We start from the raw sequence: 56,132 nt of genomic DNA, 5'->3' as shown, positions 1-56,132 counted from the left end.
TCGTGCTGCGTGGTGCGCAGCTCGATGTGCGTCAGGACGCCGAGGGCTATCAGTACGGAGTGATCAAGGCAGAGGCTGGCAAGCGCGCTTTCTTCCGCCAGAAGCGCGATACCGTTGCCGGTCAGCCTGAAGAGTTCATCGAAGGCGAGGGCGAAGTCATCGAATACGACGGCAAGGCCGATATCGTCAAATTTATTCGCCGTGGCGAGATGCGCCGCTATCGTGGTGGTCAGCTCAGCGATCAGGTCACAGGCTCCGTCATCGTCTACAACAACATCACTGATGTCTACACGGTCGATGGCCAGAAGACCAGCGGCGGCTTGCCCAGCTCTTCCGTGGGGCAGGGCGGCCGTGTGCGCGCCATCATGGCACCCAAGGAGGGCTCACCGGGTGCACAGCCCAAGCCCGCCACACCCGCAACGGAAATGCGCCAGAGCATGACTCTGGGTGGCGAGAAAGACGACGAGAAAAAATGATCGAACCGACTTTCTCTGACTCTGGTCACGGCCGCACAGGCGAGGCGAGCAGCCGCCTGGAAGCCAAGCATCTGGCCAAGTCCTATGGCAGCCGCAAGGTGGTCAAGGATGTGTCGCTGTCCGTGCAAAAAGGCGAGGTCGTCGGTCTGCTCGGCCCCAACGGCGCGGGCAAGACCACCTCGTTTTACATGATCGTGGGCCTGGTGCGCAGTGATGGCGGCGAGATCTTTATCGACGGCCAGGCTGTGGGCGGCATGCCGATCCACCAGCGCTCGCGCCTGGGCCTGTCCTATCTGCCCCAGGAAGCCTCGATCTTTCGCAAGCTCAGCGTGGAAGACAATGTGCGCGCCGTGCTGGAGCTGCAAAAAGACGAGCAGGGCAAGACGCTCACGCGTGATGAAATCGAAAAGCGCCTGACCGGTCTGCTGCAGGAGCTACGTGTCGAGCACCTGCGTCAGTCGCCGGCGCTGGCGCTGTCCGGTGGTGAGCGTCGGCGTGTGGAAATCGCCCGCGCCCTGGCCACGCAGCCGCGTTTCATCTTGCTGGACGAGCCATTTGCCGGTATCGACCCGATTGCGGTGATCGAGATCCAGCGCATCATCGGCTTCCTCAAGGAGCGCGGCATCGGTGTGCTGATTACCGACCACAACGTGCGCGAAACCCTGGGCATTTGCGACCACGCTTTCATCATCAGCGACGGTCATGTGCTGGCTGAAGGCACACCAGAGCAGATTGTGGAGAACGCTGACGTGCGCCGTGTCTATCTGGGTGAGCATTTCCGGATGTGATGGTTATGCCTCCCATGCTTCCTCATTTCGTGTGGTCCCTGCCCCAGCCTTGGGTACAAGGGGCTCTGACCGGCTGCGCCCGGGCTTGCTTTGGGGCGGCCCGGCGGCGAAATCAGCCGGCTATTGATAGCGCGGGAGCCTCGCCACGATGAAACCAGGGCTGTCGCTACGCGTATCGCAACACCTGTCGCTGACTCCGCAGCTGCAGCAATCGATTCAGCTGCTGCAGCTGTCCACACTGGAGCTGGCACAGGAAGTCGAGCAGATGTTGATCGACAACCCTTTTCTGGAGCGAGCAAGCGACGAGGCAGACACCACGGCTGATGCTCCTGTAGAAATAGCGGCTAGCGCTGGTGAATACAGTACTTCAGATGGAATTCATGCTGATAATGAGTTCCAGAAAGCGCAATCAGCTACGGAAACGGTAGCGGAAGCTCTTAACCTCGAGACACCCGAAACCCTGAACTGGGAAACCGACGGCATTGACGGCCAGGACGGCGAATGGGGCGGCGAGTCCAGCAGCGAGTGGGATGCGCCATCGGTCCGCAGCTCCACGCACAACCGTGATGGCGATGACGAGACCGATGCCATCGATCTCGCACGCGAACACCAGAGCCTGACCGACTTTTTGCACCACCAGGCGCTGAGTTTGCATCTGGGCGCGGCAGATACGGCGGCGCTGCGCTTTCTCATCGAGTCGCTCAGCGACGACGGCTATCTCGAAGAGTCATTGCAAGAGCTGGCGCAAAGTCTGGCGGGCGACGACCTAGAAGAGCGCGAAGAGCTGGAGCAGCACTTTGCCATTGCGCTCAAGCTGCTGCAAAGCCTGGAGCCCGTGGGCGTGGGGGCACGCGATCTGGCCGAGTGTCTGCAGCTGCAGCTGCGCGATCTGATTCGGGAAGCCGAGGACGAGGGCACGACAGCGGCCCATATGAGCCGCCTGCTGCTGGCGCAGTCCATCTGTGCCCAGCCCATGGACCTGCTGGCGCGGCGCGATTTGCGCAAGCTTGCCAGCCTGTGCGGCGCTCGCGAAGAGCAGCTGCGCGAGGCCATCACGCTGATCGCCCGCCTTGAGCCGCGACCGGGTCGGCGCTTTGTCGACGTGGAGCGCAATATCGTGGTGCCCGATGTCATCGTGCGCCCGGTGCGAGCCAGCTCGGGCCGGGTGGACTTTTCGGTGCAGCTCAATCCCGAAGTCATGCCCAAGCTGCGTGTACATGACATCTACGCCAGCGTGCTGCGCCGTCACAAAGGCAGCGAAGGACATGCTGCGCTGCAGCAGCGCTTGCAGGAGGCGCGCTGGTTGATCAAGAACATTCAGCAGCGCTTCGACACCATCTTGCGGGTGTCCGAAGCCATCGTGGAGCGGCAGAAAAACTTCTTTGTGCATGGTGAACTGGCCATGCGCCCGCTGGTGCTGCGCGACATTGCCGATCAGCTGGGCCTGCACGAATCCACCATCAGCCGCGTGACCACGGCCAAGTACATGGCCACGCCGCAAGGCACGTTCGAGCTCAAATACTTTTTTGGCTCGGGTCTGGGCACGGAAACCGGCGGCAGTGCCTCGAGCACGGCCGTGCGTGCGCTGATCAAGCAGTTTGTCGATGCCGAGAACCCGAAAAAGCCGCTGTCGGATGCCAAGCTGGCCGACATGCTCAAGGAGCAAGGCATCGAATGCGCGCGTCGCACCGTGGCCAAATACCGCGAGCAGCTCAAGATACCAACGACTACGTTGCGCAAGGCACTGTAAATACGCTGTAAACAAGAAAGCCGCTGATGCAATGCACAGCGGCTTTTTTGTTGCGTCTGGCTTGACCTTACTTCGTGGGAACCAGCCACCAGATGAATAGCGCCAGAACTGCAATCATCAAGCCAAACTTCAAAATCTTGTAGAAGGTCGGATTCCAGTCGCGGAACTTGCGGCGGTACTTGCCCATGTAGAACGAAACCTTGAACAGCTTGCTGATCATGCCGCGAGGGTCGCCCTCGCTATTTGGGGAGCTGGCGGCGGCCACTACATTCTTGCCCAGCCAGTGGTTGAGCCACTGGGCAAAGCCATTGGTCATGGGGCGCTCCACATCGCAAAACAGCACGATGCGGTTGCCTTCAGAGCGGTTTTCGGCCCAATGCATATAGGTCTCGTCAAAGATCACGCCTTCGCCTTCGCGCCAGCTGTAGGGCGTGCCGTCGACTTCGATCATGCAGCGGTCGTCATTGGGTGCCAGCACAGCCAGGTGGTAGCGCAGTGATCCGGCATAGGGGTCGCGGTGCAGATTGAGTTTGGCGCCGGGGGGCAGCTCGGCAAACATGGCGGCTTTCACGCTGGGGATGGATTTGACCAGCGCCGTGGTCTTGGGGCACAGCTCCATGGCCGAGGGGTGGGCATCGCCGTACCACTTCAGATAAAAGCGCTTCCAGCCGGTTTTGAAGAAGGAGTTGAAGCCTGCATCGTCGTTGTTGGCGGCGGCCTTGATCTGCATGTTCTTTTGCAGATTGACGGCTTCCTCGCGGATTTCGCGCCAGTTGGCCTGCAGCGGGGCCAGCTCGGGGAAGGTGCTGGTGGGCAGGTAGGGCGTGCGTGGCACCTTGCTGAACATCAGCATGAAGACGTTGAATGGCGCTGTGAACGTGGAGTGGTCAAACAATTGCTTGACCACTTTGTGACGCACCTTGCCGCGCAGGTGCATGTACAGCGCGCAGCCGAAGAACATGAGCACCAGGGCCAGAACGATGATTTTTGCCATAGGTTGCAATTTTACCGGGGCCACTTCAAACAGGTCATGGCTCAGGTCAAACGGCAGTGCAGAAGCCTTTGATGTACTTTGAAATTGATAGCTTTCAGCGCTTCTTGAATAAGAGCTAGAGGCTGCTTTTATTGTGATTTTTGAGTAAAAGCAGATTGCACACGCTGCAGCAGTTCGCGGTTCAGGCTGCGCTGGTGGCTGCTCCAGTGGGTCTGGGCTTTGTCCAGTTCGTTCTTCAGGCGCTGTGCGGTGCCCCAGTCGCCTGATTCGGTGCACCAGATGGCGTACTCGGCCAGTACCTCAAAGCTGCTCGAGCGTTCACGCAGAAACTCGAAGGACTGGCGCGCCATGGCGTTGTCGCCCTGCGCAGCGTAGGCTCTGGCAATCAGCAGGCCCACTTCGTCCGCACGGTAGTGGATATCGGTCTGGGCAATGACTTTGAGGTGCTGCAGCGCGGCTTGTGGCTGGCCTGCATCAAAAGCTGCACGTGCTGCGCCCCAGCGGATTTCCAGGTCGTTGGCAAACGGGCCTTTCATGCTGGCCTCGAAGTGCTGCAAGGCTTGCAGGGGCTGGCCAGCTTCCAGCATGGCTTGCGCTAGACGAATTTCGTTTTGGGCCGTAGCCGAGTAGTCAAACGCCGCCTGCGCGTCACGCAGATCGCGGGTGGGGTCCAGCGACTTGACGGCCTGCCGGGCCAGCTGGCGCGCACCACGCTCCAGCCGTGAGTTGGGCAGGTAGATGGCAAGCGCATAGACCACACTGCCCAGAAAGGGAAAGGCCAGCAGAATGAACAGCCAGTAGTTGTTCTGCCCCGTGCGCACCGCATGCACGGCAAAGAACAGGGCAATGATGACGTGCAGTCCAACTCCGGCAAAAGCCATGGCGATCTCTCGTAATTGATATCGCGGCGAATTATATAAAGGCCGCCAGAACAGGGGCCTGCTACAGCAGGCGTGTGCCCAGCGGCACCTCCTTGTCGGGTATGCACAGGGCTACGGCGCCATCGGCGTCGTGAAAGCCGGTGACCAGACATTCGCTCATTAACGGGCCAATCTGTTTTTTCGGAAAATTGACCACGGCCACCACCAGTCGGCCTACCAGCTCTTCGGGCTGGTAATGCTCGGTGATCTGCGCGCTGGACTTGCGCTGGCCGATCTCCGGGCCAAAGTCCACCAGCAGCTTGTAGGCGGGCTTGCGGGCCTCGGCAAAAACCTCGGCCTGCAGTACGCGGCCTACGCGCAGCTCTACCTTCATGAAGTCGTTCCAGCTGATTTCTTCCATGTTTTGGGTCTCCTTGGCAGGGCATCATGCCCTTGCCCAGAGATGAATCTGTAGAGAAACGCTTGTCGTGCGCAGGCACTGGAAAAGGCCTAGCGCGTATGCTCGGGCCCTGCGCGCAGCGATTGCGCACCGAATTGCTATGAACCAACTGCATCTGTTTTTGCCCTGCGCCGCCGGCGTAGAGGGCTTTTTGGCCGACGAAGTCCACGCCATCACCGGCGCCACCGGGCAAGACCTGCTCGTGGGCCGCGGTGGTGTCATGCTGCGCGGCATGTGGCGCGATGCCATGCTGCTCAATCTGCACAGCCGCCTGGCGCAGCGAGTGCTGATCGAGCTCTCGCACACCATGTACCGCAGCGAGAACGACCTGTACCGCGCTGCCAGCGAGGTGGCGTGGGAGATCTGGTTCTCGCCCAAGGAGACTTTCAAGATTGAAGTCACGGCCCAGCACAGCCCGCTGACCAGCCTGAACTTTGCCGCCCTCAAGGTCAAGGACGCGATTGCCGACCGCTTCCGCGCCAAGCGCAACGGCGTGCGCCCCAGTGTGGAGACGCACCACCCCGATGTGCGCGTGCACCTGCACCTGACCACGGACGGCGCGACCATCTATATCGACACCTCGGGCGAGGCGCTGTTCAAGCGCGGCTGGCGTGAGGACAAGGGCGATGCCCCGCTCAAGGAAACGCTGGCCGCAGCCATGATTGCCGCCTCGGGCTGGAACCCGCATGGTGACAATCCCCAGCCGCTGTACGACCCTTGCTGTGGCAGCGGCACCGTGGTGATTGAAGCTGCGCAGATTGCGCGCAGGATTCCGGCCGGTATCCTGCGCCGCTTTGCGTTCGAGAAGCTGGTGCCCTTCCAGCGCCATGTGTGGGAAGCCATGCTGGATGAGGCCGAGGCCGCCATCCTGCCCAAGTCGCCGGTGGGCATCTACGGCTCGGACATCGCCTTCCGCATGGTGGACTTTGCCCAGCGCAATGCCGAACGTGCCGGCGTGGCCGACACCGTCAACCTGCGCGGTGGCGATGCCCTGCAGCGCATGCCGCCTTGCGATCAACCCGGCATGATGATTTTGAACCCACCCTATGGCGAGCGTATTGCAGCTGCCGGGGCATCGGGTCGCAATGCCGCAGAGCGCATGGGCCAGGTCGAACGTGCAGGCCGCGAAACCGCGCAGACCGAAGACGGCGGTGAATTTTTCAATCAGCTGGCAAGCCACTGGAAGAAGAATTACAGCGGCTGGAGCGCCTATATGCTCACACCTGACCTCAAGCTGCCCGGCAAGATGCGCCTCAAGGAATCGCGCCGCACGCCCATGTGGAACGGACCCATCGAATGTCGTCTGTTCCGCTTCGACATGATCAAGGGTGCGGTCAAGCCTCGCAAGCCCGCCGAGGGCAGCGAGGCATGAAGATCGCCCCCCTGCGCTGGCCGGCCTGTAACGCCGGCTACGACGGCCCGTTGCCGCGCCCCATGATTCTGGACACCAATGTGGTGCTGGACATGCTGATCTTTGACGACCCGGATATCCCCACCATCCGCGAGCTGGTTGCCCGTGGCGAGGTGCGCTGGATCGCCGACGAAGCCCAGCGCATCGAGCTGGGCCGTGTGCTGCACTACAGCCAAATCGCCCCGCGCGTCAGCTTCTATGGCAAGACTGCCGAGGGCGTGATGGCCGCTTTTGACGCTGCGGTGGAATATGTGCCCGCAGCGCCCAAAATCCGTTTTACCTGCACCGACCCCGACGACCAGCATTTTCTCGACCTGGCCAGTCTGCACAAGGCCGTGCTGGTCAGCAAAGACCGCGCCGTCCTCAAGCAGCGCAAGCGCGTCGCAACGCATTACGGCGCGACGGTGGGAAATGTGGTGGTGCTGGAAGAGACTCTGGCCGAAGCCTGATTCTTTCTTCATTAAAAAGAGCGGCCAGCGCTTGTCCATCAAGCGCTGGGCGCTCTTTTGTTGGTGGTGTTTATTTCTGCTTGGGTAGCCACGGAATGCCATTGATATGGCTGCCGCCGTCGACAAACAGCGTGTTGCCCGTCACATAGCGGCAGTCTTCGCTGGCCAGGAATAGCGCTGCGCCGCCGATGTCTCGCTCGGGGTCGCCCATATAGCCCATGGGGTTCAGTCGCAGCATGTCGGCGGCGTTTTCGGGCTGGGCGGTGGCGAATTTTTTGTAGGCTTCGGTGGCCGCACCGGGGCAGATGGCGTTGCAGCAGATGCCAAAGGCCGCCCATTCGCGGGCGGCGGAGCGGGTGAGGGTGCGCAACGCTTCCTTGGCCATGTTGTAGTCCACCGAATAGGGGTGGGCGTTGACGCCGTTGAGTGAGCACATATTGATGACCCGGCCCCAGCCGCGCTCCTTCATGCCGGGGAAGACGGCTTGCATGGCCCACAGGGCCGATTGCGTGCCTATGCGCCAGGCCCAGTCGGCATCGATATCGCTCAGGGTTTCGACCTTGGCAAAGCCGGGTGCACTGCCAGGGCGGCGGCCCCAGGCGTTGTTGACCAGAATGTCCACGCGTCCAAAGCGGGCCTGGGCTCCGTCCACCATGGCCAGCACGGCCGCATGCTGGCTGACATCGGCGGGGGCAAAGTTCACTTCAACACCGAACTCGGTGCGGATCTCTTCGGCGGTGGCTTCGCCGGCTGCGATATTGATATCGGCCAGCCAGAGGCTGGCACCTTCGGCGGCAAAGCGGCGTGCTACGCCTTTGCCAATGCCTGCAGCAGCGCCGGTAATCAGCGCAACACGGTCTTGTAAGCGGTTCATCTCCTTGGCTCTCCTTATGATTCATGACGATCCACTTTGCGGGGGTGGAAGATTGTCAGCATCGTTGACTTGGACGAGGCGATGACCAGAGAGACCGAGCGCTGCTGAAAGCTGCGGCAGGCAATCTGTGCAGGTCCATTACAGCTGGGATTCCAGAGGCAGCCAGCCCAGTATGCGGGTCAGGGCGCGCTTGGGCCAGGTGGTGTTGGGTTCATGCTCCCAGACCTGGTCGGCGGCTTTGTCATCCCAGCGCAGCTCGCCGTTTTCAAGGCGCAGCACATAGCTGCTGTGGGGCTGCTTGGCTTGCGAGAAAACTTCCTGCACATCGTGTGCCAGCTCAGGATGCTCGAAGAGCACGCCCATCTCGGTGTTCAGCGCTGCCGAGCGCGGGTCAAAGTTGAAGGAGCCGACAAAGCCACGGAGCCCATCGACGACAAAGGCCTTGGTGTGCAAGCTGGCACCGCTGCTGCCCAGCATGCCGCTGTCGCCCAGACCGGATTTCTCAACACGGGCATCGGGCTTGAGCTCCCAAAGCTTCACGCCGGCCTCCAGCAAAGGCTTGCGGTAGGGGGCGTAGCCGGAGTGCACCATCGGCACATCGTTGGCGGCAAGAGAGTTGCTCATGATGTTCACGTTGACGCCACGAGCTGCCATGCCCGCAAACAGGGTGACGCCCGTGTTCCCCGGCACAAAGTACGGAGAGATGACCCACATGGACTGGCGGGCCGTGAACAGGGTTTGCAGGATGTCAAAGGTGAGCCAGCTTTTGGCATCCCGGTCGCGGGCGACAGGGGTAGCCTTGGCGGGCGGGTCGGACAGCACCTGCAGCTTGTCCACCCAGTGGTGGCGAAGCTGGGCAAACAAGGCCTGCGGGTCGTTCAGCCGATTGTTCATGGCCTGCACATAAGGCGAGTCTTGCACGGTGTTACGCCAGGCTTCGCGCTGCTGGGCATAGGTCTCCAGCTCCTGAGCGGAAAGAGGGGCTCGCAAGGCCGTGATGGGGATGACTGCATCACTGTTCCAGAAACTGTCAAAGATGGTGCTGGTCTGCTCTACGCCTGTGCCCAGCAGGACCAGATCGGCGTCGTGAAAGTTGACCTGGGCGGCATCAAAGTATTCATTGCCAATGTTGCGCCCTCCCACAATGGCCAGTCGCCCATCCACAATCCATGCCTTGTTGTGCATGCGGCGGCTGAAGCTGAAGACGCGCAAACCCATCTCCAGGGCGCGCAGCAAAATGGTGTTGCGGTTGCGAGCCGGGTTGAACAGGCGTACTTCGATGTTGGGATGGCTGGCCATGGCGACCAGGCTGTCGTCAATGCCCATGCCGTTCATGTCGTCGATCAGCATGCGTACACGCACGCCGCGCTCGGCGGCCTGCAGCAGCTCGTCCTTGAGCATGCGACCGGTCAGGTCGTCATGCCAGAGGTAGTACTGCACATCGATGCTGCGCTGCGATTGCTGAGCGGTGAGGGCACGGACGGCAAAGGCCTTGAGGTTGTCAGACACCAGACTGACGCCGGTTTGCTGAGGGTGCTGCGCCAGCATGGGAGCAATCCACCGGTCCATATCCGTCTGCTCCGGCTGTACGGGCAGAGCGTAGCTGGGCTCGCCCATGGCGCGCTTGGCAAACTTGCCCCAGGACCAGAGCACCAGTGAGGACAGCAGCATGAACAGCAAGACGCCCAGCACTCCCCATTTGATGAGCTTCATCACCACTCCATACAACTTGAGGCTGTTTATCCTAAGGCAAAGGCTTTCAGGGGCTTGAGGAAGGAGCGCTGAGCTGGCGATGGGAGCTGTCCGACAGCCGATGACGTGCGGCCAATAAAGCCCAGTGGTCCACGGTGAGCGTGCTCGGCGCGACAATAGCGGGATGACCTCATCCTCGACGCCTTTGCCTCCCTCTGCCGCCGCTACCCGCAAGGCGGTGCCTGCCTCGCCCAAGCTGACCACGCTGGACAAGACGCGCATTGATGACACGCGCATCAAGATCGTGCGCCCCTTGCTCACCCCGGCCTTGCTCGAAGAGTGGTTGCCGGTGACCGAGGAAGCCCATGCGCTGGTGGAGTCCAGTCGCGCGGCCATCTCGCGCGTGCTTCATGCTCAGGATGACCGGCTGGTGGTGGTGGTCGGCCCTTGCTCGATTCACGATCACGAGCAGGCCATGGACTATGCACGCCAACTCAAGGTGCAAGCCGATGCGCTTAAGGACGATCTGCTGATCGTGATGCGCGTGTACTTCGAGAAGCCACGCACCACCGTGGGCTGGAAGGGCTATATCAACGACCCCTATCGCGACGGCAGCTTTGCCATCAACGAAGGGCTGGAGCTGGCGCGTCGTCTGCTGCTCGATGTGCTGGCGCTGGGCCTGCCGGTGGGCACGGAATTTCTCGACCTGCTGTCGCCGCAGTTCATCAGCGATCTGGTCAGCTGGGGCGCGATTGGCGCGCGCACCACGGAGAGCCAGAGCCACCGTCAGCTGGCAAGTGGGCTGAGCTGCCCCGTAGGCTTCAAGAACGGCACCGACGGTGGCGTCAAGGTGGCCAGCGATGCCATTTTGGCGGCGCAGTCTTCACATGCCTTCATGGGCATGACCAAGATGGGCCAGAGCGCCATTTTTGAGACGCGTGGCAATCAGGACTGCCACGTAATTCTGCGTGGCGGCAAGGCGCCCAATTACGACGCAGCCCATGTGCAGTCCGCGTGCGAGATGCTGGAAAAAGCGGGCCTGCGCCCGCAGGTGATGATCGACCTCTCCCACGCCAACAGCAGCAAGCAGCACCGTCGCCAGATCGATGTGGCGGCCGATGTGGCCCAGCAGGTGGCAGGCGGCGATGCACGCATCACCGGCGTGATGATCGAGAGCCATATTCACGAAGGCCGCCAGGACATCGTGGAAGGCCAGGAGTTGGAGTACGGCGTCTCTCTGACCGATGCCTGCATCAGCATGGAGCAGACCGTGCCTGTGCTGCAGCAGCTGGCGCAGGCCGTGCGCACGCGCCGCGCCAGCCACGCCAAGAAGGCCTGAGCATCAGCGTAGCCATGTGTTGAAAAAGAGGTGCCTGGGAATCCATGACACCTCTTTTTTGACTGGTGTGACCTCTGCGCCAGGGCCTGCTGGCGCAGGGCGGATCTTCAGGTTTTGAGCTTGATCTTCTTGACCACTTTGACCGCCGCTTTCTCCTCGCGCTTGCGGCGGTTGAAGACCTGCTGCATATAGCGAATGTCGGTGGGCGTCAGATGTTTCTGGGCCGCCACAAACTGCTGTTGCTCTTCCTCGCCGATATGGTGCAGGTACTCCTCGTGCAGCTTGGAAAAGCGGCGCAGCCAGGCCGGGCTGGCCATGTCGCGTGCGGCCAGGTCGGCCAGCATGGTGTCGATCTCCTTGTGCTCGGCCACGGCATGGCGTGCGTCGGGTGTGGTCTTGGGGTTGCGCATGACGCTGGACCACAGCGCCTGCTCCTCGGCGGCGGCGTGGCTGCTCAGTTCTTTGTACAGCTCCTTGAACAGCTTTTTGCGCTCGCTGCTGCCCGCCTTGGTGCTGGAAATCATGGCCAGCAGTGCGCGGTGGTGGTCATGGTCTTCGACCAGCCGGCCGAAGATGTCGGGGTTGCCACGAAATGAAGTGCGCGGCGTGCTGCCGATCTGCGCAGCAACGGCCGGGGCGAGCTTCTTGGCGCGGGCCGTGGCGGCTTTCATAGCCGTCTTGGCCGGGGCCGGTTGCTTGCGAGGAGTGCTGCTCTTTGCGCTGGACTGTGAGGCCGTCATCGATGGTTCTCCTGTTATTCAAGTCGAACCCTCTTGTAGCCAAAAGCAGCGTGGCAGCGCCTGGATCTCGGTTGGCAATGCACGTAGGAAAGAGGCGTATGCAATGCCAAGCCATCCTTGCTTGCTTTGAAAATATGAGCTGGACTCGCTTGTCTGGTTTGAAAATCAGCATGAAATCAGTGCAGATTTGTTGACTGACAAGCGCCACGCGCTATCTTTTCAAAGGTCCAGCGTCAGCTTGAGCATGTCCTTGTGCTGCACACCGCGCTCCCACAGCGGGGTGGTGTAGTTTTGCAGGAAGAAGTCGCGCTCGATATCGGTGACGCGAAAGCCCAGGCGCTGGTAGAAGAGCAACTGATCGCCAAAGCTGCCCGTGCCCACTTCCAGCTGCTGCACGCCACGCGCGCGCATGGCGCGGATGACGTGGTTCAACAATGCCGAGCCAATGCCGTTGCGTTGCCAGGCTGTGGCCACGGCCATGTTCATCAGCTCCCACTTGCGGCGGCCATCGTCTTCAGGCGTCAGCACGCACACGCCAATCAGTGTTCCCAGACCGCTGGGGGTGAAGTGGGCCGTCTGGCGCGCGGCAAAACAGGTCGAGCCGGGCAGGTAGCGCTTGACCCGCTCACGGGAAGGGTCGGCCAGCAGCAGCAAGTGCCAGGGGGCCTCGGCCGGGTTCATGGTGGTGATGTGCCAGGAGGCGGGCGTGCTCGAGCCGGTCAGCGAGGAGCTCATGCATTCCCCCTTTGCCGGCCAAGGGAGGGCGTGGCATGACCGCCGGGTTGTGTGACGGCATTCATTCGATGGAGCCTGCGCTCATCTATCTGCTGCAAACCACAATCTCGCGCCATTTCCACTTTCCACCAGCGGGAGTTGCAAGCCCGCCACAAATATTGTCAACAGCCCATAGCGTAGCAGTCAGCGTGCTGATTCGGTGCAGCACTGGTAAAAAGTACAGCGTTTCAAGGACTATATCCTGCAGGAATCCCGCAAATGTGGGGTTGCAAGCATTTTTAACGTGCGTGAGTGCGTACTCTGATGCTTCATCGGTGCGGTACTGACTGGTCTCGCGCAAGATGTGCTTTGCAAAAATGGAACCTGTGGTTTATACTTAGAACCAAGGGATAACCCTTAAGGTCAAACCCTCTGATTTGACCGCGAATGACAGTACATGAGATGCGTGCTGTCCATCGCTTGAAGTGCATCTCTTGATTTCAAAGAAAGTTCATCATGCGCCAAGCTATCAACTCCCTGATTGAGTTCATCCAAGAAGCTCGCGAGTTCCACCTGGATCTGGCTAACCAGTAATCAAGCTGGTTTGAAAGCTGAGCCGCCGACTGAGGCGGCTTTTTTTGTCTGTATTTCGTCTGTACTCTGGTGAGTCCGCTGAGGCTGGCGCATTTCTTGCATGCTTTGCAGTCTTGGAAACTGAAAGGTTTGAGGCAGCATGACGGACTCTTTGAATACATCCGTGTCCATACAAGACACCACTGGCTGGCAAGCCTGCGGGGCGGCTTACGTGGCGGTGTATGGCACTTTGCGGGCAGGTGGTATCAATGACATTGCGCGCCTTCAGCCAGGCTTGGCCTGCTGCGGAACAACCTTGCTCCGTGGTCGTTTGCATGATCTGGGCTGGTATCCGGGCTTGACGCTTGATGGTCAGCAGCCTGTGCTGGCCGAGGTCTATGCCATGGATGCCGCGCTGGAAAAGGCCATGGATCGCATCGAGGGCCTATGGCCTGAAGATCTGGGTGAGTACCGCAAGCGTCTGCTGACGCTGACTGTGAATCTGAGTGGGGGTGCTCAGCAAGTGTTGACTGTGCTGGTATACGAAGCTTTGCCAGCGACGGTGCAACATGCACCGCAGATTGCGACACATGACTGGCTGCAATGGTTTGAAGCCAAGGGGCTGACATATCCTGAAAAAGCGTTTGCCCTCAACAGCCAGGGTGATGGCAAACCCTAAGGTGCAGGCGCTGCCGTGTGCTGTCAGAAAGAAGCCTGAATAGACATTTCAGGCCTCAGGCTCCTCATTCCTTCCTTCCTTCCTTCCTGACTGACTCAGTAGGCGGCGCTGTGCGCAGCCAGTACCGGATTGCCCTGTATGGCGGTGCTTGCGCGGCCATCTGCGCCTTGCGGCACCTCTCCGACCAGCGTTGTGCGATAGAGCTGACGGTCAAATTCCAGCGCAAAAATATCCTGCGGTGCCACATGCGCCGTGGACCGGTTGTCCCAGAAGGCGATGGAGCCGGGCTCCCATTTGAAACGCACGGTGAACTCGCTGGCAACTGCATGCTCCCACAGCAGCTCTAGCAGCACACGTGACTCGCGGGTGTTCAGCCCGACGATGGATTTGAGAAAACCGGGGCTGATGTAGAGCACTTTTTCACCGGTCTCGGGGTGAATGGTCACCAGCGGGTGCTCGCTGATCAGCGTGTTGTCTTTGACCAGGGCAAGGTATTCCGGCGAGGCCGTTGCGCCCTGCGGAGGGCTGAAGCGGTGCTCGCCGCGCAGGCCTTGCAAAAACGCTTGCAAGGGTTTGGACAGTGCCTCATAGGCGGCGGCCAGATTGGTCCACTGTGTGTCGCCCCCATAAGGCGGAATCGTCACGCCGCGCAGAATGGATGCCGCAGGCGGGTTGTGTGCAGCCGTCACATCGGCGTGCCAGCCTGTCCACGGGCGCTGCTCGGCCTGGCCGTTGTGGCTGTTGGCTTTGCGATGCTTGGCAATCGAGTACAGCTCGGGATAGCCCTCTACATGACCAAACACCGGATGGCCTGGAGTCAGCTGGCCGAACTGGCGAGAAAAAGCCAGATGCTGCTCATGGCTCAGGTGTTGATCGCGGAAGAAAACCACCTTCCAGCGCAGCAGGGCTGAGCGGATGGTGTGAACTTCCGCAGCGCTCAGCGGCTGCTGCAGATGGACGCCGCCAATCAGTGCGCCGATGTGAGCCGATTGCGGGCTGATGCGGATATGTGGCGTGGCACTTTGCGCGGCGCTCAGTTGTTCGTCCAGGCGTTGTGTGGGGGCGTGGGGCAGAGGCATGTTCATGGTGTTCTCCGGTAAGTGCGGGCGTTAGCGGGCTTGGGCAGTGCGTAATGGTGGGGTGTTGGGCAGCAAGCCCAGTTCGGTCAGCAGGGCGTGGCTGCGGGTGACTTGGGTGTTGAGTGCAGTAGCTGTTTCCTGGGGACCCAGAAAGAAGGGCTCCCACTGGTTCAGTGCCATGAACGCTTTCCACTCAGAGGTCTCTGAAACCTTGCGCAAGGCATGGACCCAGTAGGCTTGCTGGGCTGCACTGATGCCTGGGGCGCTCATCACGCCCTGAAACGAGTCGCTGACGTAGTCAATGCCTTGCTCTTTCCAGGTCGGCGCCTGTGCGAAAGCGCCGTCGAGTCGCTTGTCGGAGGCAATCGCCAGCACCCGCACGCGACCGGATTGCAGATAGGGCAGCAGATTCGGTGTGGTGGCCGAGACCACATCCAGGTGCCCGCCCGCCAGTGCCACCATGGATTCCGCCGAGGACTTGTAAGGAACAATGCGCAGCTTCTGAATGTTGACGCCACTTTGCTGCAGCGGCTGGGCGATGCCGAGGTGGATATGGTTACCCAGTGTGGTGGCAATGCCGATGGCGTATTTCTCGGGCTCCTTGCGCAACTCGGCGATCAGATCCTGAGCGCTGCGCAGCGGTGAGTCGGCGCGCACGACGACGGTGGTGAATTCTCGAAACAAGGTGACCAGCGGCGTGCCTTTTTGCAGATGAGTGGGCAATGCGTTCTGCGCCAGACTGTTGCCATAGCTGGTACTCAGAGTCATCAGCGTGTGTGCATCGCCGGGGCGGCGGTGCAGGCTCTCCAGTGCCGCAATGGAGTGCGCGCCGGATTTGTTGCTCACCACAAACTGAGGCGCATAACCATCGCGTGCCAGCAGCTCGGTGAGCTTGCGGGCAGCCACATCCAGTGCTGCGCCCGCACCGCTGGGGACGATGAATTCCGTGGATTTACTGGGCTTCCAGGCGGTGGCGCTTGCCGGCTGCGTTTGTGCGCTGGCGGCGCTGCCCAGCATGCTGCAGCACATCATCGCCACCGATGTCAGCCAAGGGGCCAGGGTCTGGTGAGTGCGTGATGAATGGGCCGTGCTGGCAGACATGAAAAACCTCCTGAAGTCAGTCGCCATGCGCTCTGTTGGCATGGCTTGACTGGAACTTTAGAAGCGCTGCTGCAATGCAGCAACGAATGAATTTTCATGAGTTAGTAAGCAAAAGAGCTGAGCTACCCGGGCCTGAGCGGCAGGCCTGCTTGAAGAGGCGAAAAAGACAATGACCTGGCATGCGCAACTGGCGCTGAACTATTCTCTGCAGGCCGGCAAGACCTCGGTGCATTTCACGCACGATGGTCCGCTGCGCATCCTCAAAAGTCTGTATCCCGAAGGTCCTGCCATCTGTCGCAACGTGCTGGTGCACCCACCGGGCGGGCTGGTGGGCGGCGATGTGCTGGACATTGATGTCCATGTCGCAGAAGGTGCGCATGCGCTGGTCACCACGCTCGGTGCCACGCGCTTTTACAAAAGCAACGGGCAGCAGGCCATGCAACGCACCCGGTTGCGTCTGGACCCCGGTGCGAGGCTGGAGTGGCTGCCGCTGGAGGCGATTGCCTACAACGCCTGCGATGCCGTCAACCAGCTGAAGTTCGACCTCGCCGAAGACGCGCAACTGCTGACCTGGGATGTGACGGCGCTGGGCCTGCCGCTGGCGGACCAGCCCTATACCTGCGGCAGGTTCGAGCAGCACATCGAATGGCCGGGCCGTTTTCTGGAGCGCGGCGTGATCGATGCACAGGACGAACTGCTGCTCAACGGCGATCTGGGGCTGACAGGGCATCGCTGTCTGGGCAGTCTGATCTTTGCCAGCGGCTCAGCCATGGCGCGCCATCAGCGCGAAGCCTTGCTGGAAGGCACGCAGGAGCTGCTTGCCAAGGCCGCTCCGGCGGTGTTGAGCGGTGTCACCGTTCCCAATGAAAACATGCTGGTTCTGTGCTGTGCATAACCTGTGGTGTCGAATGTGATGATGCTGTGTAAAACAGTGTGGAGTTTTTGGAGAAAAGAACTCTGGAGCCTGCAGGGAGGCACGCCGAGAATCTGGTCCATGTGATCGCTGTTGCGCGGGCCTCGGCGCCGTTTCAGCGCGCCAACTGTTTTCTGCATCGGGCCAGCTCGGCCTCGGTCCAGTTCAGGCGTTCGCGCAGTTGGGGGCAGGCGGCACCGGCGTTTTGCGGCTCGCGTCCCGTGCAGTGCTCCTCGACCATGGATATCAGGGTGCGCGTGTGGCGGTTCTGCTCCAGGGGGCAGGCGTGCGTACCTGCCTCGGCTCGCGTTCCGCCTTGCGCGCGCGTACCGGGCGGCACGGCCGTCCATCCCCGGTTGTGCCAGGGCGAGAAGGAGTCTGAAGGCGTGATCTCTATGTCATTCACGCGTTCTTCTAAGCCGGGAAATGTGGACAGCATGGCGGCTGCCACCAAGGCCGAGTCGCTCATGCGTCCCAGGGCGGTATCGCAGTCCATGACATCGGGATTCAGGCCCGGCGGCAACAGCCTCAGCACACCATAGATGCGGGTGGCATCGGTTTCCAGCTCCTTGACGCAGCGTCCGTTGCTGCCCGGCACCAAGCCCATGCCGACCAGTTGGTACTGCGTGTCGCGCAGGGCGGTATCGGGGCCGGTGTGGATCTCGACCTCGCCCGGGGCCCGGCCCGCGAACATGAGCAGCCTGAAGGCATCCGTGGAGAATAGCGCCTGCACCTCCAGATGGCAACGGGCCGGGGCGGCGGGACGCAGCACGCTTGACCAGTCCTTGGCTGCGTCGCGTTGGACCAGCATGGCCGTGCGCGGCAGCATCTCCGCGGCTATTCGTGCTTTGTCCAGGTTTACGGTGGCCGCCACACTGGCGTCGATGGAGAGTCGGCTGTGGAAAATTGCGCCAGTGCCTTGAAGCCGGGCTGCATCACGGACAGTCTGTCGTTGCCGACCACACCGCCTGTGGCGATCTCCAGGCGCCCGTCCGCAAAGCGGTAGTATCTGGGCACTTCGTCGGTCTCGGTATAGCTGCCGTGGCGCGTGGAGACACGGTAGCGGATCTCGCGTTCGCCCATTTCCATGAAGGGGCGCAGCGTCTCCAGCAGGGCTTGGCGTGTGGCGGCATCGTCCTGGCGCAGTGTGATCTCTACGCGTGTCGAGCCATAGCCCAGCAGCTTGTCGAACGCGTGGCGCATGACGGGCCTGATTCGGAAAAGTGATGACTGCCCCCACCAGGCCCGCCAGGGCCGCGACGCCGCCCAGCACCAGCGGCCAGGTCGAACGCTCGTCAGCGCGAGTGCCAGTCATGGCGCTCCAGATGGCTTGCGCGCCATGGCTCAGCCAGGTGGTGGCCATGAAGGCGATGAGCGCTGCAGTCGGCGCCCACACAAGAATCAGCAGTATTTGCAACAGGCCCATATGGGCAGTGATTCTAGGCAGAGGCCATGCATGGCCTGGCGGGAGCAGTCCGCCGTGGTTACAGCGCCAGAACGATTCTGGACTCCTGCATCCTGGCGCGCGAGCAGCAGCTCATCATCTTGGTGCAGGCCGTGCGCTCGGCACGGGTCAGCACCATGTCGCGATGATCGATATCGCCTTCCAGCACCGGCACCTCGCAGGAGCCGCACAGGCCTTCGCGGCAGTCGCTCTCGATATCGATATTGGCGCTGCGCAGTGCATCGAGCAGGGTCTCGTCATTGCGCACCTGCAGCGTGATGCCGGATTCGCGCAGCTCGACTTCAAAGCCGTGCTCCTTGTCCGGGTCCAGCGCTCCCAGGGTGCTGGAGAAATGCTCCACGCGCAGACTGTCCTCGGGCCAGTGCTGGCTGGCCTGGGCAAGGCCGTCGAGCATGCGCTGCGGACCGCAGGCATAGATCTGTGCGCCGGGCCTGACCTGGGCCAGCAGCGCCTGGTAGTCGGCTCGCTGGCCTTCTGCGCCCACATAGATCTGCAGACGCTCGCCATGCCGTGCCTGCAATGCATGCAACAGCGCCATGCGCTCGCGCTGACTGCAGCTGTAGTGAATTTCATAGGGGATGCCCAAGGTCTGGGCACGCGCCGCCATGGCCGCAACCGGCGTGATGCCGATGCCGCCGGCGACGAGAATCAGCTGCTGCGCGCTTTCGTCGAGCTTGAAGTGGTTGCGCGGGCCGCGCATCTGCACCTTCATCCCGGCCCGCAGCGATCCATGGATCCAGGCCGAACCGCCACGGCTGTGTTCCTCGCGCAGCACGGCGATCTCGTAGGTATCCGCTTGCTGCGGATCGCCGCATAGCGAGTACTGGCGCGAGATGCCCGTGTCGCCGCAGTGCAGGTCGATATGCGAGCCCGGGGTCCAGCGTGGCAGATCGCGTCCGTCGGGCGCCTTGAGTCGCACGCGCAGCACATCCTGCGCGATCAGCTCGGTGCTTTCCACCCGCATGGTGCGGCTGACGCCGCCTTGCGAGGATTCGCCGATGCGCACCGGCTGCTGCGCGGCCAGCACGGCGGGATTGGCGCGCTCGGGGTTGCGGCTCACGTCCCATTGCACCCACAGATGTTCGGGGCCGCGGAACGAGGTGTTGGGCACATAGGTGAAGCGTTGTTCTGCCAGTTGCATATGGGGCAGGCGGCGCGTGAATTCCTCGAGGAAGATCTGCATTTCCATGCGTGCCAGATTCTTGCCCATGCACTGGTGGGAGCCGTAGCCGAAGGTCAGGTGATCGCTGGCATTGTCGCGGTGGATGTCGAACAGGTCCGCATCGACGAAATGCTGCTCGTCGTGGTTGGCCGAAGAGGTGATGATGAGCAGCTTGCTGCCGGCTGGAATGGCCTGACCGCCGATCACCACATCCTTGGTAGCCAGTCGTCGCCAGGCCGCCACCGAGCCGTTGTGGCGCAGGCACTCCTCCACGGCGTTGGGGATGAGCGAGGGATCGTCGCAGATTTCCTGCCAGGCCTTGGGGTGCTGCAGCAGCAGCTTGATCGCGTTGGCCGAGGCGTTGGCCGTGGTCTCGTGCGCCGCGACGAGGCCGGCCATCATCATGGAGTGCAGATAGGAGTCGGTGACGACCTCTGGCAGCTCCTTCTGCTTGCGAATGCCGTATTGCATCCATCCTTCGGCGTCGGGGTCGGCGCGCATCTTGTCGAGAATCCGGCCCGCGTGCTGCCAGAAGTTCCCCACGGCGTGGGCCACGGCCACCTGCTCCTCGGCCCGGGGGCGTCCCCAGGTGTTGACGGTGTGGGCAATGCTGTACCGGCGAAGCGTGTCCATATCATCGGCGGGCACGCCCAGGAAATGCATGGCCACCGTCAGCGGTACCTCCCACAGCATCTGATCGACCAGATCGGCGCGGCCGTCGTCGATGAAGCGGTCCACATACTCGCGGGCCAGCCGGCGCACCATGGGCTCGTGGTGCTTGAGTGCCTCGGGCGTGAAGGGCTGCATCAACGCACGCCGGCGCGGCATGTGGGCGGGCTCGTCCTCGTTGACCAGGGTGCGGTTCAGTGCAAAGCCATAGCTGGCGAGCACGGCATTCGCCTCGTCGCCCGTGGGCGTGATCTTCTCCAGTGCGATCGAGGGGCTGAAAGTCAGGTTGTCGCGGAAGATGGCCTTGATATCGTCGAAGCGCGTGACCACCCAGTAGCCCAGCTGCGGGCTGTAGAACACCGGTTCCTGTTCGCGCGCCCAGCGCACATATTCGGGCGGGTCCTGCTGGTAACCGTCGGCAAAGGGATCGAAGCTGGCCGCCCCGTGACTGATGGGGCAGCCCGTGGGGCCGCTCTGGCCGGTGGGCTTGCCGAACTGGCTGTGATCGATGGGACAACGGCTGGGGGTGGAAATGGTCATGGCGATCTCATGGGGGCAGGTGGATGGGGCAACCATCCGTAGGGCATGCAAAGGAGGCCTGCCGCCAGCCTCTGCGCTTGCAAAGCTTGCGCTACGAAAGTAGTTCCTGGTCTGCAAAACTGGCGCGCTCGCACAAGAGAGACAGCGAGCAAGAGCCGCCTCGCAGCGGGGGCTGCCCCAGCAAGGGCTGCCCCAGCGAGGCTGTCGTCCCCCGCTCGGGAAACGTGCGAAGCGGCTCAGGGTGTCAGTCTCAGTCCAGCGTGATGTTCAGATCCTTGATCAGCTTTTGCCAGCGTGCGCTCTCGCTGTGGATCAGCGCCTGGAACTGCTCGGGCGTGTTGCCCACGGGCTCCACGCCGAAGTCCACGAGCTTTTGCTTGACGGCAGGCTCGTTGATGGCGGCGACCACCTGCTTGTTCAGCGCGGTCACGACATTGGCCGGGGTCTTGGCCGGGGCCACCATGCCGACCAGGGCCGCAGCCTGCACGCCGGGCAGGCCCAGCTCGCCGAAGGTGGGCACATCGGGCAGCTGTGGCAGACGCGTCGCATTCGCCACGGCCAGGGGGCGCACCTTGCCGCCCTTGATGAAGCCGGCGCCGGCGGCCAGGTCCACCATCATCACGGGAATCTGGCCGCCCGCCACATCGGCCAGCGCCGGGGCCGCGCCGCGATAGGGCGCATGGGCGAGCTTGAGACCGGCCTCGGACTTGAGCAGCTCCATGGCCAGATGGTGAGGGCTGCCCGCACCGGCGGAGCCGTAATTCACGCCCTCGGCGCTGGCCTTGGCGGCGGCAATGAACTCCCTGGCGGTCTTGGCCTTCTCGGCGGGACCCGCTACCAGAATCATCGGAAAACGACCCATGAGCGTGACGGGCACGAGGTCCTTGCCGGGGTTGTAGCTCAGGCTCTTGTAGAGCACCGGATTGAAGATCAGCGTGCCGTTGTCGGCCGACAGCACGGTATAGCCGTCGGCCGGAGCGCGCGCGGTCTCCGAGGCCCCGATGGCCGTGTTGCCGCCCGGGCGGTTGTCCACGACGATGGGGTGGTGGGCCTGGGCGCCCCAGGCCTGGCCTATGGTGCGGGCCAGGAAGTCCGAGCCGCCGCCTGCGGCGTAGGGAACGATCCAGCGCACGCTCTTGCTCGGGAACTTGTCCTGGGCTATGGCGATGCCGGGGGCTGCGGCCAGCCAGAGCACGCTGGTGGCCAGAACCGAGGCGGTGAAGAGGCGTTTTTTCATCGAGGGTGTCTCCTGGTCTGTGGTGTTGTGTGCCTGCGGGTTGACCCAGCTTCACTCCGCCTGCGGTTGCGCTTTAATAGGGGATATTTGCGTAATTTTGATACGCATTGCGTAAATTCAGCCCGAGGGATTTCCATGACTTGAGTCATGAACTTGAATCAGAATGCCGGTCCAAGCCCTGCCATCAATCGCTACAGACATGAAAAAAGACAAGAAGACTACGGACGTCGTGCTGCCGACCATTGCGGCGCACGAGCCGCGCGCCAGGAAGGCGCGCCAGCCCGGTGCTGCCGTCGAAGCTGCGGACGGGCGCGAGCGCCGCCAGCGTGTGCAGGCGGCAGAGACCTGCCTGGCCGTGCTCAAGGCGCTGGCCGGTCTGGGCGGGCGTGCCAGCCTCACGGCCATCGGTGCGGCCGTCGGTGAAAGTCCGGCCAAGGTGCACCGCTACCTGGCCAGTCTCATGGCCGAAGGTCTGGTGGAGCAGGATCGCGGCGGCACCCAGTACGCGCTGGGACGCGAGGCCATCCATATCGGCCTGGCCGCGATGCGCCAGAACGATCCGGTGCGCATGGCCGAGCCGGCCCTGCAGCAGCTGCGCGAGTCGCTGCAGGTCACGAGCTTTGTGGCGGTGATGGGCAATATGGGGCCGACCATCGTGCGTTTCGAGGAGCCCAGCCTGCCCATCACCGTGAATGTGCGGGTGGGCTCGGTCATGTCCATGCTCTGGTCGGCCACGGGGCGAGCCTTCTTTGCCTTCATGGAGCCGCAGCCCGAGGTCGAGGCGCTGCTGGCGCGCGAGCTGGAGGCCGCCGGCCCCGAGCAGCGCCGTCTGCTGCATGCCAGCAGGCCGCTGGAGCAGTTGCGCGGCGAGATTCGCGCAGCCGGTTGCGCTGCGATCCGTGACCTGAATCTGCCCGGCATCAGCGCCGTGGCGGCCCCTTTGCGCGACTACAACGGCCATGTCGTGGCCGTGCTCTGCGCGCTGGGTGCCAGCGGTGGCTTCGACCCTGATCCGCAAGGCCGGATTGCCCAGGCCGTGTGCGAGCAGGCGCTCGCCATCAGCGCCTCGCTGGGCTACCGGGACTAGGTCTCAGGCTTCAGTCAGGGCAGCCGGGGCTCCGAGGCGCTGCGACAGCTGGCGTGCCTGGGCCTGCAGCTTGCGTGCCGGCATGCCCGCGGGGTCCAGCGTCAGCGTGACCGAGGGGCCGATGGCGGCAATCGCGAGCACCAGCTGGCCGAAGCCGTCGAACACCGGCACCGCCAGCGCGCTTACCCCCGACAGCAGCTGGTTCTCGACCACGCTCAGGTGATGGCAGCGGATGGCTTCCAGCTCTTGCGCAAACGCCGGTTCGTCCAGGCGATGGCCTTCGGCCTGCAGCAGCGGTGCGATGCGAGCGGGGTCGCCGAAGGCCGCAAAAATTTTGCCTGTGGCCGTATGGCGCAGCGAGGCCGGCGTGCCGTGGCGCATGGCCACATAGACATGGGTCGGACCTTCCTCGACACGGATGATGGTCGGCCCCTGGCCGCTCCACATGGACACCGACACGGTATAGCCCACCTCTTGCGCCAGGCTGGGCAGCTCGGCAACGGCCATGCGCACGGGGTCGGCCTGCTGCAGGCTGATCAGGCCCATCTGAATGGCCAGCGGCCCGAGGCCGTAATGACCGCTGGCACGGTCCTGCTCCATCAGGCCCAGCTTGCAAAAGCTCACCAGATAAGGGTGGGCTTTGGCAGCTGTCATTTCGGCTTCACGCGCTAGATCTTTGAGTGCCATGCGCCGGCCTGTGCGTGCTAGCACCTTGAGCAACTGGCCTCCGACCTCCACGCTTTGAATGCCACGCGGTGCACGTGTGGGCTCGTCATCACTGACACCTGTGGAAAAACGGGCAGCTTTCAAAGAAGAGATGGCATCGATCATGAGCGCATTGTGCGGGTGAAAAACAGCGGCAAAAGCGCAAGGGTTTTTCACTATGACAAATCAATTGTGCAATAACGAATTCGTATTTAGGATTTAAAAATTCAATAAAGCCTAATGCGTTTGTTTAAAACAAAGAGACATCAACGATGAGTACCAAGACCTTTGCTTCTGCCGCCGACCTCGAAGTCAAGAAGGTGAGCTTCGACAAGCTCTCCGAACATGCCTATGCCTACACGGCCGAAGGCGATCCCAACACCGGCATCGTTATCGGCGACGACGCCGTGATGGTCATCGACACCCAGGCCACGCCCGTGATGGCCGAGGATGTGATCCGCCGCATTCGCGAGGTGACGGACAAGCCCATTAAATACGTCACGCTGTCGCACTATCACGCGGTGCGCGTGCTGGGAGCCTCGGCCTATGGTGCCGAGCACATCATTGCCAGCCAGGACACCTACGACCTCATCGTCGAGCGCGGCGAGCAGGACAAGGCCAGCGAAATCGGCCGCTTTCCGCGCCTGTTCCAGAACGTCGAGAGCGTGCCCGATGGCATGACCTGGCCCACCATCACCTTCACCGGCAAGATGACGCTGTGGCTGGGCAAGCTCGAAGTGCAGATCCTGCAACTGGGCCGTGGCCATACCAAGGGCGATACGGTGGTCTGGCTGCCGCAGGAGAAGGTTCTGTTCAGCGGCGACCTGGTGGAGTTCGACGCGACGCCTTACGCGGGCGATGCCTACTTTCAGGACTGGCCGCAAACGCTGGATGCGATTGCCGCGCTCCAGCCCGAAAAGCTGGTTCCCGGCCGCGGTGCGGCACTGCAAACGCCCGAGGAAGTGCAGGCCGGACTGGCAGGTACGCGCAACTTCATCAGCGAACTGTGGACCGAGGTCAAAGCCGGCGCCGATGCCAAGCAGGATTTGCGCAAAGTCTACGAAGCCGCGTTTGCCAAGCTGCAGCCCAAGTATGGCCACTGGGTCATCTTCAACCACTGCATGCCCTTCGATGTGACACGCGCCTATGACGAGGCATCGGGCCATGCCGATCCGCGCATCTGGACGGCCGAGCGTGACCGCGAAATGTGGCTGGCGCTGGAAGGCTGATGCAACGCTGCAACTCTTCTAAATCAGCAGCTGTCAGCGCTTTATTGGCAATGATTTCAGGTGGAAAGCTGTCTGAAATCATTGTTTGACAAGCGCTAGAAGCTATCAAAAAAGTAAAGAGTTTGAATCCGGTCGCCAGAGCCGGAGGGGCGGCCTTTGTCCAAAAAAGGCCTTGAGCCTTCACCCTTTCAACCGTTTGTGCATCGATGAACGCCATGTCCCACACTGCCATTTCCCCCGAAGCCCTGCGCGGCAGCGGCGCAGAGATTCAGGCCATCCAGATTCCTTATCAGCGTCATGCGGACCAGGATGCAGCGGCGCCTGTGCAGCATCCTGTGGTCATCGTGGGCGCAGGTCCCGTGGGCCTGTCGCTGGCCATCGATCTGGCGCAGCGCGGCCAGCGCGTGGTGGTGCTGGACAACGACTGCAAACTCTCCACAGGCTCGCGCGCCATCTGCTTTTCCAAGCGCACGCTGGAGATCTGGGACCGCCTGGGCGTGGGCCAGCCCATGGTGGACAAGGGCGTGTCCTGGAATCTGGGCAAGGTGTTTGCCCGGGATCAGTCGCTCTACCAGTTCGACCTGCTGCCCGAGGACGGTCACGAGCGTCCGGCCTTCATCAATCTGCAGCAGTACTACGCCGAGGCCTATCTGGTCGAGCGCGCCCTGCAGCTGCCGCTGATTGACATGCGCTGGCACAGCAAAGTCACGGCGCTGGCGCCGCGCTCCGATGGGGCGCTGGTGACAGTGGAAACGCCCGAGGGTGACTATCAAATTGATGCCCAGTGGGTGCTGGCCTGCGATGGTTCGCGCTCGCCACTGCGCGGTCTGCTGGGTCAGGAAAGCCATGGCCGCATCTTCCGCGACCGCTTTCTGATTGCCGATGTGAAGATGCATGCGGACTTCCCGACCGAGCGCTGGTTCTGGTTCGATCCGCCGTTTCATCCAGGCCAGAGCGTGCTGCTGCACCGCCAGCCCGACGATGTCTGGCGCGTCGATTTTCAGCTGGGCTGGGATGCCGATCCCGAAGAAGAAAAAAAGCCCGAAAACATCCTGCCGCGCATCCGTGCGCTGCTGGGCAAGGATGCCGAATTCGAGCTGGAATGGGCCAGCGTTTACACCTTTGCCTGCCTGCGCATGGACCGCTTTGTCCATGGCCGCGTGGTCTTTGCGGGCGACAGCGCGCATGGCGTCTCGCCCTTTGGCGCACGCGGTGCCAACAGCGGTGTGCAGGATGCCGAAAACCTGGCCTGGAAGCTGGACCGCGTACTGCGCGGTCAGGCCGACGAGGCGCTGATTGCCAGCTACGGCGCAGAGCGCGAATACGCAGCCGACGAGAACATTCGCAACTCCACACGCGCCACCGACTTCATCACGCCCAAGAGCGAGATCAGCCGCCTGTTTCGCGATGCGGCGCTGGAGCTGGCACGCGAGCATGAGTTTGCCCGCCGCATCGTCAACAGCGGACGCCTGTCGGTGCCTGCCACGCTGCACCAGTCGCCGCTCAACACGGCGGATACTGATGTCTTCAGCGGCACGCAATGCCCGGGAGCGGTGCTCAGCGATGCGCCCATGCAGCGCATCAGCAAGAACCAGCCGACCTGGTTGCTGCGCGAGCTGGGCAACGATTTCACGCTGCTGCACTTCGGCCCCACACCAGACTGGGCGCGGCAGCTGGCGGGCGTGCTCAACCTCTCCATAGCCGGATCGGATGACGCCCATGCGGCGCAGGCCGATCTGCTGGATGTGCAGGGGCTGGCGGCGCAGCGCCTGGATGCGCGACCCGGCACCAGCTATTTGCTGCGGCCTGATCAGCATGTCTGCGCACGCTGGCGCCAGGCCGATGCAGCCTCGGTGCGTGCCGCCTTGCAGCGCGCCTGCGGTGGCGTGGCATGAAGCACCCCGTGAGTCACTGCGTGCTTTTCCCTCACTCTCGCTATGCGCGAGGGAGGCGACCGCTTGGCTGCGGAGCGGCCCTTGCTTGCTGTCTCTGGTAAAGCGTTTTCAGAGGATTTCCCCTTTTTTCAGGAGACCGCCATGCTGCTGTCCACTCACCCCAATTTGCAGGCTTGCGACGATTTCTATGAGGCGCTGATCGCCACCCATCAGGGGCTGGAAACCGCGCAAAGCCATGCCCTCAATGCCCGCCTGGTGCTGCTGCTGGCCAATCACATTGGCCATCAAGGGACCTTGCTGCATGCGCTTGAACTGGCCCGCACCAGCGCAGGGTTCGCCCCTGCCGGGGAAGGCTTGCAAGAGCGTGGTGCCGTGACGCCGGTTGCCCCGGTGCACGCTGCCGCTTGAGACGCAGCACGCCGCTGATGGGCGGCAGCTGCACCACATCCCCTACAGGCCCCGCACCAACACTTATTCAAGGGGCCGCCAATCGAGGAGACAAGGATGATGCAACGCAAACAGTTTCTGGCCGCCATGGCCTGTGCAGGTCTGGCATGGGCTGCAGGGCCTGCTGCCGTAGCCCAGGAAAAGCCGCTGGAGTGGGTGATTGGCTACGCCGCAGGCGGTGGCTCCGACGTGGTGGGGCGCGTGATTGCCGAGGCCATGGGCCGCAATCTGGAGCGCACGATTGTCATTAACAACAAGCCCGGTGCGGGCACCAATATTGCGGCGGAGTACAGCGCCCGTTCGCATGACTACGGCAACCTCATGTTCACGGCCGACTTCGCCACGCTGGCGGCCAATCCGTTTTTGTTTCGCAAGCTGAATTACAACGCCGAAAAAGACTTCAAGCCCGTGGGCATGCTGGTGCGCTTTCCCATGCTGCTGGTGGTCAACAACGATGTGCCGGTCAGCAATCTGACGGAGTTTGTGGAGTGGTCCAAGCAGCAAAAGGCGGGCGTGAGCTGGGGCTCGGCCGGACTGGGCAGTCCGCACCATCTGGTGGGCGAGCTGTTTCGCGAGCAGGTTGGCCTGAGCAATATGACCCATGTGCCGTATCGCGGCGCGGCACCGGCGGTGCAGGATGTGGTGGGGGGCCAGATTCCGGCCATGTGGGCCGACAGCGCCACCATTGTTCCCTTCCTGAACGAGAAAAAGCTCAAGGCCATTGGTGTGGCCAGCCCCTCGCGTATCGATGTGCTGCCCAAGGTGGCAACTTTGCAGGAGCAGGGCCTCAAGGGCTTTGAAGGTTATGCCTGGCAGGGCGTGGTGGTGCCCAAGGGCAGCTCGGAGGAGGTGGTCAAGAAGTTCAGCCAGGCGCTGCAGTTTGCGCTGGCCGACACACGCACCAAGGCCCGTCTGTCGGCCATGGGTGTGGAGCCCATGCCCGGCAGCTCTGAGCAGATGGCGCAATTCGTCACGGCCGAGCGCAACAAGTGGGGCCGGGTGATCAAGGCCAACAACATCACGCTGGACTGAGAAGCCTCGGACAGAGTCAGCGCTGGCGGCGGGATATGCGCTTTCGCAGCTGCAGCGCTATCCCGGTCGTGGCAGACTGCGCCCATGCCCGACCCCAGCCTTCTCGTTGCCGACGACCATCCGCTGTTTCGCGCAGCGCTGATCCAGGTGCTGCACGACCGCTTTCCGCAATACCGCATTGTGGAGGCGGCCAGCGCCCAGACCGTGGGCACTGCCATGCAGGAACACCCCGAAATCGAGCTGGTGTTGCTGGATCTGGCCATGCCCGGCGCACGCGGCTTTTCGTCGCTGCTGCATCTGCGCGGTGAATACGCGCAGGTGCCGGTCATCATCATTTCGTCCAATGACGACCCGCGCATCATCCGCCGCGCCCAGCAGTTCGGCGCGGCCGGTTTTATCTCCAAGTCCGCTGCGGCGGAGGATATGAGTGCTGCCATTGATGCGGTGCTCAATGGCGACATCAGCTTTCCCACCATGGTGGCAGAACGCTCCGAAGCCGATGCGGCGCTGGCGGCGCGGCTGGCCCAACTCACGCCCCAGCAGTTTCGTGTGCTGCTGTGTCTGGCGGACGGCTTGCTCAACAAACAGATTGCGCACGAGCTGGGCCTGGCAGAGAACACCGTCAAAGTGCATGTGACGGCCATTCTCAAAAAGCTCGAATGCTATTCACGCACCCAGGCCGCGGTGCTGGTCAAGAGTCTGGAAAACGATCACGAGGTGTGATCGCCGCATGGCGTCGCTTGATTTTGATAGCTGCAGGCGCTTTCGGGTATTGGGCTTGATGCTGTTTTGACTTCAAGTTTTTCTCAGCCGCGCAAGAATGTCTGACTCATCAGCGCCCGCAGCGCCGGTGGGCGTACGGGCTTGGCCAGAAAGCCCCAGCCGCGCTCGGCGGCCTGACGGCGCAAGGTGCTGTCGCCCTCTGCGGTGAGCAAGATGACGGGCGGCTGTTGACCCCAGCGATCGCAAAGCTGGGCATAGACATCGGGGCCGTAATGCTGGCCCAGATGCACGTCCAGCAGCACCAGCTGCGGTGCATTGCCGGGCGCTGCATAAGCCAGGGCCTCGGGGGCGTTGGCGGCCAGCGGCACATCGCAGCCCCAGCGCTCCAGCAGAGCGCAGGTGGCATCACGCGTGGCCGGGTCGTCCTCCACATACCAGACGGTGCCGCCATGCAGGGGGCTGTCGTGATGCGTGCCCGGCGCGGCTTCCGGTGATGCTGGTTCTATGGTCGCGACTTCACCGAGAGGAACTCTGACCCAGAAGACACTGCCTTTGCCCAGCGTGGAGCGCAGGCCGATCTCATGGCCCAGCAGCTTGCCCAGGCGCTCCACAATCGCCAGCCCCAGCCCGGTGCCGCGGTCGTCGGCATGGCCTTCGTCCAGGCGGCGGAACTCTTCAAAAATCTCTTTTTGCAGACTGGGCGGAATGCCGGGGCCTTGGTCATGCACTTCAATGCGCACATGTTCTCCGTCGCGGCGACAGCCCATGACGATGCGGCCCTGGCGCGAGTAGCGGATGGCGTTGGAGACAAAGTTCTGCAGAATGCGGCGCAGCAGCGCTTCATCGCTGCGCACCGCAAGGCGGTTGGGAATGCAGTGCAGCTTCAGCCCCTCGTTTTCGGCCTGCAGTGCAAAGTTGTTGTGCACCACTTCCAGCAAAGAGTTGAGCGCGAAGTCGCGGATATGGACTTCAAGCTGGCCCGATTCCATGCGCGAGATATCGAGCAAGCTGGTGAGGATGGCGTCCTGCGAGGCCAGTGAGCGATCCACGCGCTGGGCCAGCTGGCGGCCTGCCTCGTCGTGCAGGTAGCCGGGCAGCAGGCTGGTGAAGATGCGTGCGGCGTTCAGCGGCTGCAGCAGGTCATGCACGGCCGAGGCGACAAAGCGGGTCTTGTAGCGGTTGGCGCGTTCGGCCTCCTGCTTGGCCTGGGCCAGATCGTGGGTGCGTTCGGCAATGCGCTGCTCCAGCGTATCGGCCAGATTGCGCAGCTCGCGCGCCGTGTTCTTGTAGCTGGTGATGTCGGCGTAGCTGGTGACAAATCCGCCATCGGGCAGCGGGTTGCCGCGAATCTCCAGCACCGTGCCATCGCCCTTGGCGCTTTCGTGCAGATGCGGGCTGCCGCTGCGCAGGTGCTCCAGACGCCGCTGTATGGCCTGCTCCACATCGCTTTTGCCCAGCAGACCGCGCCGGGCGTTGTGGCGCAGCAGAGCCTCGATAGGCTGGCCCACGCACATGAGATCCGGCGGATAGCGAAACAGCTCCACATAGCGTGAGTTCCAGGCCACCAGCCTGAGCTGGGAGTCCACCACCACCACGCCTTGGGGCAGATGCTGCAGGCTGCGCGAGAGGCCGGTATCGGCCTGCTTGGCGGCTTGCACAATGCCGTCCTGTGCGGTGCGCAGCTCCTGCGCGTGCTGGTGCAACACGGTCTCCAGCTCCTGGCGGCTGCGCTGGCGCAGGGCGGCAAGGCGCTGGCGCTGGCGTATGTAGAGCACCAGCAAAGCCGCGGCCAGCCACAGACCCCCGGCGGCAATGGCGGCCCAGTGGCTGCTGGTCTGGCTGTGGCTGATGTTGTGCAGCAGGTGCAGCTGCCATGGGCTTTCGGGCAGCGGCGTGCTCAGCCACAGCACCGGCTCATTCAGGCGGGGCTGGCTGAAGCGGGCCAGCCAGCCCGCTCCTGCGGGCTGGCGGTGAATGCGGTAGCTCAGCGGTTGCAGGGCCTGATCGGCGTACTGGTGGGTGTCCAGCACTTCCTGCTGGGCATGGGGGGAGAGGGGCTCCAGCAGGCGGTAGCGCCACTCATCGTCGTTGGAGAGAAAGACCACGCCATGTTCGTCCGTGGCGAGCACGATGTCGGGGGACTGGCGCCATTCGCCTTCCAGCTCTTGAAACAAGATTTTGATAGCTATCAGCCCAAGCACAGTGCCGTCTTCGGCGCGAATAGCCTGTGAAAGAAAGTAGCCAGGCAGGCCCGTGGTCATGCCAATGCCGTAAAAGCGCCCGCTGCCTTGCTTGAGTGCCTGCTGCACATAGGGGCGAAAGCTGTAGTTCTCTCCCACGTTGCTGTGTTCGTCGCGCCAGTTGCTGGCGGCCAGAGCGACGCCGTTTTTGTCGATGAGCGTGAGTGTGGAGGCGCGGCTGGCGCCGTTGGCCTGCTCCAGCTTGCGGTTGAGGCGGGTCACATCGGCAGCAGTCAGCGGGCGACTGAGCGCATCCTTGAGCTGGGCATCCAGCGCCAGCACCTCGGGCAGGGTGCGGTAGCGGTCCACGCGCTGCACCATGGCCTGGGCGTGCAGACTGAGCTGGCGCTGCACGCTTTCGCTTTCATCACTGAGCGAGGCCTGCAACGCGATGCGGCTGGCCGCCCACATGCAGAGCACCATGCCGCTGAACACGAGTAGCAGGGTCAGAAAAAAGCGAGAGCGTAGAAATTTCGGCACAAGGGCTGGGCACAAGCGCGTGCACAAGGGTGAGGAAAGAGAGCCTCAGTGTCGGGCTGAGGCGTTGCTAAAGCGATTGTGAGCGACTAGGGATTACCCTAGGTTGGCGCATGCTCTCCCTAGGGGGCTTGCCGCGACTAATACCAATGGGCTATCGGCACAAAAACGGCGCAGCAGTACAAACGGAAACAACACAGCGCACCACGGTGGTGCGTTTGCTTTTTTGGGAGTCGCAGCGTGCAAACTCTGCCCACAGAAACTGCTCCGCGCGAGCATCTGCCGTTTTATCGCCAGCTCTATTTCCAGGTGGTGTTCGCCATCATCGTCGGCGTGCTGCTGGGTCACTTCGAGCCCGAGTACGGCGCGGCCATGAAGCCCTTTGGCGATGCTTTCATCAAGCTCATCAAGATGATCATCGCGCCGGTGATTTTCCTGACCATCGTCACCGGCATCGCCAGCATGACGCACCTGAGCTCGGTGGGCCGCGTCTTCGGCAAGGCCATGGCGTACTTTCTGACCTTCTCCACGCTGGCGCTGGTCGTTGGTCTGGTGGTGGCCAACGTCCTGCAGCCCGGTGCTGGCATGCACATCAATCCTGCGGACCTGGACCAGACGGCCGTCAAGGGCTATGTGGCCAAGTCCCACGAGATGACGCTGACCGGCTTTGTGATGGACATCATCCCCAAGACCCTGATCAGCCCGTTCGTGGGTGACAACATCCTGCAGGTGCTGCTGGTGGCGGTGCTGTTCGGCGTGTCTCTGGCCATGGTGGGCGAGGCCGGCAAGCCCGTGCTGAACTTCTTTGAAGCCATGACCAAGCCCGTGTTCAAGCTGGTCAACATCGTGATGAAGGCCGCCCCCATCGGTGCCTTCGGTGCCATGGCCTTCACCATCGGCAAGTTCGGTCTGGGCTCGCTGGTCAATCTGGCCGAGCTGGTGCTGACCTTCTACATCACGGCTGCCGTGTTTGTGCTGGTGATTCTGGGCGCTGTGGCGCGTTACTGCGGCTTCTCCATCGTCAAGCTGATCAAGTACCTCAAGGACGAGCTGCTGCTGGTGCTGGGTACCTCGTCTTCCGAGTCGGCCTTGCCTTCGCTGATGCACAAGATGGAAAAGGCCGGTTGCAGCAAGTCTGTGGTGGGTCTGGTCGTTCCTACCGGCTACTCGTTCAACCTGGACGGCACCAATATCTACATGACGCTGGCTGCGCTGTTCATTGCCCAGGCAACGGACACCGATCTGACGCTGGGTCACCAGATCGCACTGCTGCTGGTGGCCATGTTGTCGTCCAAGGGCGCGGCTGGTGTGACTGGCGCGGGCTTCATCACCCTGGCCGCAACCCTGGCCGTGGTGCCTGAAGTGCCAGTGGCCGGTATGGCGCTGATTCTGGGTGTGGACCGCTTCATGTCCGAATGCCGCTCGCTGACCAACTTCATCGGCAACGCTGTGGCCACCGTGGTGGTGTCCAAGTGGGAAAACGCACTGGATCACGACCAGCTGGATGCCGCTTTGGCTGGCAAGGATGAGGGAGCAGCCCATCTGCATGCCTGATATTGGGCCTGCCCAAAGCAAAAGCCCCAGCCTGATGGCTGGGGCTTTTTTATGTCTTTTGAGCTTTAAACCCAATGCCTGCAAGCGGATGAAGCTATTGCTTTTGCAAAGCCTGTGTGGCGGTCAGCAAGTCGTGTGCTGCCAGCACACGCAGCGTGTCACGGCCCAGGCGCTTGCTGCGTGGCAGAAAGCGAACCCAAGCCAGTTTTTTGACGGTGCGCTGCAGCACCTGCTGTGCATCATCCGGTAGTTGTTGCACAAAGGCCGTCCAGTGCGGGAACGCCGCTGGCAGGGCTCCAGCCTGCTCCAGAAACAAAGCGGTGGACTGCGCATAGTTGAGCGCATCGCGAGCCATGCACACGGCGCGGGGCAGGTGGGCGGCGGGGTCGTCTTCAAAGTCGATAAAGCCAATCACGCCGTCGGCGCACACCACCATATTGCGGGCCACGGCTTGGCTCAGTACCTCGCCCTGTGCATGGGCTTGTGCAATGGCATTCAAGCCTTTTTGCCACAGCTGCAGCGTGGCTTGCGCCCCCAGGGGAATGGCGTCTTCGATGGCATTGCTCAGGGATGGCGATTCTTCGTCGGGCCGGCCCAGGTGGCGCATTACAAAGGCTTGCTCATTGCTTGCCAGCACCTCGGGTACACGCAGACCCTTGGCTTGAAAGCTGCGCAGGCGACGTACTTCGGTCTGCAGGGTCTCTGCCCCGCCCGGATTGGGAACGGGCTGCAGCACCGGAGCTCCCAATAGCTTTGACAGTGCACTCAGCAGCCAGTAATTGAAGGCCGGGTTGCCCTGGCTGGCGCGCTTGACCCAGAGGGTCTCATGTGCCAACTCGTAGCGCATGATGTTGTGCGGCTGACTCAGATGGCTGCGCAAGAATGCTTCGTAATCGATAGCTTCATGCGCAGGCTGCATATCGGCTTTGGCTGTTTTTTCCTGAAATTGCACGGCTTATGGTCGGTCGGGCGCGAGGCTCTGGTTTCTCAGGTCCAGATGCCGTTGCGCAAAGGCAAAGTTTGCGATTGTGCCGTGTTGACGGCACTGCCCGCAGCAGAAGGCTGGAGCACGGGCTCATGCAGGGGCTGGAAGCTCTGGGCGCTTGCCAGTGGCCAGTAGGTTTGAAACACCTTGTGCTGGTCCTCCAGGCCCTTGAGCAGGCTGCCTGGCTCCACGCGCATGATCAGGTTGGACAGCAGGCTGACCTGCGTATCGCTCAGGCGCCGAACAATGTGGTGGGCGGTGATTTCCTTGGGGTGTTTGAGCCCGGCCGCCTGCACCAGCTCTTGCAGCGCATGCATGGTGTTGCGGTGGAAGTTGGCCACGCGTGTGGCCTTGTCGGGCACAACCAGTGCTTTCTGGCGCACCGGGTCCTGGGTGGTAACGCCTGTGGGGCAGGTGCCAGTGTGGCAGCTTTGGGCCTGAATGCAGCCCAGCGCCATCATGAAGCCACGGCCTGAATTGCACCAGTCGGCGCCCAGGGCCATCATGCGCGCGATGTCAAAGGCCGTAATGACCTTGCCTGCTGCACCGATCTTGATGCGGTGGCGCAGGTTCACGCCCAGCAAGCTGTTGTGTACCAGCAGCAGGCCTTCCTGCAGTGGCACGCCCACGTGATCGACAAACTCCACGGGGGCAGCGCCCGTGCCGCCTTCGGCACCATCGACGACGATGAAGTCGGGCGTGATATTGGTCTCCAGCATGGCTTTGACCATGGCAAACCACTCCCAGGGGTGGCCCACACAGAATTTGAAACCCGTGGGTTTGCCGCCAGACAGGCGACGCAGCTTGGCGATGAAGTGCATCAGCTCAACGGGAGTCGAGAAGGCGCTGTGACTTGAGGGAGAAATGCAGTCCACACCCACAGGGATGCCGCGTGCTGCTGCAATTTCAGGCGTGACCTTGGCGCCGGGCAGCATGCCGCCATGGCCAGGCTTGGCCCCCTGGCTGAGCTTGAGCTCAATCATCTTGACCTGCGGATCTGTGGCGTTGACGATGAACTTTTCTTCACTGAAGGTGCCGTCCGCATTGCGGCAGCCAAAGTAGCCAGATGCCACTTCCCAGATCAGATCGCCGCCATGCATGCGGTGGTATTGGCTGATCGAGCCTTCACCGGTGTCGTGAATGAAGCCACCAATCTTGGCTCCCTGATTCAGCGCCTGAATGGCATTGCCAGACAGGGCGCCAAAACTCATGGCCGAGATGTTGAAGACACTGGCGTGATAGGGCTTGGTGCAAGGCTCCGCCCCTTCCGCTCCCTGCTCTGGCGAGCCGCCAATCCAGACGCGAAAGTCGTGCGAGCTGAGCTTGGTGGGTTGCATGGAATGGTTGACCCATTCGTAGCCTTGCTCTCCTACGTCCAGTTGAGTGCCGAAGGGGCGGTTATCGACCTGACCTTTCGCACGCTGATAGACCAGAGACCGCTCGGCACGTGAGAAAGGCAGAGCCTCGGTGTCGCCTTCGATGAAGTACTGGCGAATTTCGGGCCGGATGAACTCGAAGATGAAGCGAAAGTGCCCCATGACCGGGTAGTTGCGCAAAATGGCGTGACGCTTTTGCAGCATGTCCCACAGGCCCAGCAGCACCAGCAAGGCTGCGGCAATCAACCACCAAAGGCCTTTGCCAGAAGTGGCTAGCGTGTAGCTGGAAATGCACAGTACGAGTGCACAAAGTGCCAATGCGCTGTAGCGCAGAGGCAGACTATTGAAGAAGCGATGCACAGCAGATACTCCCCTGGCAGGGTGTGTTGATGGTGGCCCGCTAAAATTCAGCCCGTTCGGGGGCATCCATCTTGGATGCTTCGCCCTCAGCCCATCGTCCGGCCCTGCACTTCGATAGTGATGAAACAGTCCGGGCCATCATAAAAGCCTTTCCCTATGCAAGAACAAGCACCTAATACCGCCGCAGAAGACGCGGCCTCCGCCGACATGCCCGAGGGTGCACTGAGCAACGACCAGCTCGAAGAGCTGGACAATCTGCTCGACGAGCTGCGCACCCGTGGCGATGAAATCCCTCAGTGGGAGTTCTGTGACGGCTTCCTGACGGCCCTGGTCTGCACACGCCGCCCCATTGCTGCTGCTGAATATATGCCCATGCTGCTGGGCGATGGTGAAGCGCTGCAAGTGGCTGAAGGCCAGCCCCTGCCCAAGCTGGACGTCTTCAAGGACGAAGCCCAGCAGGCCCGCTTCATGGAATTGTTCGAGCTGCGCATGGCCGAAGTGCGCGAGCAGCTTGATGCCGACATCAAATCTTTGGCGGATGACGCGGCCTTCCAGCCCGAAGCGCTGGACACGCGTGGGGCCATCGCCATGCTGCCCGAAGCCGAACAGGCCGAATTGGAAGGCGAGGAAGTGCCTTCCTTCTCGCAAGTGTGGGCACTGGGCTTCATGTTCGTGGTGGAAAACTGGGCCGACGAATGGGCCGCTCCCCGCGACAAGGAAGCTGCTCAGATGCTGGACGCCGCCATGGAGTTCATCGTCAACCTGACCGAAGACGACACGGACGAGCCTGCGCTGAACCTGTACGAAGAGTCCGGCCCTGCATCGACCAGCCAGGAACGTGTGGATGCCTTCGGCGAGGCCATCTGGGCTGTGTATGACCTGTACCGGCTGTGGAAGAGCATGGGCCCCCGCCAGGAAACCATCGTCAAGGGTGAGCAACCTGGTCGTAATGACCCTTGCCCCTGCGGTAGCGGCAAGAAGTTCAAAAAGTGCCACGGCGCTTGACCAGAAGCACCCCCTGAGCGGCTGCGCCGCTTCCCCCGCTCTGCTTCGCGGATGGGACGGAAGCCTCGCCTCAGGGCGGCCTTTGCTGGCTGTCTCTGGTCTGAGGCAGCGACGTTGCAGCGGCTTGCTGGAAAACATTAAATGCCGCTCCTTTTCTTGGGAGCAGCTTTTTCTTGTGGTCAAGCTTTAGCGAGCGGTTGCCAGTTGATTTTTGTGCCGTGGCAGTGAGTTAGTGGGATAGATGACGCATTTAGGTGAGCGCATACGTGCCCGGCGGCAGGAGCTGGGCTTGAGTCAGGGGCGGCTGGCGCAGATGGCAGAGGTCACGGCATCAGCCATCTCGCAGATCGAATCGGGTGCGATTCGATCCCTCAAAAACGATACCTTGGAGCGGCTGGCGCTGGCGCTGCAGACTACGGCGCTGGAGTTGATGGCCGACCTGCATGCGCCGACGACCTCTTTGCCCAGCGATGAACAACGCTTGCTGGACTGCTATCGAAAGTTGCAGCCGCCGCTGCGGGATATTGCTCTCAAACTGATTAAAGCTTTGCAGTGATGCTTGGATGAAAGCATTGCGTGCTCAATTCAGTTTCAAAAAGGCCTGCTATTTGCAGGCCTTTTTGTTTTCATGGCTTGAGTTCAGGGTTAACCCGATTAATGGGTGTAGGACTAAATCTATTAATCTGTAGGAAACGAATGAAGATTGCGTAGATTGAATCGGAAGTTGCACGTGAGGAAAGCTTTAAGGCAAGTGAGATGAATCCATGCTGTATTTGAATGTCGTTGTTTTTATTGAGTTTTTGTGGGTTGAGTGAGCGCTTTCTCAGGTTTGGAAATTGCCAAGAGCTATTTTGCCAATTTGTTGATAGCTATTTCAAACATTTCAAGATGTTTCTTGATTCCGTAAGATCAGTTCCGCGGTGGTCGAAAAGGTCGCCACGGCGATTCTTCAACCTGATTGTTCAAGGAGCTGATCATGAAAGACCAAATCGTTAAATTCTGGCGCGATGAAGAAGGTGCAACAGCGATTGAGTATGGGCTGATTGCGGGAGTAATTGCTGTTGGAATCTTGGTATCTCTTGGAGGTGTGAGAGATGCAATTGTGACTCTTTTTGAGGATATTACAGAGGCGCTAGGTGTACGGCCTACATAAAATATGGCAGTGATACTTTTGCTCTGGCTTTGTATTGCTGCGTCATGTGATGCAATATATAGAAAAATCTTTAATTGGATTGCAGTCTCAGGTTTTGTATTAGCATTTTTATTTATGTATATATGGCCTGAGATGCAACCAATTTCAACAAGGCCATGGGATGGTGTTGTTGGATGTTTATCTGGATTTTTTGTACTTTTGATTTTTTATAAATTAGGTGTGATGGGGGCTGGCGATGTGAAGTTCGCGGCAGCCTTAGGAGCTTGGGTAGGCTGGAAGTTGCTTCTGCCTATCTGGGCTTTGAGTTGTGGCTTTGCAGTGCTTCATGGCTTGGTCGTAAGAAGCAATCTGAAGTATTTTTTCTCTGCCTCTATGAATTGGGAAGACGGCAGGCGGGAAAAGGGGAAAAGATTTATTCCCTATGTCACCTATCTCTCAATAGCGACGGTGATCGTTCTGATGTTGAATAAATAGAGAAAAAGAAAGGAGGAGTCATGCATTTCAAAAAACAGCAAGGTGCTGCAGCGATTGAATTTGCCGTTCTCTTTCCAATCTTCTTTCTGATTTTCTACGCCATCATTACCTATGGTTTGATTTTTGCTGCTCAACAGACATTGACCTTGGCTGCAGCAGAAGGTGCTCGAGCAGCTGTCCGTTATCCGGCAGCTATTTCGGGAAAACCAATGACCAAGGCTGAGCAGCTGGACGCCCGCCGTGTTGCAGCCTGCGCTGCAGCGATGGTATCGACGAACTGGCTCTCCAAAATCGGTAGCGGCTTTGGCTTGGCTTCATGTCGCCAAGAGATTAGCAATGATGCGGGCCTTTACGCCACGCCTGGTATCTGCGGCACAGGATCTGCTTCGTTTACTGCCTCTAATGATGCGAGTCAGGTGAATTGCGTGAGCATGCAGTTGAACTACAACTATGCCTCTGCACCACTGATTCCCAGACTGTTTGGCCCCTTATTGAGTCTGCCCACGCCAAATCTTCTGCAGGGAAGAGCGGTTGCGCAAATTAGCTTGATTGACTGACTACAACGATAAAGCCTTGTCTCAATAAACAAGGCAATAAGAGAGGACGTTATGGTGAATGTCGCAAAGATCGCGGTCGGTGTTTTGCTGGCCATTGCGCTGGCCTTGGGTGTTTATGGCTGGATGCTCGCCAAGACTCCTCAAACCACAGCCTCTCAGGCCCAGGTCATCCATAGCGACAGCAAGTCCAGCGCCAATGTGAACGTGGTGGTAGCTGCACAAGCCATACCTGCAGGGCAGTCGCTCAAGACTGAAGACCTGCAAATTTCGGCCCTCCCTTCCAAGCCCGATGGCGCTTATGACGATGTGCCTGCTGCCGTGGGGTCTGTACCAGCAGTGGACATCCCTAAGGGCGCGCCCGTGTTGCAGGGGCAGATGGTCACCGGCCTGGCTCTCAAGGTAGCTGAAGGAGAGCGTGCCGTGGCCGTCAAGGTGGACGAAAGCATTGGAGCCGGCAATCGCATACGCCCTGGCGATTTTGTCGATGTGTTCTTTGTGCTGCGCCGCGATGGCACTGAAGTTGAGCAGAGCCAAGCCCGCTTGTTGCTTTCGCGCAAGCGCGTGCTGGCCTATGGTGCGGCGTCGGTCGATGCACTGACTACCGGAGAAAAAACAGATGGCAAGCAGGCCAACGGGCCTGACAACGCACGCACAGCCGTGCTGGCGGTGCCTGTGGCTGAAGTCAGCCAGCTGGCCTTGGGTGGAAGCAACGGCAGCTTGCTTCTGGCACTGCGCAACCCTACGGATATGACAGAGCCTGATATGGAGAGGTTTGCACCTCTGCCTGGCGTGCTGGCCGTTGCCATACCCAAGGGCGGTGCAGCCGCTCCACTGGCGGGAGCTGATGCCGCGCAGGCGGGTGTGGCCATGAGCAGTCTGGCCGGCGCCACTGGTGCCACTGCAACACGCATGAGCGCACCTAAGCCCATGACAGCGGGTGTTGCCAAGCCAGCGGCACCGCGTACCCGTACCGCGTCATCCGACTCTTCTTTGGCCGTTGAATTTGTGCGTGGCGCCAATTCTCAAACAGTGCGGTACTGAGCTATGAATAACAAGATTCTGTCTCCCTCTATTCGCACTTCTTCGATGAAGTCTTTGACTCTGCTTTGCGGCCTGTCTTTGGGTGTTTTTAGTACTCCAGCCTTTACTCAACAAGCGCTGGGTGCTATTGAATCAAAAGCGCAGCAGGCAGTTGGGGCTAGGGAGATCAAGCTGGTCATGGGGGCGCAACATGAGCTGAGCCTGCCCGGTGGCGTGGAGCGCATTGCGATTGGTGACGACACGATTGCCGGTGTGCATATCAAGCGCGGAGGCAAGGGAGCTGCTGCCAAGATTTTGCTGAGCCCGCTCAAGCCCGGCACCACCTCTTTCATGGTCTGGCCGCGTGGTCAAGCGCAGGTGCAGAACTATATGCTCAATGTGCAGCAGCGCGTAGAGCTGCGAACCGCCAAGGCTTCCAGCCTGATCGAGCAGCAGTTTGCCAATGAGCTGGCCAACGCACAGACGGGTGACAAGGTCAAGACCGTGGATCTGTCCAGCGTGCAACTCAAGAGCAATGTGGTGCAGGTCGATGTGAAGGTCGTTGAGTTCAACAAGACGCTGATGAAGAACGTCGGCATCAACTTGTTCAGTACAGCGGTCAACAGTCACGGATTCAGCTTCGGCATTCTGAGCAAAGGTGTTTACAGAAGCGGTGGCACTGTGGACTCTGGATTTGGTTCATCACCCATGAGCGCTGCATTCAATTTGCTCATGCAGTTTGACAAGGCAGGCCTTGGGCTGAACCTTGGCATGTTGGAGGGTAATGGTCTGGCGAGAGTCTTGGCAGCACCCACGCTGGTGGCGCTGTCGGGGCAGAGCGCCAACTTCCTGTCGGGGGGTGAGGTACCAGTGCCAGTGCCTGCAGGGAATGGCACTGTGGCGATTCAATACAAGCCTTATGGCATTGGCCTGACGGTTTCCCCCACCGTGTTGTCTAACGAGCGCATCGTTCTCAAGGTCGCTCCAGAGGCCAGCGAGCTTGATTATGCGAATGTGCTCACGCTCAATGGCGCTTCTGTTCCCTCCATCTCTACACGCCGCGCGGACACGACTGTGGAGCTGGGGGATGGAGAGAGCTTTGTGATTGGTGGACTGGTGAGCCGAACGACGGCATCGAGCACCAACAAAGTGCCACTGCTGGGTGACTTGCCCATTCTGGGGGTGTTGTTCAAGCAGCAGGAGTACAGCCAGAAGGAAAAGGAAATTGCCATCGTCGTCACCCCGCGCCTGGTCAAGCCGCTGGCTCGCGATGTGAATGTCGAGCCATTGCTACCCGGCAGAACGGAGCAGCGTGATCCTTCGGTGTGGGGCCCCTGGATGGCAGGAGGCCTGTCAGGCAGTGTAGCGCCAGGTTTTTCTCGCTGAGAGCCAGGGTAGAGGCATGAATATGCGTATGGATTCTTCCCACCTCAATACCGCGCAGCGAAGTCCTGCGAGCAAAGGTGCTTGTGTGGTGTTGGTGACGCATTCTTCTGCGCATGCTTTCTGGCTCGCAAGTGCCATGAGCAACGATGCGGAAGTGATTCCGGTGGCACATGAGTTCACAGCGTTGCAGTCTGCGATATCTGCCAATGGCCTGGGGGTTGTGGTGGTGGATTTCTCTGCTCCGATGATGGATGACGCGGTTGCTTTGGTCGGAGATTTGCGCAGTGCTTTTCCATCGGTTGTGATGATGGGCGCGGGCTCCTCTTCTGACTCGGCGTCCATGCGTGCGGCATTGCGCTGCGGCGTTGCTGAATTCATCGACTGGGATGCACCGGAGAGTGAGGCTCGCGAAGCTATTCAGCTTCAGATGCAGGAGAGCAATAGCCTGCCGGCAACAGTTGCGATGGAGCAAGTTGTCAAAAGCTTAACACTGCCTTTGCTGGGTGCTCGCGCAGGCATGGGGGTGACTACGCTGGCCACGCACTTGGCGGTGATGTTGCAGGAAATGAAGACGCATGACGAGCGTGGAGCGAAGCGTAGAAGGCAGGTCTCCAGGCCGTTTGGAGCCAGCCAGCTTCCCGACGAGCAAGCGGTTCATGTGGCCTTGCTTGACCTGGGTTTGCCTGCGCGCGATGGCCTGCTGTATTTGAGCCTGACTGGGGACTTTTCCTTCGTCGATGCAGTCCAGAACACACGACGTCTGGATGCCACCCTGATCAATTCGGCGTTTGCCAAGCACCCTTCCGGCACTGCGACACTGGCCTGGCCTGCAGACCTGGGGTTGCTGCGCGAAGTCAGTCCTTCGGCGGCGGCAGGGGTGGTCGGGGCGCTGCGGGGCTTGCTGCGTGCGCAGGTGATTGATCTGGGGGGAATGACTCAGGCAGATTTTCTGACGCCTGTACTGCGGGAGTGCGGGCTGGGGTGGGTGGTGTGCGATCAGTCCCTGGGGGGCATTGTCTCCACCGCACATCTGCTCAAGGAGCTGGAGGGTAAAGGTGTCGCTCGCAGCTCGCTCAAGCTGGTACTCAATCGCTTCAATGTGCAGGCTGGGCTTCCGGCCAAAGATGTGGCTCAGCGACTGGGGATAGAGCTGGCTCATGTCATTCCAGATCGCTCCACGGTACTGCTCAATGCGGCCAGTTGTGGGCAGCTGCTGTCGCAGTCTTTGCGCGGGGACCCTTATGTGGCGAGCATACGCAGCATGGCCAGAGCATTGCTGGGGGAGGCGGCGGTAGATGAGCAAGCGACAGCGCCAAAGCAAGGCGTTCTGAGTCAATGGGCTAAGCGCCTGAGGAGAGGCGAATGAGCATGGACATCGTTTTTTCAGAACAAAGCAACCATTTTTCGGACTCCAAGCAGCTCTTGCTGATCAAAAATGTGGCGCATGAACACCTGCTGACAAGGGTCGAGGAGCTGGGAGCGGTATTCGCCAAATGGTCGACCAGTCGCGTGCGTCAGTTTGTGAGTCAGGAGCTGGAGCAATTCGTGCGTCAGCAGCGCTTTCCGGTCAACGATGAGGAAGTGCAATGGATTGCGCAGGCGCTGAACAAGGAGCTGTCAGGTCTTGGGCCGCTGGATGACTTGATGGCAGACCCGGAGGTTGAAGACATTTTGATCAACGGCTACCAGCGTGTCTTTGTCTCGCGCAAAGGGGTTTTGCAGCAGGAGACACTGCACTTTACCGACAACGCCCATGTGCTGCGCATTGTGCGCAGAATCATCTCACCCTTAGGGCGGCGCCTGGACGAATCGACTCCCATGGTGGATGCGCGCTTGCCCGATGGTGGGCGTATCAATGTGGTGATCGAACCGCTGTCACTGGACGGGCCCGCGGTCTCCATTCGCAAGTTCCGCAACGACCCCTTGAAGGTGCAGGACCTGGTCGGTTTTGGCACCTTGGACGAAGGCATGGCCCGTTTGCTGGAACTGGCGGTGCGTGAGCGCTGCAACATTCTCATCAGTGGCGGAACCAGCTGTGGCAAGACCTCCATGCTCAATGCGATCGCCGGATTCATTCCGGCCAATGAACGGGTGGTGACCATTGAGGACACGGCCGAGCTGACACTGCCGCACCCGCATGTAGTACGCATGGAAAGCCGTCCTGGTGGCTTTGAAGGCGCAGGGGTGGTGTCCATTCGAGACTTGCTGCGCAACAGCTTGCGCATGCGCCCTGACCGTATTGTGGTAGGGGAAGTGCGTGGCGCCGAAGTGCTGGAGATGCTGCAGGCCATGAATACCGGCCATGACGGCTCCATGGCCACGATTCACGCCAGCTCTGCACGTGAATGTCTGCACCGCATGGAGATGCTGGCGGGTTTTGCCGGCTTTCAGGGCAGTGAGGTCAGCCTGCGTCGCCAGATTTCGAATGCGCTGGACTTTATTGTGCAGATTAGTCGATTGCCCAACGGCAAGCGGCGCATTACCTCTATTACGGAGGTGACAGGCATTGTCGACAGTGTGATTGCAACCCAGGAGCTGTACCGCCACGAGCTGCTGCCACAGGCGGATGGCGAAGACCAGGAGCGCTGGGTCACGCTGGGACTGGTACCTCACACCCCCAAGCTGGCTCGCTACAGGGCGGTTCTGCAACATGCCGGCAACAATGCTGCGCCTGGAGGGCGCCATGGATAGCCGTGCATTCTTGATGCTCAGTCTGGCCCTCTTGGTTGCGGCGGCGGCGATTGCTCTTTGGCTGCTTGTCAGTCGCAAACAGAAGATGCGTCAGATGACCGAGCACCTGACTCGGAGCCTTGATCAAAGTGCGGCTGCAGCCTTAGGCGCAGGGCTCAAGGATCCCGGTGTCTCTGCCTTTGATAGTTCAGTGGCGGATGCAGGGCTGGGTAAGGATGACAAGTCGGTGTGGCAAGTTCCTGCGATCTTGCTGGGTACGGTCAGCGCCAGGCTGTTCTATGGCGGCCTGGTGCTGATTGCAATGGTGTTTTTCATCGCTGGCCTGGCTGCAAGCTGGCTGGCGGCAAGTGCGGCCTTGGTGGTACTCAGCATCGGTTTTTTCTTTTTTCTCTATACGCGGGCGCAAAAATATCGGGTGCGCCTTACGCAGCAACTGCCTGGCTTTTTGGATAACGCCGTGCGCCTGGTGAGCATTGGCAATTCAGTGCAAGCGGCTTTTCAGCTGGCCGCAGCTAATACAAAAGAGCCCTTGCAGTCGGTGATGGAGAAGGCCGCAAGTCTGGCACGCGCAGGTATGGAGTTAGAGAACGCCGTAGCCCATGTTGCGCGGCAGACAAGGCTGGATGAGCTGCATTTGCTGGCAGCCATTTTGCGCATCAGTGTGCGCTACGGCGGCCGCGTGGATTTGCTGCTGGAGCGCGTAGCCAACTTCATGCGAGATCGTGAGCAGGCTGAGCAGGATTTGTCTGCCATGACCGCTGAGACGCGCATGTCGGCCTGGGTGCTGAGCCTGCTGCCAGTGGCTGTTTGCGGAATGATCATTTCTTTCAATGCAGGCTATTTCCTGCGCATGTGGAACGATGAAACCGGTCGCAACATCATCTGGGCTGCAGCTGCTTTGCAGGTCTTCGGGGTGGTGCTGCTATACCGTATGGCCAAGCTTGATGAAGGGGCTGAATGATGGAAACCTCACGCCTTCTTCTGATGCTGAGTGTGGCGCTGCTGGCGCTGGCTGCCTTGATTGGGGCAGGCGTGATTGCCTATGCGCATCAGCGGCGCGAGCGCAGAAGTCAGGTGGTGCAAGACGCACTGGGGCGCAGTGGTGCAGTGGTAAATGCTCCCTCTGCGCCATCCGAGCCCGTGAGCCTTTTCAAGGCCTTGAAGGGCGAAGACGCATTGCCTGTTCACTGGCTGGAAGGCTCCTTCGGTAAAGCTCTGGTTGCCGATGAAGATCGCATCTTGCTGGGCAAGTGTGGCTGGGGCTCTACGCGTGCACAGGTTCAATATTTAATAGCGCGCTGTGTTTGTGCAATAACGCTTCCAGTCGTTTTTGCGGTGATATTGGCTGGAAGCAAGAATCTCTTTTTCTACCTCTTTGCAGCCTTTGCCATCGGCTTCTTGCTGCCCAAATGGGTACTGCGAAGCGTGGCCCGTCGTCGTCGCAGCAGCGTGGTGCGGGAGCTGCCTTTGCTGGTGGATTTGCTGGGGCTGCTGCAAGGCACGGGCATGAGCCTGGATCAGACCTTGCAGGTCATAGGCTCTGACTTTGGCAATGTCATGCCTGTGCTCTCGCGCGAGATCTTGCTGGCCAATCAGCAATACAGCAGAGGCAGTACGCGTGAGCGCGCTTTCGGTCGTCTGAGTGACATCTACCAAAACGAAAACCTGGCGAACCTGACGTCGCTGATGATTCAGATCGATCAATATGGCGGCGCGGTACAGGAGCCATTGCGTGTTTTTGGCGAGCGTTTACGTGAACAGCGCAAAGCCAGGATGAAAGAGATGATAGGAAAGATCTCGGTCAAGATGACTGGCGTCATGGTGGTGACGCTGCTTCCGGCCCTGATCATCATTACTGCCGGACCCGGCTTTCTCGCCGTGATCCGGGCATTGGGAGGGATGAGCAAATGACCTATAAAAGTCAGTACCTGATGCTGCCTGTCGCAGCCGTAGCCATGTCCATGCTCGCAGGTTGCTCCAGCATGGGCAATCTGCTGGGCTCCAACCAGCCCGTGTTGTCGCCCGCGGCCAAGGCCGCTGCAGAGATGCCACTGGAAAAAGACCCGGTGGTCAACACGCAGGACACTTATCTGGCGCTGGTCAAACAGATGCAGGCCAAGTCGCTCTGGTATGCCTCCATCGCCCACCTTGATGCGCTGGACAAGCAGTGGGGTGTGTCCAGCGAGTCACGCTTGCTGCGTGCCGATGCCTTGAGGCAGACCGGGCAACTCAACGCTGCCGTCACGATGTACCAAGGACTGCTGGGTAGTGTGAATGACGGAGCAGCACGCTATGGTCTGGGCCGTGTTGCCGCCGAGAAGGGCAACTTTCGCCAGGCTGCCTTGCAGATGGAGCAGGCTCGCATGAGCAACCCTGTGGACTCCCGTCTGCTGACTGATCTGGGCTATGCGTATCTGCGTGCCCATGACCTCAATGCTGCTCGCACTCCTTTGATGCAGGCGGCGCAGCTCAACCCTGAAGATGCGCAGGCAAACGTCAACTTGAGTCTTTTCATGATGGTCAGCGGGCAGAGTGCGCAGGCTGAGGAATTCATGCGTCAGCGCAAGCTGGATGGGCAGACCCAGCAGGCTGTCAAAGAGCAAGCCAGTGAGTGGTTGAAGGGGGCCAAGCAGGCGGCCAGACTGGCCGGGAGCGATCCGGCAACGCAGGCAACGGGTAGAGTCGTCAACCTCTCAAGGCCCGAGGCAGCTGTACCCGACATGGGCATGAGCAAGAGTGTCATGCCGACGGCTTCCACACCGGCATCCGCTGCAGTGCAGGAGGAGACCTCCACAAAAAAATCCACGCCGGAGTCTGAGAGTGCTCAGGCTCCGGAGGTCGTTGTGACAAAAGCACCAGAGTCAATGCAGGCACTGGGCGCGGCAGACTCCTCAGCTGTACCGCCATTGCCTCTGGCTCAGCCGGTGATGGCGCAGAGTGCAGAGCGTATGCCCAGCGGTGGGCAGTGGATGGTTTCAGGCGGCAGCTTTGATGCAGGTCGCCCACGTTACCCAGGTCAAACTCCGCAGGATTCAGCACATGCTCAAACCTATGCATACGCACTGCCTGAGTCACGACAGGCAGAGCGAAGTGCTAGTGCTTCCACAGCTCCTACTGTTGTAGCAGCTGTTGCAACATTACCAACAATTTCAGACTCAAAACACTCTGAAATGCTTTCTGCTAAGGCGCCATCAGCTTCTGTATCCGTAGCAAAAGCGATACCGAAAGAGATCGCGCTCAGCGCTCCATCTCAGCCTGCCAAGCGGGAAGAGACAAAGCCTGCACAACCGTTGATGACGGAAGAACTCCCACTACCGAAGCTGGCACCCGTGCATCCAGCATCGGTGCCGCACGTTGCGCCCAGCACGCCACAGCCGACGGTGCCACGCCAGCCCTCAGGCCCGGCACGATCGTTGCAAGAAGGCGCGGTGGTGATGGCTGTAGCCTGTCCTGCGGTAGTTCGTCAAGGTGGCAATGCCGGCAGCAGCAAGCAGGAAGTGCAAGCCATGCTGCCTAGACGCGCTGCAACTGGGGGACTGTTCTTTGAATCGCCCGACGAAGAAGCCGGCAGCAAATCCACACCTGCTGCCAAAGCGGCGATGCCAGAGCGTGTCTGGCCTTGAACACCTTGTCTGAACTGCGACGGAGCCCCTTATGAATAACCAGACTTCCTCGATCAAGCGCTTGCGAGCAGTGGCTCTGATCCTCATGGCAATGGCCGCTTCGGCTGTCACGGCGCAGACCAGCAGCACTGCTGCTAACACTACAGGGGTGACCAATCTGAGCGCCTCCAAAAGCACTGCAGCGACCGGGCCAGGTACGTCAACTGCGATAGCATCTTCTGCAGCCGCAAAGGCGGCAGTAACCCAGACGCCAGCCCCCAGCAATGCATCGCTGACGCCAGTTGCGACGAACCGGGGAGGGGATGCCACCACTCACCTGCTCAAGCTGCAGGCAGAGGGCCAGTACGCCTCGCGCAATGCCTACCCTGTGACCAGCGATGTGGCTCAGCGCACCTATCAGCGCTACCTCGAAAGCTTTACCCACAAGATTCCCGAAAGCTCTGAAACGCAAGTGGGCAACAAATCCGGCGGCAGCCGCTAAGCCGCGGCAGTGGCCGTCTGAAGGTGTATCTGCATGCAGTCTTTTGCAAAGGGCTTGAGCCATAAACGCATCCGTCGCCAGTCGGGCTCCGTGGCGATGCTGGGCGCGCTATGGCTGATGATTGCCGTGATTTGCCTGGCGACCATTGATATTGGCAATGTGTTCTGGCAAAAGCGGGAATTGCAGAAGATTGCGGATCTGGCGGCACTGGCGGGAGCATCGGCCACCTCACTGCGGGACTGCGGACCGAGTGCGCAAAGAAATGCGCAGCAAAACGGCGCAGTTGCCAGCGAAGTGGCCGTGGAGTGTGGCAACTGGAAAAAATCTCGGGCTGGCTCCTCTGCCAGTGACATGTTCGTTGCCGGGCAAGACCCGTTCAATGCCAGCAGAGTACAGATGATGCGGGCGGTCCCCTTTTTTTTTATTTGGCAGACATCAGGTAACTCGTCCAGGAACGTTGAAGCAAGCGCGGTTGCGTGGCGGCCTCAGCCAGCAGCTGCGCTATCGATTCGTACTACTTTGCTGAAGGTGGATACAACACAGTCCGCGATTTTGAATGCGGTTCTCGGCGGTTTGTTGGGCTCGAACATCAAACTGGACGCCGTAGGTTGGAATGGAATACTGGGAACGCAGATCAACCTGCTGCAGTTCCTGGATTTTCTTGCACCACGAGTCGGTGTGAATGTGGGGGACTACGCAAAACTGCTAAGCGCCGATGTGACTGTGGGAGTGCTGCTGCAGACCATGGTGGATGTGGTACAGCAAAGCGGTAATACAGCCGGTGTTGCGCTGCAGGCTCTGAACCAGCTTGTGACGGCGGCTCTCGGTGTGCCTGCTTTGACGCTGAAGCTCTCTCAGCTTCTGAACTTGCAAACTGGCCTTGACTTTTCTGCTCTGGATCTGGGGCTGAACGCTTTTGATCTGGTTCAAGGTGCCATCCAGGTTGGAAACGGCAACAGTGCTTTGTCGGCTGCAGTGGCTGTTCCCATCCCCGGGCTGGTCAATCTGAATGTGTTTTTGAAGGTCATAGAGCCGCCGCAGATTTCTTCCATCGGTGACCCGCAGCTGGCCAAGCTCGATCCGCTAGGCGCTAACCGGATCTATGTCCGTACTGCTCAGGTTCGTGTGCTGGTTTCAGTTGAAGCGCCGGTGCTGGGCGGCCTGTTTCAGACCGTCGATGCGCTGCTGAAGCCGCTGTCTCCTGTCATTGCGCTGCTCAATGTGTTGCTGGGCAATGTGGACGGCTATGCGGATATGACCATCCTGCCGACACCTACACGAATTGATCTGAGTCTGGATGTAGGTGGAGGGCAGTCCTACGTCACGGATTACGACTGCAATGCGGGTAGCAAGAAACTGGTGACGAACACCAGAAGCGCGCTGGCAGATATCCGGCTAGGGCGTATGGGGGATTCTCTAGGCGAGGCCAAGGCCCAGGCATTTGGCACACGTGCGCCTGTTCAGATGGCCCCGCTGCCAATATTGCGGCTGGACTGCATCGGTTGCGATGGTTTTGGCAAGCGCACACAGCAATATTTCGGTGGTCTTGGTGTTCAAGTGGAGACACCGGTGGCGGCCAATACAGACCCCAACTTCACTTTCAACGCCCCACCGCCGCTGAGCAGCGATCCCTCCTGGAAAGCCTTGTCTGCGCGCAACATCATCGGCAGTCTCTCAGCTACCGTAGGCAGCCTGAATGTTTTGCAGACGTTGACGCCAGACCCGCGGGCCAAACCCGGCGGTATTCAGGCACTGCTGGATGTCGTTAAGGGTGTTTTGGGAAGCTTGCTGTCCTTGGTGCAGGGCATCATCAGCGGCTTGCTGTCGCCTTTGCTTGATCCTTTGGTGAATGCTCTGTTGAAGGTACTGGGCATTGATTTGGCGCAGACCGAAGTAGGAGCGCGCATGACCTGTGGAGCTCATCCAGAGCTGGTGTTCTGATCCTTTAGCTGTCTATGACAGAGTTGCCAGCAGTGCATCCAGTGCCTTAGTAACTGTGGCCTTGCGCACGGCAGCTCGGTGGCCTCCGAGATGCAGGCATTTCTCCAAGGTCTGCTGTGGCACACACCACCCCACCCAAACCGTCCCCACGGGCTTTTCCACAGACCCACCTCCAGGCCCGGCAATCCCAGTCACCGCAATGCTGACCTGGGCGCGTGAATGGCGGATCGCCCCCTCGGCCATCGCGCGCACGACCTCTTCGCTGACGGCGCCGTGCTTTTCGATCAGTTCGGCGGGAACATCCAGCATTTCGGTCTTGGCTTCGTTGGAATAGGTCACAAAGCCGCGATCAAACCATTGGCTGGAGCCGGCGAGGTCGGTGCAGGCCGCAGCGATCATGCCGCCGGTGCAGCTTTCGGCGGTGGTCAGCATCCAATTCTTCTCGATGAGGTTGGCGGCCAGTTTTTGCACCAGTTCTTCGATGCTGGTTTCTGATTCCATGACCATGGGGCTCTTGCTCCTTGTGAATTTAGCCTGAGGTTGTTCCGCGCCCCAAGGCAGGGATGCCGAGCAAGAGCCGCCACGCGGCGATGGCATCCGTCCCCTCGGGGGAAGGCGCGAAGCGACTCAGGAGGTTAGAAAAAATGTCGCCAAAGGGCAATGACCAGCAGTGTGCAGAACGCCGCTACCAGGTCATCCCACATGATTCCCCAGCCGCCGCGTGGGCCGAAGCCTTTGAATAACTGATCAGCCCATTTGACAGGTTGGGGTTTGACGGCATCAAAGAAGCGAAACAGCGCAAAGCAAACGAGCTGGCCCCAGAAGCCCATGGGCATGCATAGCCACAGAATGATCCACATGGCCACGATTTCGTCCCAGACGATATGGCCCGGATCGGCGACGCGCATATGCTTTGCGGTGATGGTGCAGGCCCACCAGCCCACGGGAATGCTGGCTGCGATGACCCAGCCGATCTGAGTGGGTGTCAGCCACAGGGCCAGCACCAGATAGGCGAGCCAGGCCCAGAGCGTGCCCACAGTGCCAGGGGCAATGCGGGGCAGACCAGAGCCGAAGCCCAGCGCAATCATGTGGGCAGGGTGCTGCAGCATGAATTTCACGCTGGGGTAGGCCATGCCAGCCGGGCTTGCTGCGTTGCTTGCTTTGTTATTGATAGCTGCTTGCGTAATACCAGTATGCGCTACGGCGCTATTTGATGAGTCATCCGTCATGGCGTGATGATACGCGCAGCCTTATTGAAGGCCCGTGATGGCTTCACCTTCAGGAAAGCGGATCTGGTGTGTGGCCTGGAATTGCGCGGTGCTGCGGGCATCCAGGTTTTGCTCCCAGGCAATCATGCCGTTTTGGGCATTCCAGCGAGTGGTCGCGGGTTGAGGGCTGTATTGCGACTGCACTTTGATTTGCTCGTTGCGAGAGACCGGTGCAGAGTCCAGCACTTGCAGCGCAATGGGCTGGTCGTGGCGGTTCTCCACGGAGTAGCTTCGAGTCACGGTGCGTTCGGTCTTACTGCTGGCCCAGCCACTGCTACCAATATTGCTCTGAGCAGGCAGGCGGCGCACCACGACTTTTTCATCGCGGCCGAAAGACAGGCCTTGCGCCAGGGCCTGGGCATTGCCAAAGTCAAGACGGCCATTGCCCACCAGAGCGTCATCGCGCAGCAGTGCGACAGGGCCTGCGGGCCAGATACCTTGCGGCGCTTGCAGTGTGGCGATCAGGTAGGCTGCCTCCTCCATGGCAGGTACGGTGCGGGTCAGCAAGGTGGTCGGCAGGCTTTCTTGACCCAGCGTCAGCGTGATGCGCTCAGCGCTGGACGGGACACTGATCTTGTAGGGAATCACAAATTGCGTGCTGTAGGCCGTGTTGATGCTGGAGACATCGAGTGCGGGCAAGGCGGGGACGGGAGCCCCTTCGGTCCTGGCTTTGGCACTCAGGCGCATCGACGAGGCGGATACAGGCGCGGGTGCTGGCGCCATGGGGGCCATAGGCTCGGCAATATCCACCGTCCAAGGGCGTGGCATGGCGCCTTGCGTGCTGCGCGTGGGCTGGCCGGTGGACAGGCGCAGGCTCACATTGCTCCAGTCTTCGCCACTGGCTTGCACGACCAGAGCCTGGCGCTCCAGCTGCACTTGCTGTTTGGCGGTGTTCAGTTGTGCGCGGTAGCTGGGTTGCCAGCTAGGGCCGCGCACCTGATAGCTCAGGCGCACATTGGCTGGGCGGGCGCTGGCCAACTGGACTGTGACCTTCATCACCTGAGAGCGCTCGGCACCTGTGCGGTCGCGCTCCTGGCGCAGCGGCTGCAGCTGCGCCAGCAAGTCCTGCTTCTGGCGCTGAATCTGGTGGGCACGCACGCTGTTGTCACGGCTGGTCTGGCGCAGCGCCTGACTGGTGCTGGCAATCTGCGCGGCGCTGGTCTTGCCCTCGTCGCCAGGCTTGCTCACGCCCTGCAGAAAATCGTCCACGAGCTTGGCAGCGTTTTCTTCCGCTTCAATGCTGGCAAGCTGATCTTCAAGACTGCGCACTTGCTGATCCAGCGGGCTGGTGCAGTCCTTGGCGGCCATGTGTCTTGCTTGCAGCAGTGTCTTGATTTCGCCCACGCGAACGCCCTCATCGCCGCTGATCTGCAGGCTTTGCGTATCGATGCTGGCAGGCAGGCATTCAAAGCTGAGTTGGCGAGTCTGGGCATCGATGCGCGCCTCGCGCTGCACGGCAGCAATGCCGGGGTAGAGCGTGACTTCGGTGATCGGAGCGCGGCTGCCTGAAACACTGAGGCTGCTGTTAGCAGTGGCCAGCCCGGGCAGGCTGGTCGCCAGGCAGGATATGTACACGGGCAGAAGACGGCTTGAACGCATGATGGAAAGCTCTTGTGGGCAGTGAACAGGCTTGGAGCTTAACCCAAGGCGTTTGCGCTCTTTTATTTGCCTTCACTCGCCGTTGAGCCAAAGTGATCGAATGATTTCCAATGATTGGCTTGCAGGGCTCCGTTGGCATCCAGCACACGAAGGCCCGGCTCCGCCTCAATGCGACCGATGCAGTGAACGGAAGTGGCGCAAGCGGCACCCGCAGACAGAACGTCGGCATGACGGTCGGCAGGAGCGGTAAAGCACAGCTCGTAATCATCGCCGCCGGCCAGCGTGCACTGCTGCCGAAGTTTTGAGTCAAACTGCCATAAAGTGCTTTGTGGATAAGCGCTGGCAGCTATCAAATTTGTTGTGAGGCGGCTGTCGACCGTGGCACCTACCTTGGAGAGCTCCAGAATGTGGCCGAGGTCTCCCAGCAAGCCGTCGCTGATGTCGAGCGCGCTGCTGGCCAGGCCGCGAAGTGCCAGGCCCAGAGCTACGCGCGGCGTGGGCGCTTCCAGCCGTTGCCGGGCTTGTTGAAGCAGGTCAGCGGGGAGCTGGACATGGCCCAGAAGTGCCTCCAGAGCGAGCCGGGCGTCGCCCAGGTTTCCGCTGACCCATATTTCATCGCCAGGCTTGGCACCACTGCGCAGCAAAGCCTGGCCTGCCGGAACTTCACCAAACACGGTGATGCAGATATTGAGCGGACCGCCTGTGGTGTCTCCGCCAATCAGCTCACACTCATGGGCATCGGCCAGCTCCAGCAGGCCGGTGGCAAATTCGCTGATCCAAGCTTCGTTGGCGCAGGGCAAAGACAGGGCCAGAGTGAACGCCAGAGGCTTGGCGCCACTGGCAGCCAGGTCGCTCAAATTCACTGCCAGTGCTTTGTGACCGAGTAGGCGCGGGCTCACGTCGGCAAAAAAGTGGCGGCCTTCAACCAACATGTCGCTGGAGATGGCCAGCTGCATTCCGGCGGCCGGTGCCAGCAGTGCGCAGTCGTCACCGACGCCCAGAGCAGCGCGATGCACGGGCCGCTGAAAGTAGCGGCGGATCAGATCAAATTCACCCATGAAATCTCTGGCCGCCCGCAATGCTGCGGCCTGGTGGGCCGCTGGTCAGCGGCGGTTAAAGGTCAAGGCCAGAAAAAGCTCAGAGGCCTGCGCCAAAAGCGCTGGCGTATGGCCTTGTAGATGCGTGAACGGTCACCCACGCTGACGTTGTGGGCTCGTAGTGCCAGGCGGAAGGCCAGGTAAAAGCTCACGCCCACATTGAGTGCCGCATTGAAGGGCAGCATGGCAACGGCCCACCACAGCAGATTGGAGTGCAGCACTTCCCAGCCCAGCGAAGGCACGGCGACACCGATCTGACCGGTGGACAGGGTGACGTGACGCACTTCCATACCCAGGCCGAAAAAAGCCGCGAACGCAGGCACCAGCCCCAGCATGAAACCCAGCGAAATATTGGAGGCTAGGCTGGAGACGTTCTCGCGCAGAAAACGAGCCCAGCGATCGGCGCGGACCGAGCCCAGGAGGCGTGTGATTCGCGGGTTATAGCGAATCACCGAATCGATATTGCGCAATACAAACCAGTTCTCTGCACCGCCAGCGATCAGACTGCTGACAAACAGCAAAACGCCTGTGAAAGCGGCAAACAGCACCGATGGACCCAGCAGGCTCAGTGAATCCAGCACCTGCTCGGCGTGCTGGGTGCTCAGTGCCTGATGGCCGACCAGATAGGCATAGCCCATGGTGAGCAGCAGCGCGGCAGGAAAAACGATGAGCACGTTGCCCAGAATGGCTGCCACCTGTGAGCGCACCAGGTGGGCCACTTCGTCGACAAACTCCTGAATGGAGTCATCGCTTTGAATGTCCTTGAGCTTGGCGGCCATGGCCGGAGCCGTCATGGCTGGCTGCTTGGTGGCCACCGTGAACTGCAGCATCTGTATCAGGACAAAGCTGATGGCGTAGTTCAAGCCTGCAGCCAGTCCGGACCAGAAGACGGAAAGGCCCAGTGCGTACAGCGCAAACTTGGCCAGCGTGGTGAAGGCCATCACAAAGCCGCCACCGGCCGCTTTGGCCATCATCTTGCGGTATTCACTGCCGTCACGGGTGATGTAGTGCTCGCCGGTCTCGGCGCTGCGCTCGGCCACCTTGGCGGCCAGCAGCGAAGAGTTGGTGGACATCAGCGCGCGTACGCTACGGCGCTCTATGCCCACGGCGACTAGGTTGGAGAGCAGCTCCGAGGTTTCGTAGGCGCGGTCATCGGAAAGCAGACAGTCCAGCAGGCGGCGGATGCGCAAAATGCGCGCCCTCACCTGGCGCAGGCGGAAGATCAGTCCTACCGAGATGCCCTCGGCCTCGACATAGGAGTAGACCGATGCCACGGCAGCGCGGCAGGCTTCGAGGCGTTCGCGCAACTGGGCGGCGGCTGCGTCGCGCCGGTCTGTGGTGCGCAGTGGCAGCATGACTTCCACACGCAGGTTTTCCACATCATGAATCAAGGCATGGAAGGGCTTTTCATCACGGGCCTGTTCGCTCATGCGCAGGCGTAGCTCGGGTGCAAAGCCGGTGGAGAGAATCTGTCCGGAGCAATAAGTGATGGCGTCAAGCAGGCTGCGCTCCCAGAAGCTGACGCCTTCTGCTTGTGCCTCGTGAGGGCGCAGCAGCTGCGTGATGCGAGCCATGAGTTGGCTGTCTAAGGCATGCAGCCAGCGGGCATCAAAGCGGTCGGGAAAAACCAGCATGAACAGCTCGGACGCATCCACGGTCTCGGGAGTGCTTGGTAGCTTATAGCGTAGGCGCTCAACCACTTCGCTGGCCATGGCGGTGCGTGGCGCAAAGCCGAAGTCGGCCAGCAAGGCGGTGATGTCCA

At 60.7% G+C, this 56,132-nt stretch carries 50 protein-coding genes and 1 pseudogene (2 of these 51 cut by a window edge); 29 read left to right on the top strand and 22 right to left on the bottom strand.

Annotated elements, in window-relative coordinates:
- The 3 genes from lptA to AC2I9W_RS14595 all read left to right on the top strand — a co-directional run.
- On the top strand, positions 1–476 hold the 3' portion of the coding sequence (gene lptA, locus AC2I9W_RS14605) for a lipopolysaccharide transport periplasmic protein LptA (RefSeq protein WP_486410647.1). Its footprint begins 181 nt before the window's first position; 476 of the gene's 657 nt are visible here — the last part of the coding sequence; its start codon lies off the left edge, out of view; the stop codon is at positions 474–476.
- Positions 473–1,264 carry an LPS export ABC transporter ATP-binding protein gene (lptB, locus tag AC2I9W_RS14600; RefSeq protein WP_158393960.1) on the top strand — a complete coding sequence of 264 codons (792 nt, stop codon included), beginning with the start codon at positions 473–475 and terminating at the stop codon, positions 1,262–1,264. Before lptA ends, lptB begins: the two co-directional genes overlap by 4 nt.
- A gap of 148 nt (positions 1,265–1,412) precedes the next feature.
- Complete coding sequence (locus tag AC2I9W_RS14595) at positions 1,413–3,014, top strand: RNA polymerase factor sigma-54 (protein WP_486410646.1); 1,602 nt, start codon at positions 1,413–1,415, stop codon at positions 3,012–3,014.
- A gap of 67 nt (positions 3,015–3,081) precedes the next feature.
- On the opposite strand, the gene AC2I9W_RS14590 is transcribed toward AC2I9W_RS14595, so the two are convergent.
- The 3 genes from AC2I9W_RS14590 to AC2I9W_RS14580 all read right to left on the bottom strand — a co-directional run bounded on the left by AC2I9W_RS14590 (position 3,082) and on the right by AC2I9W_RS14580 (position 5,289).
- Positions 3,082–4,008 carry an aspartyl/asparaginyl beta-hydroxylase domain-containing protein gene (locus tag AC2I9W_RS14590; protein WP_486410645.1) on the bottom strand — a complete coding sequence of 309 codons (927 nt, stop codon included), beginning with the start codon at positions 4,006–4,008 and terminating at the stop codon, positions 3,082–3,084.
- A gap of 128 nt (positions 4,009–4,136) precedes the next feature.
- Positions 4,137–4,889, bottom strand: a complete 753-nt coding sequence (locus AC2I9W_RS14585) for an Arc family DNA-binding protein (RefSeq protein ID WP_486410644.1) — start codon at positions 4,887–4,889, stop codon at positions 4,137–4,139.
- 61 nt (positions 4,890–4,950) lie between these two features.
- On the bottom strand, positions 4,951–5,289 hold the full coding sequence (locus tag AC2I9W_RS14580) for a tRNA-binding protein (RefSeq protein ID WP_486410643.1): 339 nt from the start codon (positions 5,287–5,289) through the stop codon (positions 4,951–4,953).
- A gap of 139 nt (positions 5,290–5,428) precedes the next feature.
- Between AC2I9W_RS14580 and AC2I9W_RS14575 the strand changes: the two genes are divergently transcribed.
- Together AC2I9W_RS14575 and AC2I9W_RS14570 are read left to right on the top strand one after the other, a co-directional pair.
- The gene (locus AC2I9W_RS14575; RefSeq protein ID WP_486410642.1) at positions 5,429–6,700 is read left to right on the top strand and encodes a THUMP domain-containing class I SAM-dependent RNA methyltransferase; all 1,272 of its coding nucleotides are present in this window, start codon (positions 5,429–5,431) and stop codon (positions 6,698–6,700) included.
- A complete protein-coding gene (locus AC2I9W_RS14570) occupies positions 6,697–7,188 on the top strand; it encodes a putative toxin-antitoxin system toxin component, PIN family (protein ID WP_486410641.1) in 492 nt (163 codons plus the stop codon). Before AC2I9W_RS14575 ends, AC2I9W_RS14570 begins: the two co-directional genes overlap by 4 nt.
- A gap of 70 nt (positions 7,189–7,258) precedes the next feature.
- On the opposite strand, the gene AC2I9W_RS14565 is transcribed toward AC2I9W_RS14570, so the two are convergent.
- On the bottom strand, positions 7,259–8,062 hold the full coding sequence (locus tag AC2I9W_RS14565) for an SDR family NAD(P)-dependent oxidoreductase (protein WP_486410640.1): 804 nt from the start codon (positions 8,060–8,062) through the stop codon (positions 7,259–7,261).
- A gap of 138 nt (positions 8,063–8,200) precedes the next feature.
- Positions 8,201–9,775, bottom strand: a complete 1,575-nt coding sequence (locus tag AC2I9W_RS14560; RefSeq protein WP_486410639.1) for a phospholipase D-like domain-containing protein — start codon at positions 9,773–9,775, stop codon at positions 8,201–8,203.
- Between the two features lie 163 nt (positions 9,776–9,938).
- Here AC2I9W_RS14560 and AC2I9W_RS14555 point away from each other — a divergent pair, with 163 nt between their 5' ends.
- Complete coding sequence (locus AC2I9W_RS14555) at positions 9,939–11,093, top strand: 3-deoxy-7-phosphoheptulonate synthase (protein WP_486410638.1); 1,155 nt, start codon at positions 9,939–9,941, stop codon at positions 11,091–11,093.
- 107 nt (positions 11,094–11,200) lie between these two features.
- Here AC2I9W_RS14555 and AC2I9W_RS14550 read toward each other — a convergent pair whose 3' ends face one another.
- Complete coding sequence (locus AC2I9W_RS14550; RefSeq protein ID WP_486410637.1) at positions 11,201–11,833, bottom strand: hemerythrin domain-containing protein; 633 nt, start codon at positions 11,831–11,833, stop codon at positions 11,201–11,203.
- Positions 11,834–12,052: 219 nt separating this feature from the next.
- Positions 12,053–12,568, bottom strand: coding sequence for a GNAT family N-acetyltransferase (locus AC2I9W_RS14545; protein WP_486410636.1), 516 nt, complete (start codon positions 12,566–12,568; stop codon positions 12,053–12,055).
- A 712-nt stretch (positions 12,569–13,280) separates the two neighbouring features.
- Here AC2I9W_RS14545 and AC2I9W_RS14540 point away from each other — a divergent pair.
- Complete coding sequence (locus tag AC2I9W_RS14540; protein ID WP_486410635.1) at positions 13,281–13,799, top strand: gamma-glutamylcyclotransferase family protein; 519 nt, start codon at positions 13,281–13,283, stop codon at positions 13,797–13,799.
- Positions 13,800–13,894: 95 nt separating this feature from the next.
- Here the strand turns inward: AC2I9W_RS14540 and AC2I9W_RS14535 are convergent, their stop codons facing one another.
- Together AC2I9W_RS14535 and AC2I9W_RS14530 are read right to left on the bottom strand one after the other, a co-directional pair.
- Positions 13,895–14,884 (bottom strand): TauD/TfdA dioxygenase family protein, encoded by a 990-nt coding sequence (locus AC2I9W_RS14535; RefSeq protein ID WP_486410634.1) that lies wholly within the window; start codon positions 14,882–14,884, stop codon positions 13,895–13,897.
- A gap of 24 nt (positions 14,885–14,908) precedes the next feature.
- Positions 14,909–15,979, bottom strand: a complete 1,071-nt coding sequence (locus tag AC2I9W_RS14530; protein ID WP_486410633.1) for a tripartite tricarboxylate transporter substrate binding protein — start codon at positions 15,977–15,979, stop codon at positions 14,909–14,911.
- A gap of 169 nt (positions 15,980–16,148) precedes the next feature.
- Between AC2I9W_RS14530 and AC2I9W_RS14525 the strand changes: the two are divergent.
- A pseudogene (locus AC2I9W_RS14525) lies at positions 16,149–16,979 on the top strand (urease accessory protein UreD).
- 28 nt (positions 16,980–17,007) lie between these two features.
- On the opposite strand, the gene AC2I9W_RS14520 reads toward AC2I9W_RS14525, so the two are convergent.
- From AC2I9W_RS14520 to AC2I9W_RS14505, 4 genes are all read right to left on the bottom strand, one after another.
- Positions 17,008–17,703, bottom strand: a complete 696-nt coding sequence (locus tag AC2I9W_RS14520; protein ID WP_486410632.1) for a hypothetical protein — start codon at positions 17,701–17,703, stop codon at positions 17,008–17,010.
- A 47-nt stretch (positions 17,704–17,750) separates the two neighbouring features.
- A complete protein-coding gene (locus AC2I9W_RS14515; protein ID WP_486410631.1) occupies positions 17,751–18,095 on the bottom strand; it encodes a hypothetical protein in 345 nt (114 codons plus the stop codon).
- A gap of 281 nt (positions 18,096–18,376) precedes the next feature.
- Entirely contained in the window at positions 18,377–20,728 is a 2,352-nt protein-coding gene (locus tag AC2I9W_RS14510) for a cytochrome P450 (protein ID WP_486410630.1), read from the bottom strand.
- Positions 20,729–20,978: 250 nt separating this feature from the next.
- The gene (locus tag AC2I9W_RS14505; RefSeq protein ID WP_486410629.1) at positions 20,979–21,965 is read right to left on the bottom strand and encodes a Bug family tripartite tricarboxylate transporter substrate binding protein; all 987 of its coding nucleotides are present in this window, start codon (positions 21,963–21,965) and stop codon (positions 20,979–20,981) included.
- 199 nt (positions 21,966–22,164) lie between these two features.
- On the opposite strand from AC2I9W_RS14505, the gene AC2I9W_RS14500 reads away from it, so the two are divergent.
- On the top strand, positions 22,165–23,052 hold the full coding sequence (locus AC2I9W_RS14500) for an IclR family transcriptional regulator (RefSeq protein ID WP_486410628.1): 888 nt from the start codon (positions 22,165–22,167) through the stop codon (positions 23,050–23,052).
- A gap of 3 nt (positions 23,053–23,055) precedes the next feature.
- On the opposite strand, the gene AC2I9W_RS14495 is transcribed toward AC2I9W_RS14500, so the two are convergent.
- Positions 23,056–23,883: an IclR family transcriptional regulator gene (locus tag AC2I9W_RS14495; protein ID WP_486410627.1), complete on the bottom strand. Its 828-nt coding sequence runs from the start codon at positions 23,881–23,883 to the stop codon at positions 23,056–23,058.
- A gap of 146 nt (positions 23,884–24,029) precedes the next feature.
- Here AC2I9W_RS14495 and AC2I9W_RS14490 point away from each other — a divergent pair, with 146 nt between their 5' ends.
- The 5 genes from AC2I9W_RS14490 (at position 24,030) to AC2I9W_RS14470 (ending at position 29,083) form a co-directional block, all read left to right on the top strand.
- Positions 24,030–24,986, top strand: a complete 957-nt coding sequence (locus AC2I9W_RS14490; RefSeq protein ID WP_486410626.1) for an MBL fold metallo-hydrolase — start codon at positions 24,030–24,032, stop codon at positions 24,984–24,986.
- A gap of 215 nt (positions 24,987–25,201) precedes the next feature.
- Positions 25,202–26,881 carry an FAD-dependent oxidoreductase gene (locus AC2I9W_RS14485; RefSeq protein WP_486410625.1) on the top strand — a complete coding sequence of 560 codons (1,680 nt, stop codon included), beginning with the start codon at positions 25,202–25,204 and terminating at the stop codon, positions 26,879–26,881.
- 141 nt (positions 26,882–27,022) lie between these two features.
- On the top strand, positions 27,023–27,289 hold the full coding sequence (locus AC2I9W_RS14480; RefSeq protein WP_486410624.1) for a DUF2783 domain-containing protein: 267 nt from the start codon (positions 27,023–27,025) through the stop codon (positions 27,287–27,289).
- A gap of 96 nt (positions 27,290–27,385) precedes the next feature.
- Positions 27,386–28,360: a Bug family tripartite tricarboxylate transporter substrate binding protein gene (locus tag AC2I9W_RS14475; protein WP_486410623.1), complete on the top strand. Its 975-nt coding sequence runs from the start codon at positions 27,386–27,388 to the stop codon at positions 28,358–28,360.
- 84 nt (positions 28,361–28,444) lie between these two features.
- Positions 28,445–29,083, top strand: coding sequence for a response regulator (locus AC2I9W_RS14470; RefSeq protein WP_486410622.1), 639 nt, complete (start codon positions 28,445–28,447; stop codon positions 29,081–29,083).
- A gap of 83 nt (positions 29,084–29,166) precedes the next feature.
- On the opposite strand, the gene AC2I9W_RS14465 is transcribed toward AC2I9W_RS14470, so the two are convergent.
- The gene (locus tag AC2I9W_RS14465) at positions 29,167–31,746 is read right to left on the bottom strand and encodes a hybrid sensor histidine kinase/response regulator (RefSeq protein WP_486410667.1); all 2,580 of its coding nucleotides are present in this window, start codon (positions 31,744–31,746) and stop codon (positions 29,167–29,169) included.
- A 294-nt stretch (positions 31,747–32,040) separates the two neighbouring features.
- On the opposite strand from AC2I9W_RS14465, the gene AC2I9W_RS14460 reads away from it, so the two are divergent.
- Positions 32,041–33,354 (top strand): dicarboxylate/amino acid:cation symporter, encoded by a 1,314-nt coding sequence (locus AC2I9W_RS14460; RefSeq protein WP_486410621.1) that lies wholly within the window; start codon positions 32,041–32,043, stop codon positions 33,352–33,354.
- 94 nt (positions 33,355–33,448) lie between these two features.
- On the opposite strand, the gene AC2I9W_RS14455 is transcribed toward AC2I9W_RS14460, so the two are convergent.
- A complete protein-coding gene (locus AC2I9W_RS14455) occupies positions 33,449–34,273 on the bottom strand; it encodes a BUD32 family EKC/KEOPS complex subunit (protein ID WP_486410620.1) in 825 nt (274 codons plus the stop codon).
- Positions 34,274–34,341: 68 nt separating this feature from the next.
- The gene (locus AC2I9W_RS14450) at positions 34,342–36,075 is read right to left on the bottom strand and encodes an FMN-binding glutamate synthase family protein (protein ID WP_486410619.1); all 1,734 of its coding nucleotides are present in this window, start codon (positions 36,073–36,075) and stop codon (positions 34,342–34,344) included.
- 207 nt (positions 36,076–36,282) lie between these two features.
- On the opposite strand from AC2I9W_RS14450, the gene AC2I9W_RS14445 reads away from it, so the two are divergent.
- From AC2I9W_RS14445 to AC2I9W_RS14380, 14 genes are all read left to right on the top strand, one after another.
- Positions 36,283–37,080, top strand: a complete 798-nt coding sequence (locus tag AC2I9W_RS14445) for a YecA/YgfB family protein (RefSeq protein ID WP_486410666.1) — start codon at positions 36,283–36,285, stop codon at positions 37,078–37,080.
- Between the two features lie 241 nt (positions 37,081–37,321).
- Positions 37,322–37,636 carry a helix-turn-helix domain-containing protein gene (locus AC2I9W_RS14440; RefSeq protein ID WP_486410618.1) on the top strand — a complete coding sequence of 105 codons (315 nt, stop codon included), beginning with the start codon at positions 37,322–37,324 and terminating at the stop codon, positions 37,634–37,636.
- A 420-nt stretch (positions 37,637–38,056) separates the two neighbouring features.
- Entirely contained in the window at positions 38,057–38,233 is a 177-nt protein-coding gene (locus AC2I9W_RS14435; protein WP_486410617.1) for a Flp family type IVb pilin, read from the top strand.
- 3 nt (positions 38,234–38,236) lie between these two features.
- The gene (locus AC2I9W_RS14430) at positions 38,237–38,707 is read left to right on the top strand and encodes an A24 family peptidase (protein ID WP_486410616.1); all 471 of its coding nucleotides are present in this window, start codon (positions 38,237–38,239) and stop codon (positions 38,705–38,707) included.
- A 20-nt stretch (positions 38,708–38,727) separates the two neighbouring features.
- Entirely contained in the window at positions 38,728–39,264 is a 537-nt protein-coding gene (locus AC2I9W_RS14425) for a TadE family protein (protein WP_486410615.1), read from the top strand.
- A 51-nt stretch (positions 39,265–39,315) separates the two neighbouring features.
- Positions 39,316–40,305: a Flp pilus assembly protein CpaB gene (gene cpaB, locus AC2I9W_RS14420; RefSeq protein WP_486410614.1), complete on the top strand. Its 990-nt coding sequence runs from the start codon at positions 39,316–39,318 to the stop codon at positions 40,303–40,305.
- 3 nt (positions 40,306–40,308) lie between these two features.
- Positions 40,309–41,670, top strand: coding sequence for a type II and III secretion system protein family protein (locus AC2I9W_RS14415; RefSeq protein WP_486410613.1), 1,362 nt, complete (start codon positions 40,309–40,311; stop codon positions 41,668–41,670).
- Between the two features lie 136 nt (positions 41,671–41,806).
- The gene (locus AC2I9W_RS14410) at positions 41,807–43,036 is read left to right on the top strand and encodes a CpaE/TadZ family protein (RefSeq protein ID WP_486410612.1); all 1,230 of its coding nucleotides are present in this window, start codon (positions 41,807–41,809) and stop codon (positions 43,034–43,036) included.
- On the top strand, positions 43,033–44,361 hold the full coding sequence (locus AC2I9W_RS14405) for a TadA family conjugal transfer-associated ATPase (protein ID WP_486410611.1): 1,329 nt from the start codon (positions 43,033–43,035) through the stop codon (positions 44,359–44,361). Before AC2I9W_RS14410 ends, AC2I9W_RS14405 begins: the two co-directional genes overlap by 4 nt.
- Complete coding sequence (locus tag AC2I9W_RS14400; RefSeq protein ID WP_486410610.1) at positions 44,354–45,322, top strand: type II secretion system F family protein; 969 nt, start codon at positions 44,354–44,356, stop codon at positions 45,320–45,322. Before AC2I9W_RS14405 ends, AC2I9W_RS14400 begins: the two co-directional genes overlap by 8 nt.
- Positions 45,322–46,272, top strand: coding sequence for a type II secretion system F family protein (locus AC2I9W_RS14395; RefSeq protein ID WP_486410665.1), 951 nt, complete (start codon positions 45,322–45,324; stop codon positions 46,270–46,272). The genes AC2I9W_RS14400 and AC2I9W_RS14395 overlap by 1 nt, the downstream gene beginning before the upstream one ends.
- Positions 46,269–47,984, top strand: a complete 1,716-nt coding sequence (locus AC2I9W_RS14390) for a tetratricopeptide repeat protein (protein WP_486410609.1) — start codon at positions 46,269–46,271, stop codon at positions 47,982–47,984. Before AC2I9W_RS14395 ends, AC2I9W_RS14390 begins: the two co-directional genes overlap by 4 nt.
- 31 nt (positions 47,985–48,015) lie before the next feature.
- Entirely contained in the window at positions 48,016–48,465 is a 450-nt protein-coding gene (locus tag AC2I9W_RS14385) for a DUF3613 domain-containing protein (protein WP_486410608.1), read from the top strand.
- Positions 48,466–48,498: 33 nt separating this feature from the next.
- Positions 48,499–50,406, top strand: a complete 1,908-nt coding sequence (locus tag AC2I9W_RS14380) for a pilus assembly protein TadG-related protein (RefSeq protein WP_486410607.1) — start codon at positions 48,499–48,501, stop codon at positions 50,404–50,406.
- Positions 50,407–50,418: 12 nt separating this feature from the next.
- On the opposite strand, the gene AC2I9W_RS14375 is transcribed toward AC2I9W_RS14380, so the two are convergent.
- From AC2I9W_RS14375 to AC2I9W_RS14355, 5 genes are all read right to left on the bottom strand, one after another.
- Positions 50,419–50,907: a CinA family protein gene (locus tag AC2I9W_RS14375; protein ID WP_486410664.1), complete on the bottom strand. Its 489-nt coding sequence runs from the start codon at positions 50,905–50,907 to the stop codon at positions 50,419–50,421.
- A gap of 134 nt (positions 50,908–51,041) precedes the next feature.
- Positions 51,042–51,635: a phosphatidylglycerophosphatase A family protein gene (locus tag AC2I9W_RS14370; RefSeq protein ID WP_486410606.1), complete on the bottom strand. Its 594-nt coding sequence runs from the start codon at positions 51,633–51,635 to the stop codon at positions 51,042–51,044.
- 21 nt (positions 51,636–51,656) lie between these two features.
- The gene (locus tag AC2I9W_RS14365; RefSeq protein ID WP_486410605.1) at positions 51,657–53,273 is read right to left on the bottom strand and encodes a DUF4139 domain-containing protein; all 1,617 of its coding nucleotides are present in this window, start codon (positions 53,271–53,273) and stop codon (positions 51,657–51,659) included.
- A gap of 62 nt (positions 53,274–53,335) precedes the next feature.
- Complete coding sequence (gene thiL / locus AC2I9W_RS14360) at positions 53,336–54,331, bottom strand: thiamine-phosphate kinase (protein ID WP_486410604.1); 996 nt, start codon at positions 54,329–54,331, stop codon at positions 53,336–53,338.
- 62 nt (positions 54,332–54,393) lie between these two features.
- Positions 54,394–56,132, bottom strand: the 3' portion of a protein-coding gene (locus AC2I9W_RS14355) for a site-specific recombinase (protein WP_486410603.1). The gene runs 229 nt beyond the window's last position; 1,739 of the gene's 1,968 nt are visible here — the last part of the coding sequence; its start codon lies beyond the right edge, outside the window — the gene reads right to left on this strand; the stop codon is at positions 54,394–54,396.

The sequence above is a fragment of the Comamonas sp. FUJ_7 genome (assembly GCF_057369555.1).
The sequence above is the reverse complement of the archived record's forward strand: the minus strand, read 5'-3'. Positions and strand labels throughout refer to the sequence as shown.

What these genes read in the sequence shown, in the direction of transcription:
- lptB (WP_158393960.1), top strand. Translation starts at nt 473, where the DNA reads ATGATCGAACCGACTTTCTCTGACTCTGGTCACGGCCGCACAGGCGAG.
- AC2I9W_RS14595 (WP_486410646.1), top strand. Translation starts at nt 1,413, where the DNA reads ATGAAACCAGGGCTGTCGCTACGCGTATCGCAACACCTGTCGCTGACT.
- AC2I9W_RS14590 (WP_486410645.1), bottom strand. Translation starts at nt 4,008, where the DNA reads ATGGCAAAAATCATCGTTCTGGCCCTGGTGCTCATGTTCTTCGGCTGC.
- AC2I9W_RS14585 (WP_486410644.1), bottom strand. Translation starts at nt 4,889, where the DNA reads ATGGCTTTTGCCGGAGTTGGACTGCACGTCATCATTGCCCTGTTCTTT.
- AC2I9W_RS14580 (WP_486410643.1), bottom strand. Translation starts at nt 5,289, where the DNA reads ATGGAAGAAATCAGCTGGAACGACTTCATGAAGGTAGAGCTGCGCGTA.
- AC2I9W_RS14575 (WP_486410642.1), top strand. Translation starts at nt 5,429, where the DNA reads ATGAACCAACTGCATCTGTTTTTGCCCTGCGCCGCCGGCGTAGAGGGC.
- AC2I9W_RS14570 (WP_486410641.1), top strand. Translation starts at nt 6,697, where the DNA reads ATGAAGATCGCCCCCCTGCGCTGGCCGGCCTGTAACGCCGGCTACGAC.
- AC2I9W_RS14565 (WP_486410640.1), bottom strand. Translation starts at nt 8,062, where the DNA reads ATGAACCGCTTACAAGACCGTGTTGCGCTGATTACCGGCGCTGCTGCA.
- AC2I9W_RS14560 (WP_486410639.1), bottom strand. Translation starts at nt 9,775, where the DNA reads ATGAAGCTCATCAAATGGGGAGTGCTGGGCGTCTTGCTGTTCATGCTG.
- AC2I9W_RS14555 (WP_486410638.1), top strand. Translation starts at nt 9,939, where the DNA reads ATGACCTCATCCTCGACGCCTTTGCCTCCCTCTGCCGCCGCTACCCGC.
- AC2I9W_RS14550 (WP_486410637.1), bottom strand. Translation starts at nt 11,833, where the DNA reads ATGACGGCCTCACAGTCCAGCGCAAAGAGCAGCACTCCTCGCAAGCAA.
- AC2I9W_RS14545 (WP_486410636.1), bottom strand. Translation starts at nt 12,568, where the DNA reads ATGAGCTCCTCGCTGACCGGCTCGAGCACGCCCGCCTCCTGGCACATC.
- AC2I9W_RS14540 (WP_486410635.1), top strand. Translation starts at nt 13,281, where the DNA reads ATGACGGACTCTTTGAATACATCCGTGTCCATACAAGACACCACTGGC.
- AC2I9W_RS14535 (WP_486410634.1), bottom strand. Translation starts at nt 14,884, where the DNA reads ATGAACATGCCTCTGCCCCACGCCCCCACACAACGCCTGGACGAACAA.
- AC2I9W_RS14530 (WP_486410633.1), bottom strand. Translation starts at nt 15,979, where the DNA reads ATGTCTGCCAGCACGGCCCATTCATCACGCACTCACCAGACCCTGGCC.
- AC2I9W_RS14520 (WP_486410632.1), bottom strand. Translation starts at nt 17,703, where the DNA reads ATGCTGGTCCAACGCGACGCAGCCAAGGACTGGTCAAGCGTGCTGCGT.
- AC2I9W_RS14515 (WP_486410631.1), bottom strand. Translation starts at nt 18,095, where the DNA reads ATGCGCCACGCGTTCGACAAGCTGCTGGGCTATGGCTCGACACGCGTA.
- AC2I9W_RS14510 (WP_486410630.1), bottom strand. Translation starts at nt 20,728, where the DNA reads ATGACCATTTCCACCCCCAGCCGTTGTCCCATCGATCACAGCCAGTTC.
- AC2I9W_RS14505 (WP_486410629.1), bottom strand. Translation starts at nt 21,965, where the DNA reads ATGAAAAAACGCCTCTTCACCGCCTCGGTTCTGGCCACCAGCGTGCTC.
- AC2I9W_RS14500 (WP_486410628.1), top strand. Translation starts at nt 22,165, where the DNA reads ATGAAAAAAGACAAGAAGACTACGGACGTCGTGCTGCCGACCATTGCG.
- AC2I9W_RS14495 (WP_486410627.1), bottom strand. Translation starts at nt 23,883, where the DNA reads ATGATCGATGCCATCTCTTCTTTGAAAGCTGCCCGTTTTTCCACAGGT.
- AC2I9W_RS14490 (WP_486410626.1), top strand. Translation starts at nt 24,030, where the DNA reads ATGAGTACCAAGACCTTTGCTTCTGCCGCCGACCTCGAAGTCAAGAAG.
- AC2I9W_RS14485 (WP_486410625.1), top strand. Translation starts at nt 25,202, where the DNA reads ATGTCCCACACTGCCATTTCCCCCGAAGCCCTGCGCGGCAGCGGCGCA.
- AC2I9W_RS14480 (WP_486410624.1), top strand. Translation starts at nt 27,023, where the DNA reads ATGCTGCTGTCCACTCACCCCAATTTGCAGGCTTGCGACGATTTCTAT.
- AC2I9W_RS14475 (WP_486410623.1), top strand. Translation starts at nt 27,386, where the DNA reads ATGATGCAACGCAAACAGTTTCTGGCCGCCATGGCCTGTGCAGGTCTG.
- AC2I9W_RS14470 (WP_486410622.1), top strand. Translation starts at nt 28,445, where the DNA reads ATGCCCGACCCCAGCCTTCTCGTTGCCGACGACCATCCGCTGTTTCGC.
- AC2I9W_RS14465 (WP_486410667.1), bottom strand. Translation starts at nt 31,746, where the DNA reads ATGGTGCTCTGCATGTGGGCGGCCAGCCGCATCGCGTTGCAGGCCTCG.
- AC2I9W_RS14455 (WP_486410620.1), bottom strand. Translation starts at nt 34,273, where the DNA reads ATGCAGCCTGCGCATGAAGCTATCGATTACGAAGCATTCTTGCGCAGC.
- AC2I9W_RS14445 (WP_486410666.1), top strand. Translation starts at nt 36,283, where the DNA reads ATGCCCGAGGGTGCACTGAGCAACGACCAGCTCGAAGAGCTGGACAAT.
- AC2I9W_RS14440 (WP_486410618.1), top strand. Translation starts at nt 37,322, where the DNA reads ATGACGCATTTAGGTGAGCGCATACGTGCCCGGCGGCAGGAGCTGGGC.
- AC2I9W_RS14435 (WP_486410617.1), top strand. Translation starts at nt 38,057, where the DNA reads ATGAAAGACCAAATCGTTAAATTCTGGCGCGATGAAGAAGGTGCAACA.
- AC2I9W_RS14430 (WP_486410616.1), top strand. Translation starts at nt 38,237, where the DNA reads ATGGCAGTGATACTTTTGCTCTGGCTTTGTATTGCTGCGTCATGTGAT.
- AC2I9W_RS14425 (WP_486410615.1), top strand. Translation starts at nt 38,728, where the DNA reads ATGCATTTCAAAAAACAGCAAGGTGCTGCAGCGATTGAATTTGCCGTT.
- cpaB (WP_486410614.1), top strand. Translation starts at nt 39,316, where the DNA reads ATGGTGAATGTCGCAAAGATCGCGGTCGGTGTTTTGCTGGCCATTGCG.
- AC2I9W_RS14415 (WP_486410613.1), top strand. Translation starts at nt 40,309, where the DNA reads ATGAATAACAAGATTCTGTCTCCCTCTATTCGCACTTCTTCGATGAAG.
- AC2I9W_RS14410 (WP_486410612.1), top strand. Translation starts at nt 41,807, where the DNA reads ATGAGCAACGATGCGGAAGTGATTCCGGTGGCACATGAGTTCACAGCG.
- AC2I9W_RS14405 (WP_486410611.1), top strand. Translation starts at nt 43,033, where the DNA reads ATGAGCATGGACATCGTTTTTTCAGAACAAAGCAACCATTTTTCGGAC.
- AC2I9W_RS14400 (WP_486410610.1), top strand. Translation starts at nt 44,354, where the DNA reads ATGGATAGCCGTGCATTCTTGATGCTCAGTCTGGCCCTCTTGGTTGCG.
- AC2I9W_RS14395 (WP_486410665.1), top strand. Translation starts at nt 45,322, where the DNA reads ATGGAAACCTCACGCCTTCTTCTGATGCTGAGTGTGGCGCTGCTGGCG.
- AC2I9W_RS14390 (WP_486410609.1), top strand. Translation starts at nt 46,269, where the DNA reads ATGACCTATAAAAGTCAGTACCTGATGCTGCCTGTCGCAGCCGTAGCC.
- AC2I9W_RS14385 (WP_486410608.1), top strand. Translation starts at nt 48,016, where the DNA reads ATGAATAACCAGACTTCCTCGATCAAGCGCTTGCGAGCAGTGGCTCTG.
- AC2I9W_RS14380 (WP_486410607.1), top strand. Translation starts at nt 48,499, where the DNA reads ATGCAGTCTTTTGCAAAGGGCTTGAGCCATAAACGCATCCGTCGCCAG.
- AC2I9W_RS14375 (WP_486410664.1), bottom strand. Translation starts at nt 50,907, where the DNA reads ATGGAATCAGAAACCAGCATCGAAGAACTGGTGCAAAAACTGGCCGCC.
- AC2I9W_RS14370 (WP_486410606.1), bottom strand. Translation starts at nt 51,635, where the DNA reads ATGACGGATGACTCATCAAATAGCGCCGTAGCGCATACTGGTATTACG.
- AC2I9W_RS14365 (WP_486410605.1), bottom strand. Translation starts at nt 53,273, where the DNA reads ATGCGTTCAAGCCGTCTTCTGCCCGTGTACATATCCTGCCTGGCGACC.
- thiL (WP_486410604.1), bottom strand. Translation starts at nt 54,331, where the DNA reads ATGGGTGAATTTGATCTGATCCGCCGCTACTTTCAGCGGCCCGTGCAT.